The sequence below is a fragment of the Streptomyces sp. NPDC058751 genome (assembly GCF_042746485.1).
Lineage (GTDB): Bacteria > Actinomycetota > Actinomycetes > Streptomycetales > Streptomycetaceae > Streptomyces.
Genome location: NZ_JBHYPZ010000031.1, coordinates 1 through 57,671, shown reverse-complemented (window position 1 = coordinate 57,671; position 57,671 = coordinate 1). Strand labels below are relative to the sequence as shown.

The window sequence follows — 57,671 nt, the reverse complement described above, 5'->3', positions numbered from 1 at the left end:
GCAGGGGCAGTACGACGTCCAGGGCGTCGCCCGCCCCCGGAGCGGCCCCGTCGAGCCGTGCCGCGAGGGCGGCCGGTGTCGGCGCCTCGAACAGGGAGCCGATCGTCAGTTCGGCGCCGAACTCCTCCCGGATCCGGGCCACCAGGCGTACCGCGAGCAGGGAGGTGCCGCCGAGGTCGAAGAACGTGTCGTCCGGGCCCACCTGTTCCCGTCCGAGCACGTCGGCGAACAGCCGGGCCACGGCCTCCTCCCGGGCGTCGGCGGGCTCGCGCTGCGGGCCGGTGCCGGTGAAGACGGGCGGGGGCAGCTCGCGCCGGTCCAGCTTGCCGTTGGGGCTGAGCGGGAACGCGTCGAGACCGACGACGGCGGACGGCACCATGTGTTCGGGCAGGTCGCGGGCCACCCCCGCCCGGACGGCCGCCGGGTCGGCGCCGCCCGTCACGTAACCGACGAGGAGCTGCTCGCCCGGGCGGTCCTCGCGCACCAGCGCGCAGGCTCCGCCCACACCCTCCTGGGCGGCGAGCGCCGCCTCGATCTCGCCCAGCTCGATGCGCTGCCCGCGGAGCTTGACCTGGTGGTCGGTCCGGCCCAGGTACTCGACCTCGCCGCCCTCGGTCCAGCGGGCGAGGTCACCGGTGCGGTACATCCGGCTGCCGGGCGGCCCGAAGGGGTCGGCGACGAACCGGGTGGCGGTGAGGTCGGGCCGGTTGAGATATCCCTCGGCCAACTGGCTTCCCGCCAGATGGAGTTCGCCCGGAACCCCGGGCGGGCACGGGTGGAGGGCGCTGTCGAGGACGTAGAGGCGGGTGTTCCAGACGGGGCGGCCGATCGGCACCGGGCCCGTGTCCGAGGGGTCGCAGGCGTGGTACGTGACGTCGACGGCGGCCTCGGTGGGGCCGTACAGGTTGTGCAGCTCCACGCCGGGCAGGGCCCGTGCGAAGCCGCTCGCGGTCTCCCGGGGCAGGGCCTCGCCGCTGCAGAACACGTGCCGCAGACTCCGCGCGCAAAGCGCCGACTCCGGCTCGGCGAGGAACACCTGGAGCATCGACGGCACGAAGTGGCAGACCGTGACCGCCTGTTCCCGGATCAGCCGGGCCAGGACCAACGGGTCCTTGTGCGCCTCCGGTTCGGCGACGACCAGGGTGGCGCCCACCCGCAGGGGCCAGAAGAACTCCCAGACGGACACGTCGAAGGACGACGGCGTCTTCTGCAGGACCCGGTCGCCGGGGGCGATCGGGTAGGCGTGCTGCATCCAGCGCAGCCGGTTGTCGATCGCCCCGTGCGGGACGACGACGCCCTTCGGGCGGCCCGTCGACCCGGAGGTGTAGATGACGTAGGCCGGATGGTGCGGGGTCAGGGCCCGTGCCGGGTCCACCGGTGAGGCGTCGGACAGGTCGAGGCCGTGGAGCGCGACGACCGGCGTCCCGGTGTCCGGGGGGAGGCGGTCTGCGCGGTCGGTGACCGCGCAGACGGGCGCCGCGTCCTGGAGCATGAACGCCAGCCGCTGTGCCGGGTATCCGGGGTCCAGCGGCAGGTAGGCGGCACCCGACTTGAGCACCGCGAGCAGGGCCACGACCAGTTCGGCCGAGCGCGGCAGCGAGACGGCCACCACGGCTCCCGGCCGGGCGCCGAGCGTCTGGAGGCGGTGGGCCAACCGGTTGGCGCGGGCGTTGAGTTCGCCGTAGGTGAGGGTGGTGCCCGCGAACGTCAGGGCCGGTGCCCCGGGGGTGCGCGCCGCCTGCGACTCGATCGGTCCGATCAGCGTCGTGGGCGGGACGTCCCGCCCGGTGTCGTTGAACTCGTCGAGGACCAGGTCCAGTTCGGCGGGTGTGGCGATGCCGAAGGAGGCCGTCGGCTCCTGCGGACCGGCGTGGGCGATCCGGTCGAGCAGGTGGAGGAACCGTTCCTGGTGCGCGGCGAGGTCCGCGTCGTCGTAGAGGGCGGGGTTGCCGTCGTGGTCGATCGCGAGGCCCTGGCCGTCGGCGCGGTCGTAGACGTTGACCGTCAGGTCCTCGACCGGGCCTGCTGACAGGTTCCGGGCCCGCACGGCCGCGCCGGCGAAGTCCACCCCGTAGTCGAAGGGCATGACGTTGACGAGCGGGCCCACCAGTGCGCGGCTCTCGCCGAGCAGGCCGAGGTCGCGGCGGATGTCCTCGTAGCGGTAGCGCTGGCGGCGGCGCGCGTCACGGACGCCGAGGACCACCCGCCGCACCAGTTCGCCGAGGGTCGCCTCCGGGGTGACGGTCAGCCGGAGCGGCAGCACGTTCATGACCATGCCCGGCACGCGCAGCGCGGCCGAGCCCATCCGGCCCATCATCGGCAGACCGAGGACCACCTCGGACCGTGCGGTCGCCCGCGAGATGTACAGGGCCTGCGCCGCGATCAGGACCTCCGGCCAGGTGGCCCGCATGCCGGCCGCCAGTTCGCGCAGCCGGTCACCGGCCTCCGGCGACAGCCGGGCGCTGCGGCGGCGGAACGAGCGCTGGGGCAGCGCGCCGCGGCCCGCGAGACGGGGTGCTTCCGGACGGTCCGCGAACGCCGCGGCCCAGTGGGCGCGGTCGGCGGCGAAGGCGTCGGAGGACCGGTAGGCCCGGTCGTCCTCGACCAGGTCGGCGAGCCGGCCGAAGGTGCGCGGCGGGGGCTGTGCGCCGCGGGCGAGCGCGGTGTACACCTCGGCCGTCCGGCGGACCAGCAGCGAGTAGCCGAAGCCGTCCATGACCAGGTGGTGGATGCGCTGGTACCACAGCCAGCGGTGGTCGCCCACCCGGAACAGGGCGTGGTGGAACAACGGACCGGCCGCCAGGTCGCAGGGCCGGGCGAGGTCGGCGCGCATCCACGCGTCGGCCTCCCGCTCCGCGTGGTCCGACGCCCGCAGGTCCATGACGGTGAGCGGCAACTCGGGGATGTCATGCAGGTGTTGGCGCGGGCCGTCCGGTCCGTCCTCGATCCGGACGCGCAGCGCGTCCGTCTCGGACACGACCTGCCGCAGGGCGCGGGCGAAGAGGGCGGCGTCGATCGGGCCGTCGATCTCCAGGCATTCCGCGGTGTTCTGGGCGGGGCTGAGGGGGTCGAGGGCCTGCGCGTACCACATGCCCGACTGGGCTGCGGTCAAAGGCAGTTCGGTCCCGTGCGAGGTGTCGGTGACGCTGTCGGTGTCGGTGACGCTTCCGGTGTCGACGGGTGCCGTGGTCACGAGGCCCCCAGCAGCGGTGCCCACGCCTCGATGGCCGGGTGCTCGGCGAGGTCGGCGAAGGCGGCCGTCACTGCGTGGTCGCGGCGCCAGCGCGCGAGGAGCGCCATCAGGCGTACGGAGTCCAGGCCGTAGTCGATGAGGCTCTCGTCCACCGGGACGTCCGCCGGGTCCTCGCCGAGGCAGTCGGCGACGTCGGTGCGGATCTGTTCCAGGGTCAGGGTCATGCCGTTCGGGTCTCCTCGAAGAGCGCGTCGGTGGTGGTCACGACGGCGCAGCGGCCGGCCGCCCAGCGCAGGGCCATGTCGTGGTCCTCACGGGAGAAGTCGGCGACGGCGTCGGCGACGACGAAGGCCTGGACGTCCCGCATCCAGGCGTCGCAGGCGGTCGTCAGGACACCGATGTGCGCGTACACGCCGGTGATCACCAGCTGGTCGCGGCCCCGCGCACGGAGCTGTTCGGCGAGGTCGGTGCGCGCGAACGCGCTGTACTTCCACTTCGTGAGCAGGATGTCGGTCCCCTCGGGCGCCACGGCGTCGGGGACGGCCAGGGCTTCGGGGTCGTCCGCGACGCCGGGACCCCAGAAGTCGAGCTGGAGCCCGCGCTGTTCGGCGCTCTGCCCGCCCCGCTGGACGGAGTAGACGACGGGGACGCCGAGACGGCGGGCCTCCTTCAGCAGCCGGGAGGTGTTGTCGAGCATGCCGGTCAGCGGCTGTTCGCCGGCAGGGAACGCGGACAGGAAGTGCTGCTGGAGGTCGTGCACGAGCAGGACGGCGCGCGCCGGGTCCACGGTCCAGGACACACGGTTGGGGGGCAGCTCCGCCACGGAGGGGAGCGGGTAGGAGGTGATGGCGGGAAGTGCCATGGGCGGGGCCTTTCAGCGCTGCTCGGTGGTGGCCGCGGCGGACCGCAGGCCCTTCTTGCTGACCTTGCCGATGCCGGTGTGGGGGAAGGCGTCGACGAACTCGACGAGGTCGGGCACCTTGTAGGCGGCGACCCCGCGTCCGCGGACGAACCGCTTGACGTGGACCGGCTTCAGCGGCTCCGCGCCCGCGCGCAGGATCACGTAGGCGAGGGTGCGTTCGCCGAGGTACTCGTCGGGGACGGCGACGAGGGAGACGTCGTGGACGGAAGGGTGGGCGAGGATGATGTTCTCGATCTCCTCCGGGGCGACCTTCTCGCCGCCCCGGTTGATCTGGTCCTTGGCCCTGCCCTCCACGACCAGGTGGCCGCCCGGCGTGCGGCGCACGATGTCGCCGGTGCGGTAGAAGCCGTCCGCGGTGAACGCCGTGCGGTTGTGCTCCGGGGCCCGCCAGTAGCCGCGGATCGTGTACGGGCCGCGGGTGAGCAGGTGACCGAACTCGCCCTCCGGCACGTCCCGGTCCTCCTCGTCGACGACGCGGATCTCGTCGTCGGGCGAGATCGGCCGGCCCTGGGTGGTGACGACCGTCTCCGTGTCGTCGTCCAGACGCGTGTAGTTGACCAGGCCCTCGGCCATGCCGAAGACCTGCATGAGCCGGCACCCCAGGGCCGGTTCCAGGCGTCGCGCGGCCTGCTCGCTGTACTTCGCCCCGCCCACCAGGACCAACTCAAGGCTCGACAAGTCGTGTTCGCCCCGTGCCGCCTCATCCGTCCACAGAAGGGCGAGCGGCGGGACGAGACCGGTCATGGTGATCCGTTCCCGCTCGACGATCGGGAAGGCGGCCGCCGGGTCAGGGTCGGGACACAGCACCGCGGTCCCGCCCGCGTGCAGCACACCGAGCCAACCGGGCGAACTCATCGGGAAGTTGTGGGCGGCGGGCAGCACGACGAGGAAGCGGGTGTCCGCGTCGACCCCGCAGATCTCGTTGGAGCCGCGCAGGGAGCAGAGGTAGTCGTCGTGGGTGCGCGGGATCAGCTTCGGTGTCCCCGTCGTCCCGCCCGACAGCTGCAGGAAGGCGAGTTCGTGGGGCCGGGGGCCGGTGAGGGAGCCGGACGGCGCGCACGGTACGTCGGCGAGCGCGGTGTGGACGCCCGGATCACCCGCCACGAACACATGCTTCAGGGCCGGGGCGTCCTCCTGGACGCGCGTGGCCAGTTCGCGGTGGTCGAATCCCCCGTGGACGTCCGGGATCACGTAGGCGACGGCCTCGGTGAAGGAGCAGAAGTGCGTGATCTCCGACTCCCGGTGCGCCGGCAGCGCGTACACGGGCAGCGCCCCGATCCGGAACAGGGCGAAGACGACCTCCACGAACTCGCCCACGTTGGGCAGTTGGACGCCCACCCGGTCGCCGCGGCCTATCCCGCGCGCGGAGAACCCGGCGGCCAGCCGGTCGGCGGCCCGGTCGAGCTGTCCGTAGGTCCAGGTGCGCCTTTCGGGCGCCGGGTCGACCAGGGCGACCCGGTCGGGGTGGGCGGCGGCGCGCTCGCGCAGCATGCCGCCGAACGTCTCGCCGCGCCAGTGACCGGCCGCGCGGTAGCGGTCGGCGAACTCCTTCGGCCAGGTGGGCGCGTCGAGGCCGGGGGTGAGGGCGGCGGCGTTCACAGGGTGGCTCCCACGGCGTCCAGGAACGTACGGAACTTGGCGGCCGTCTCGGCCGTCTCCGACTGCGGCGAGGAGCCGGCCACGATCCCCGCGCCGGCGAACAGCCGCAAGGTGTGGCCCTCGGCCTCGGCGCAGCGGATGGTCACCACCCATTCGCCGTCGCCGTCGGCGTCCTGCCAGCCGACCATGCCGGTGTACGCGCCGCGGTCGAACGGCTCGGACTCGGCGATGACCGCGCGGGCCACCTCGGTGGGCGTGCCGCACACGGCCGGGGTCGGGTGCAGCGCGGACGCGAGGTCGAGGGAGGTGACGCCCGGGTCCGCGACCTCGCCGGTGACGGTCGTCGACAGGTGCCACATCGTCGCGGTCCGCACCAGCGTGGGCCGGTCGGGCACCTCCATGCTCCGGCACAGGGGCGCGAGCGCCTCGCGTACGGCGTCGACGACGACGGCGTGTTCGTGCAGGTCCTTCGGCGACTCCAGCAGGGCCGCGGCCCGCCGTACGTCCTCCGCCAGATCGGCGCTGCGCGGGACGGACCCCGCCAGGGGGTTGGCGGTCAGCCGGCCGTTCTCCCGGGCGACGAGGAGTTCGGGAGAGGCGCCGACGAGCGTGCGGCCGGGCCCGCTGGGCACGGCGAAGGTGTAGCCGCCGGGATCGCGGCGGGCGAGCCGGTTCAGCAGCGCCCCCAGGTCCGGTGCGTGCGGTCCGGTCAGCTCCAGGGTGCGGGCGAGGACCACCTTGTCGAACTCCTTGGCCCGCATCCGCCGTACCGCCGAGGCCACGGCCGCCGCGTACTCCTCGGGGGCCGGCCACTGACGGACCCGCCAGTCGGCACCGTCCGCGGGATCCGGCGCGGACAGCGCGATCAGGGGGTCCTCGCACAGGGCGGAGGCGTGGCGGACGGACCGGGGGACGGCGAGTCGGGCAGGGGCGTCCGGCGCGAAGGGCACGGTGCCCAGCACGAGCGGGGCGGGCGCCCCGGCCGGTCTTGGCAGCGCGTGCAGGACCTGGTCGACGCGACGGGCCAACGGACTTTCGTCGTGCGGGACTTCGGCGGCGCTGCCGTGGGCCAGCAGGGTTCGCCGGGGTGTGGCGAGGAAGCGGTCGGTGCCGGAGCGGTACGCGTCGAGCAGGGCGACGGCGGCGCCGGGAACCGTGGGGGAGGGAGTGGACTTCGCGGTGCCGGGGCCGGCTTCGCGCAGGGAGGCGGTCATGTGGGGTCTCCAGGCAGGGGGCGCGGACGGGAGGCGTGGCAGGGCGGCCGGGGGTGGTGGTCAGGCCCGCAGGGTGGCGCCGCCGTCGACGTACAGGTCGTGCAGGGTGATGTGGCGGGCACGGTCGGAGACGAGGAAGGCGACGGCGTCCGCGACGTCGGAGGGTTCCGCCAGGCGTCCGAGCGGGATGCCGGTGCGGTGCGCGGCGAGGTCCCCCTCGATGACGGACCGTTCACCGGCCCGCGCGCCGCCGGGGGACGCCTCCCACAGGGCGCGCTGCATGTCGGTGAGGGTGGAGCCGGGGGAGACGGTGTTGCACCGTACGCCCTGCGCGGCCACCTCCAGGCCCAGGCATTTGGTGAACATCACCGCGGCGGCCTTGGAGGCGGCGTACGCGGCCATGCCGCTGCGCGGGATCCCCGCGGCGTTGGAGGCGACGGTGACGATGCTGCCCCGGCCGCGGGCGGCCATCCGCCGCGCCACGGACCGTGACACGTGGAACACCCCGTCGGTGTTGACCGCGAAGACGGCCGCCCAGTCGGCGTCGGTGAGCCGCACCACCGGCGCGCCGCGCAGGACGCCCGCGACGTTGACCGCGATGTCCAGCGGGCCGAGCGTCTCCTCGGCCTCGGCGACCGCGCTCTCCACGGCCGCCGGGTCCGTCACGTCCAGGACCCGGGGGACGATCCTGTCCGGCTCCTTCGCCGCCACGGCCTCGATGCCCGCGGCGTCGACGTCGGTGGCCAGGACGCGGGCGCCGCGTTCGGCCAGTGCCGTGACCACGGCCGCTCCGATGCCCCGGCCCGCGCCCGTCACCAGCGCGAGGCGCCCGGACAGGTCCTGCTCGGCGCTCACCGGACCATGGCCTTGCGGACGTCCTCGAGGACGGACTCGGCGGCCTCGGCGCCGCCGAGGCTCGTCCACTTGGAGCCGTCGATCACGGTCGCGTGCCCGTCCCGTACCGCCTTGAGCTGCCGGTACGCGGGCTTCTTCGCGAGCTGGTCGAGGAGGCCGGCGTCGGAACCGGCCGACGACAGGGTGCCGATGAACAGCCAGTCGCCGTCGATCTCCTTCAGGTTCTCGTCGCTGACCGGCGTCGAGTGCCCCTCGCCCCGCCGGTTCTGGATGCCGGGACGCTCGAACCCCAGGTCCTTCAGGACGTCGCTGATGAACACCCCCTGCTGCATGACGGCGGTGCCCTTCGCCGAATAGCGGGCGACGGACACGCTCAGTCCCGCCCGGGCGCCGAGGTCCTTCTTGAGCCCAGCAACCCTGGTGTCGTACCCGGTGAGGAACTCCTCCGCCTCCTCGGACCTGCCCAGCGCCCGCCCGGTGAGCCGGAGGGACTTCTTCCAGCTCTTGGTGCCGTCGATCGTGACGACCGTGGGGGCGATCTTCCTCAGCTGTGCCAGCACCTGTTCGTCGGCGCTCTGCCCGGCCAGGATGACGTCCGGTCTGGCCGCGACGACCTTCTCCAGGTCGGGGCCGGTCACCGCGCCGACCACCGGGATGCCCTTCGCCTGCGCGGCGAGGTACTCGGGCGCGCCCTTCTGCCCGCGTCCGGCGGTCAGGCCGACGGGCTTCACGCCGAGGGCGAGCGCGGAGTCGAGGTCCATCTCGCTGAGCGCCACGACCCGCTTCGGCGACGCGGGCACCTCGACCTCGGCGCCTGTCGCGTCGGTGACCGTCCTACCGCCCTTCGTCCCTGACGGCCCGTCCGCTCCGGAGCCGCCGTCCGAGGATCCGCAGGCGGTCAGGGCGAGCGCGGACGCCACGATCAGGCAGTACGCGGTGGTGGTCCGGCGCGCGGAGCGGGAGGGGGTGCGGGGTGGCGGCTTCATGGCTTGAACTCTCCGTTGCTTCGAGTGCGGCCCGGGTGAGGGGCCGTGGAACGACTGGGGCAGCTCCCCCGGAGTGCGTGGAACAGCAGGCACCCAGGGCATGCAGACATACGAATGCACGGCGACCGCCCCGGAGGAGTGCGATCAACTTAGGTTAGGCTAACCTCATGTTGATGCTTCGAGGGAGGGTGTCCCTCAAGACGGGATCCGGCCACGGAGACGGCCGGACCGCCCTGACGGGCGGCGTCGCCCGGGCCGCGGTCCTGCTCCTCGTGCTCCTGCTCGGACTGTGCCTGCTGTCCCTGCTCGTCGGGACCGGCCCCAGCCCACCGGGCCGGGCCTGGGACTACCTGACCGGCGACCCCTCCGCCCGCGCCGACCCCCGGCTGCGCCTCGCGGTGGTCGACGTGCGGCTGCCCCGCACCCTGGCCGCCGTCCTGGTGGGCGTCTGCCTCGGCGCGGCCGGCTGCCTGCTGCAGGCCGCGACCCGCAACCCCCTCGCCGAGACCGGTCTGCTCGGAGTGAACTCGGGCGCGGCGTTCGCCGTCGTCGTCGGGCTTACCTTCTTCGACGTCTCCTCGACGACCGCCCTGCTCCTGTGGGCACTTGCCGGAGGAGTGCTGGCGAGCGCGGTCGTCCTGCTCCTCGCGGCGAGCGGGCGCGCCCAGGGATCGCCGCTGCGGCTGGTGCTCGCGGGCTCCGCGCTCGGCGCGACCTTCCACGGCATGACCTCGTACGTCCTGCTCGGAACACAGTCCACCTTCGACGTCTACCGCTACTGGACCATCGGGTCGCTGGCCGGGGTGCGCACCGAAGACCTGCTGCCGCTGCTGCCGTTGGTCGCCGCGGGCCTCCTCGTCGCCCTCGCGAGCGCCCGCCCGCTGTCCGCGCTGGGCCTCGGCGACGACAGCGCGCGATCCCTCGGGCACCGTCCGGGCAGGATCCGCCTGACCGTCGCGGGCGCGGTCTCCCTGCTGTCCGGCTGCGCGGTCGCCGTCGCCGGCCCGATCGCCTTCCTCGGCCTCCTCGCTCCCCACGCCGCCCGGGCCGTGGCGGGTCCGCGCATGCTCGCCGGGCTCACGCTCTCCGCCGTGGTCGCCGCCGACGTCATGCTCCTCGCCGACGTCCTCGCACGCGTCGTCGTCCGTCCCTGGGAGACGCCGGTGAGCGTGCTGCTCGCCTTCGTCGGGGGGCCGTTGCTCGTCTGGATCGCCCGCTCCCCCCGCCTGTCCACCGCCGAAGCCGCATCATGACCACACCCGTGCCCGAGCCGCCCGGTCCTGGCGGCGAGCACGTCGGACCACCGGTGACGAACGTCGGCCCGCCCGGCCCCGGCGGCAAGCGCGTCGGGCCGTCGGCGCTGGACGTGGACCCGTCGGGGCCCGGAGGGGAGCGCGTCGGACCACCGGTGACGAACGTCGATCCGCCCGACAGTCTCGTGCTGCGCGCGGGCACCCTGTCGTGGCTCTTCCCCCGACGCGGCGCCCTGGCCGCCGCTGTCCTCCTGCCCCTGCTGGTCCTGCTCGTCGCGCTGGCCACGCTGGCGAGTTCGACGGGCATGAGCCCGGCGGACACGCTCTCCGGCCTCCTCGGGACGGGGGACCCGGGCACGGTCATGATCGTGCGTGACTTCCGGCTGCCCCGCGTGATCGTCGGTCTCATGGTCGGTGCCGCCCTCGGCGTCGCCGGCTGCCTCACTCAGACACTGGCCGGAAACCGCCTGGCCACCCCCGATCTGCTCGGGGTCAACGAGGGCGCCACCGCCGCGGTGGTGGCCTCGGCCGCGGGCTCCTCGACCGGCACGATCGGCGACTGGTGGCTCGGTCCGCTCGGTGCCGTGGCCGCGGCGGTCCTCGTCGTCCTGTGCGCCGGCGGCGCGGGCGGAGCCGGCTACCGCGTGCTCGTCGTCGGCATCGGCGTCTCCACCTTCATCGGCGCGATCGGCGACCTCGTCATGTCCCGGGAGAACGACAGCACGGCGGGAGGCGTCTTCCTCTGGGCCGTCGGCAGCTTGAACGGCCGTGACTGGGCCGTGGGAACACCCCTGCTGGTCGCCCTGCTGTTCCTCCTGCCGCTCGCGGCCGCCGCCGGACACCGCCTGCAACTGCTGAGGTTCGACGACGACACGGCCGCCGGACTCGGCGTCGACCTGCGCCGGCTGCGCGCCACGGCACTCGCCCTCGCCGTCGCCCTGGCCGGACTCGCGGTCGGCGTGGGCGGACCCGTCGTGTTCGTCGCGCTCGCCGCCCCCGTGCTCGCCGGGCGCCTCGCCGGGGCCACCCGGGTCCCCGTCCTCGGCTCCGCGCTCACCGGAGCCGCCCTGATCACCGCGGCCGACGCCCTCGGCCGGGTGATCGCCCCCGTCGAACTTCCCGTCGGCGTCGTCACCAGCGTCCTCGGCGGACCCTTCCTCCTGTGGGTCCTCCTCCGGACGGACCGCACTACCGGAGAGGCTTGAACCGCCCATGACCGATACGAACCCGGGACTGGAAGTCCGGCGACTGCACGCCGGTTACCCCGGCCGCCCCGTCGTCCGGGACGTCGACCTGACCCTTCCGGCGGGACACGTGGCCGCCGTCGTCGGCCCCAACGGCTGCGGCAAGTCGACCCTCCTGCGCACCGTCGCCCGGCTGCACCGCCCCGACTCGGGCGAGGTGCGCGCCGCCGGCGACGACGTCTGGAACCTCTCCCAGCGCCAGGCGGCCCACCGCGTGGCGCTGTTGCCGCAGGCGCCCCGCGCTCCCGAGGCCGTCACCGTGGCCGGGCTGGTCCGCTACGGCCGCCACCCGCACCAGGGCCTGCTGCGCCAGTGGTCCCGCGAGGACGAGCGGGCCGTCCGGGACGCCCTGGAGGCCACCGGCACCGCCCACCTGGCGGCCGAACGCCTGGACCGGCTCTCCGGCGGCCAGCGGCAGCGGTGCTGGCTCGCCATGGTCCTCGCCCAGCACACACCCGTCGTACTCCTCGACGAACCGACCAGCGCCCTCGACCTCGGCCACGCCGTCGACGTCCTGGAACTGGTCCGCCACGTCGCCGCGAGCGGCCGGACGGTCGTCATGGTCCTGCACGACCTGGCCTCCGCCGCGCGCTACGCGGACACGCTGATCGCCATGAACGGCGGCCGGATCGTCGCGCAGGGCCCGCCGCGGACCGTCGTCGACGACGCCCTCGTCAAGGAGCTGTACCGGATCGACGCCGACATCCTGCACGCCCCCGGCGACGGCTCACCGGTCGTCGTCCCCCGGGCGCGCGGCCGCAAGGCGTAGGAGACACCGGACGTACAGCCGTTCGGGGCGAGCGGTGGCACTCGTCCCGGTCCGCTCCCCGAGGAGCACCGCACCACCGACTGCCGCGCCGACCTCCGGGGCGGCAGTCGGACAGGAGGACCGACCGGAAGGACCGACCGGGACGGCGGGCTCAGGTGAGGTCGAACCGGTCGAGGTTCATCACCTTGTCCCACGCCGCCACGAAGTCGCGTACGAACTTCTCCCCCGCGTCCCAGGACGCGTAGACCTCGGAGACGGCCCGCAGCTGGGAGTGCGAGCCGAAGACCAGGTCGACGGCGGTGGCGGTCCACCTGACCTCGCCGGTGGCGCGGTCCCGGCCTTCGAACACGTTCTCGTCCGTGGCCGACGCCTTCCACTCCGTGCCCATGTCGAGCAGGTTGAGGAAGAAGTCGTTGGTCAGGACTCCCGGCCGGTGGGTGAGGACGCCGTGGGAGGACCCCTTGAAGCCGGTGTCCAGGGCCCGCATGCCGCCGATCAGCACCGTCATCTCGGGAGCGGTCAGCGTCAGCAGGTCGGCACGCTCCAGCATGAGGGTCTCCGGCGGCAGCTTCTCGCCCGTCGGAAGGTGGTTGCGGAAGGCGTCCGCCCTGGGTTCCAGCACGGCGAACGACTCCGCGTCGGTCTGTTCCTGCGAGGCGTCCGTACGCCCCGGTGCGAACGGGACCGTGATGTCGTACCCGGCGTTCCTCGCGGCCCGCTCGACGGCCGCGCACCCGCCGAGGACGATCAGGTCGGCGAGGGAGACCCGCTTCCCGCCCGCCTGGGAGCCGTCGAAGTCCTGCTGGATCCCCTCGAGCGTGCGCAGCACCTCGGTCACCTCGGGGACGTCGTTGAGCTCCCAGTCCTTCTGCGGCGCGAGCCGGATGCGTGCTCCGTTCGCCCCGCCGCGCTTGTCGGTGCCGCGGAAGCTCGCCGCCGACGCCCAGGCGGTGGTGACCAGCTGGGAGAGGGAAAGGCCCGAGTCGAGGATCCTGGCTTTGAGCGCGGCCACGTCCTCGTCCCCGACCAGTTCGTGATCGACGTCGGGAACGGGGTCCTGCCACAGCTGCGGCTCGGGGACCCACGGGCCGAGGTAGCGCGAGACGGGGCCCATGTCGCGGTGCAGCAGTTTGTACCACGCCTTGGCGAACGCCTCCGCGGTGTCCTCCGGGTTCTCGTGGAACCTCCTCGTGATCGGGCCGTAGACCGGGTCCACCTTCAGCGCGAGGTCCGTCGTCAGCATCATGGGGGCGTGCCGCTTCGACGGATCATGGGCGTCCGGCACGGTGTCCCCGGCCGCGGGATCCGTGGGAGTCCACTGGTGGGCGCCGGCGGGACTGCTCGTCAGCTCCCACTCGTACCCGTAGAGATTGTCCAGGTACCCGTTGTCCCACTTGGTCGGCTCGGTGGTCCACGCGCCCTCCAGACCGCTGGTGAGCGTGTGGGGACCCGTGCCGCCGTCGTAGGTGTTCCGCCAGCCGAGGCCCTGCTGCTCGATGGGGGCGGCCTCGGGTTCCGGGCCGACATGACTGGCGTCGACCGCGCCGTGGCACTTGCCGAAGGTGTGGCCGCCCACGATGAGCGCGACCGTCTCCTCGTCGTTCATCGCCATGCGCCCGAACGTCTCCCGGATGTCCTGGGCGGCGGCCACCGGGTCCGGGTTCCCCTCGGGTCCCTCCGGATTGACGTAGATGAGCCCCATCTGCACGGCGCCGAAAGGACCGGTGAGTTCCCTGTCGCCGCTGTAACGCTCGTCCCCGAGCCAGGTGTCCTCGGGTCCCCAGAAGATCTCCTCGGGTTCCCAGACGTCCTCTCGTCCGAAACCGAAACCGAACGTCTTGAATCCCATGGATTCCATGGCGCAATTTCCGGCGAAGACCAGGAGATCGGCCCAGGAGACCGCCCGTCCGTACTTCTGCTTGACCGGCCAGAGCAGACGGCGCGCCTTGTCCAGGCTCGCGTTGTCCGGCCAGCTGTTGAGGGGGGCGAAGCGCTGGGCGCCGCTGCCGCCACCGCCGCGGCCGTCCGCGATGCGGTACGTTCCCGCGGCGTGCCAGCTCATCCGGATGAAGAGCGGCCCGTAGTGGCCGTAGTCGGCGGGCCACCAGTCCTGGGACGTCGTCATCACCTCGATGACGTCGCGCTTCAGCGCGTCGACGTCGAGGGCCGCGAACTCCTTCGCGTAGTCGAAGCCCTCGTCCATCGGGCCGGGCCGGGGCGAGTGCTGCCGGAGGACCTGGAGGTCCAGCTGATCGGGCCACCAGTCCCGGTTCGTCCTGGGCCGTCGGGTCGGTGTGGGGGTCGGTGAAGGGATTGCCGGATTCTCGCTTTCGCTGCCGGACATGCCCGTCCCTCTTTCTGTCTCGGTTTTCCTTCTGCCGGCTGCCGCGCCCGACGCCGTCGGCTTTTTCGGTGTCGGGAACGGCGGCCCGCACGATCGGCACGCCATGGCGTCCACCGGCCGGAGAATGTGCCGTGTCCGCGTCCGTATGGTCGCGCACCGCATGTCACATCTCTATGAAACACGCAGGGCACCCCGTACGACAGGTGTGAGGGAAAGGGGTGGCTTTTCCGCTCCCGCGCCGAATTCCGAGGAGAGTTCCGAGGCGGGCCGAACCGGGTACGGCGGTCCGGGTCCGGGCGTGCCGGACCGCCCCGTACTACGGCGAGGTGGGCGCCTGCGGGGAGCGCAGGACGAGCAGGGTGATCTCGCTGGGGGCGAAGACGCGGAACGGCGGGCCCCAGAAGCCGGTGCCGCGGCTGGTGTAGAGGAGGGTGCGGGCTCCGTGCCGGCTGAGGCCCGCGACGGCGGGCTGGTCGATGCGGACCAGGTGGTGGAAGGGCCAGATCTGGCCGCCGTGGGTGTGGCCGGAGAGCTGGAGGTCGATGCCGGCGGCCGCCGCCCGGTCGACGAACTTGGGCTGGTGCGCCAGGAGCAGGACGGGCAGGTCGGGGTCGGCGCCGTCCAGGGCCCCGGCGAGGTGGGCGCGGTGGCCCGCCAGACCGGAGGACTCGGCGGTGACGTCGTCCACGCCGGCGACCACGAGGGTGTCGCCCCCGCGTTCGAGCAGCAGATGGCGGTTGCGCAGCGGCTCCCAGCCCAGCTCGTCCATCAGGTCGACCCAGCCCTGGGCCTCGCTGTAGTACTCGTGGTTGCCGGTGACGTACACCCGGGCCCGGGTGGCCCGCACGGTGCCGAGGGGGAGGGCCTGGGCGCGGCGGCGTTCGGCCGTGCCGTCCGCGATGTCGCCGGTGTGGCAGACCAGGTCGGCCTCCAGCGTGTTCACCGTCTCGCACACCCGTGCCGACCAGCGGGCACGGTCGAGCGGTCCGTAGTGGGTGTCGGTGATGAGGGCGACGCGCGTGCCGTCCAGCCCGGCGCCCAGTCGCGGCAGTCGCACGTCGATCCGGCGCACGCGCGGGACACGGCGGGCCTCGGCGTACCCCCAGGCGAGCAGTGCGGCGGCCGTGCCGAGGACGGCCCAGGTGACGATCCGGGCCCGGTCCTGGCTCTCGCCGACGCCGGCCACGGCCAGGGCGAGCCGCAGGAGGACACCGAGCAGGACGGACCAGGTGAACAGGACCCAGCTGGTGCCCAGCAGGGTGTCACCGACGACCGCCGCCCGGTCCCGCTGGCGCCGGCCGTGGCCGCGCACCATCGCGAGCGGCATGCAGACGAGGCCGAGGACGAACAGGGCGGTGCCGGCCAGCGTGACGGGCAGCGGCCAGTGCTGGCCGCAGTACAGGAGCACCCAGCAGGGCACGGCCCACAGCAGGACGGGGGCGATCAGGGGTATGTAGCGCATCAGGCGGTGCAGCCGGCTCTGCCGCGGTGCCTGCTCCGCGCTGTCGGCGGGTCGGGTGTTGCCGGTGTCGGTCACGCTTCCCCTTGTCGGCCGGGCTGCAGTCCCGCGCACTGTATCCGGTCGCCCCCGGCCCGGTCGGACCGGTGTTCACGGGTGCGGTCCCACACTCCGTCCCGGCCGCGCTCGCGCTCGGCCTTCTGACCAGAAGCCGCTCCCCAGAGGCTACTTCCTGCCGCCGGGCGGCTCCCGCCCGGCGGCAGGCGCGCAGGACGAAGAGCAGCAGCATGTCCAGCAGCGCCCGGACGACCGCGTCCGCACCCGGGCGGGGGACGGCCGGCTCGCCGCCGAGCAGGTCGACGGCCGCGCGGAGCTCGGGATGACGGTCCGGGCGGGCGGGCAGGTGCAGGACGTCCGGCACGTCCCGCAGCAGCGGGTGCGCCCGGGCCGGGCGTGTTCAGCGGTGGTGCGGAGTACGGGGCGCCAGGGTGTCGGCGGTGGCGACCAGGGCGACGCCCAGGCCGGTCAGCGCGGCGCCGAGGCCCATGACCAGGGTCGTGAGGTGCCAGGCCTGGTAGGCGGACATCAGCGAGGCGCGCAGGGTCTGGCCCATGAACGCGGTCTGGCGCAGCTCGGCGAGCTTCTCGTCGTCGCCCCCGGAGGCGTGCAGTTCCGCCGTGATCTCGGCGTAGGTACGGCCGCCGGTGGCGCGGGCCAGGTTGCCCTCGATGAACCGGGCGTAGGCGTGCGCCTCGGGGCCGGTCTCCACGCGACGGCCGGCGTACCGGACGAGCTCGGCGGGCAGCCCGCGGCCGGGGAAGGTGATCTTCTGGGCGGTGAGCTCGCCGCGGATCTCCTTCCTGCCGCCGCGGCCGCGCAGCAGCATGACCGGTCCGGCGACCGACAGGGCGGCACCGACCGTCCCGAGCAGGGCGGAGGTACGCCGGTGTGGTCCGTTCATGACGTGGTCTTCTCTCTTTCCCCGGACACGTGCGGGTCCGGCTTCCTTGGACGCGTGCGGGTCCGGCAGCGCGTCCGCACCGGGGGAACGGGCCTCGTGCGCTGCCGGGACGGCGCCGTGATCAGTGGTGGCTGAGCCGCAGCCGCCAGGCCTCCGGGCCGCGTACGAGGTACTCCACCGAGAAGGCCCCGGGGTCGCGCTGTTCGATCTGCGCGAGCAGCGGCAGCGGGTCGTGCGGGGCGACCAGCACCATCGCGGTGCCCGCCGGGACGGCGTCGAGCGCGCCGAAGACGGTGGCGTGACGCAGGGCGTGCGGCACCTCCCGCACGTCCAGCTCGGGTTCGGCCGCCTCCTCCGCGCCGCCGCAGCCGCACACGCCGCCGCAGCCGCCGGCCTCCTCGACCTGTTCTTCGCGCATGTCGTGTCCTTCCTCGGTGTGGTGATCTTCTTCGGCGCCCCCGGCGGGCCTGTCGTCGGCGAGCCGGTGGTGCACATCCGTGAGCAGCCCGGCGAGGGAGACCTCGGGTGCCATGGCGAGCAGCGGCAGCACGATGCCGTTCTCCTTGGCCATGTGCTCCTCGAAGAGGACCTGCAGGGCCCGGGCGTCGGCCGCCGCGTCGGCCGGGCTCGGTGCGGCGCGCAGGGTGTCGACGAGCGCGGTGAGGCAGCGGTGTTCGCCGATCAGGCCCTCGACGAGCAGGCGCGCCTCGGGCATGGTGCGCGCGGCGGGGTAGAGCACGGCCTCCTCGGCCGCGGCGTGCGGCAGCAGCGAGCGGTCGCAGAAGGCCACCAGTCCGGCGTGGATCCTCTCGGCCGAGCCCGGGTCACGGTCCACGGCGAGGAGCAGCAACTTCACGCGTCCGGCCAGCTCCCCGGCCAGCCGGGCACGGTGCGCCTCCGCGCCTTCGAGGGCCGTGGCGTCCTGAGGGTCCGAGGCGAGGGCGAGCACGCTCATGGTCGTGTCTCCAGCAGGTCGGGCCGGCGCGGCCGGCCGATGCGGATGAGGGGGATGGCATTCCGGGTGCCGACTCCCGGAGCGGATGCCGCGTCCGGCCGCACCGCGCGGCCGGACGCACGACCGAACCGGGCGACACGCGCCGTGCACGCCACGCCCGCCGAGGCCGGGGACGGGGGACTGGCCGCCTGACAGGCACGGAGCGCGGTCGTACGACAGATGGGCATCTGCGGTTCGATCGGTGCCCAGCATGCGACTCGGGACCGGGCCGACCACCCGGTCGACCGGTCCCCATCACCGGGACCACTGGTCCTTCTTCCGGACGGCCGGATGGGGCCGGAGGGGCCCGCCGGCCCGGCGGGCAGACGTCGGGTATGCGACGACAGTGCCCAACGGTCCCGGCACCGGGGGCGGTTGGTCCCGCCTCAAGAGTGGCGAGACGGACCGTTCGGCCCACCCGCGTCAGGCGCTTCGGACGGAGCGCCGCATCGTGAGCGGGCCATAGCGTTCGCTCCCATGGACGACGGCAACAGCCGGGGCCGAGAGACCCACGGCGAGGGAGGCACCGACTCACCGCCTGCGGGGTCCGGTGCGGTACCCGGCCCGGCGGGCACGGCGTGTCGCCGGGCGCACCCCGTGACCGGCCCCACAGAAAGACGCACATGATCTTCGAAGACCTTCGGACGGCCTGCCGCAAGGACCCGGCCCTGCACGGCGCCCACGTGGTCGAGGTCCTGTTGTACCCCGGCCTCTGGGCCATCTGGGCCCACCGGATCGCCCACAGGCTCCACCGGGTCGGTGTGCCCCTGCTGCCCCGGCTGGTGTCCCAGCTCTCCCGCGCCGTCACCGGTATCGAGATCCACCCGGGTGCGGTCATCGGGCGCCGTTGCTTCATCGACCACGGCATGGGCGTGGTCATCGGGGAGACCGCCGTCCTCGGCGACGACGTCATGCTGTACCACCGCGTCACCCTGGGCGGTACCGGCTGGTGGTCCGACGCGAAGAGCGCCTGGCGGCACCCCACGATCGGCGATCGCGTCGTCCTGGGCGTCGGCTCCACCGTGCTCGGTCCGGTACACGTCGGCCACGACTCGCTCGTCGGCGCGCACGCCCTCGTCCTGAGCGATGTTCCCGCCCACAGCCGGGTCTTCGCCCCGCACGCGGCCACCACCCGCCCTCACGACACCACGGCGGCACCCCACGCCGGGATCCTCACCCCCGCAGACGAAAGAGAACCACGGCCATGACGGCGACACATCCCTCGATCGCGCCCTCGGTCACGGCCCTGATAGGCCGCACCCCCCTGGTGGAGCTGCGCCGCTACGGCGCGGGCCTGCCCGTACGTCTGGTCGTGAAGCTGGAGTCCGCCAACCCCGGCGGCAGTGTCAAGGACCGCATCGCCCTGTCGATGATCGAGGACGCCCGGACCACGGGCGCACTCCGGCCGGGGCAGGGCATCGTCGAACCGACCAGCGGCAACACCGGTATCGGGCTGGCCATGGTGGCCGCCGCCGAGGGTTACCCGGTCACCTTCACCATGCCCGAGAGCATGAGCGCCGAACGCCGCGCCCTGCTGCGTGCCTACGGCGCGGAGCTGGTCCTGACCCCGGCGGCCGAAGGCATGACCGGCGCCGTCGCCCGTGCGGCCGAACTGGCGGAGCGGCACGGCTGGTTCATGCCGCAGCAGTTCCGCAACCCGGCCAACCCCGATGCCCACCGCCGCACCACCGCCCAGGAGATCTGGCAGGACACCGCAGGGCAGATCGACGTCCTGGTGGCCGGCGTCGGAACCGGCGGCACCGTCACCGGGGTCGGGCAAGTCCTCAAGGAGAAGAACCCCGGCATCACCGTGGTGGCCGTCGAACCGGCGGACTCGGCCGTCCTGTCCGGCGGCCCGCCCGGTCCGCACCGCCTCCAGGGCCTCGGCGCGGGCTTCGTCCCCGACGTCCTCGACACCGGGGTCTACGACACCGTGCAGCGCGTCTCCGCGCCCCAGGCCCGGGCCGAGGCACGCCGCCTGGCCCGCACGGAGGGCATCCTCACCGGAATGTCGGGCGGTGCCGCCCTCCACGCGGCAACCGCGCTCGCCCGCCGTCCCGAGCACGAGGGTGCCTTGATCGTCGTCGTCCTGCCCGACACCGGAGAGCGCTACCTCAGCACGGACCTGTTCCACGACGAGTAGCACCGCTGCGGGCGGAGAGCGAGGCACGGAACACGGCATCGACGAACCGTCGGGCCCCGCAGGACATCCCCGTCCCCGGCGACGGACCGGCCGCGGACCGCATCCGGGGCACCGGCTGCCGGCCCGCCCGGGCACCCTCGCCGCCCCCGTCCCGACCACCGCCCCGCCCTCATCCCGACCACCGTCCGAGGAGACATCCGCATGTCCGCCACCGTCATCACCGATCTCGCCGCCGAACTGCCGCTGCCCGAGGACGGCACCCTCAGCCGCGTCATCCACCGCGACGACCGCCTGCGCGTGGTCGGCTTCGCCTTCGCCGAAGGCGAGGAACTGACCGAGCACACCTCGGCCCTGCCCGTGGTCATCCAGGTCGTCCGGGGCCGCCTCGACCTCGTCCTCGGCGACGAGAAGACCGAAGCCCTCCCGGGTTGCTGGATCCACCTGCCCGCCAGGCTGCCGCACACCGTGCGCGCCATCGAGCCCACCGTCATGCTGCTGACCATGCTGCCCGCCCCGGAACCCGCCGACTCCAGCAGTCCCGCCGGGGCCTGACCAGCCCCGCACCGGGCGGAGAGAGGCGTTCGCGGACCACGCCCCCCGCCCGGGCGGCCGACCAGCGGCAGACACGTGCCACGAGGTCGCGAAGCCGCCCCGGCACCCGGCACCCGGCGCATCCGCGCCGAGGTCGAACGGCCCCGCCACGACGGTCCGGCGGGCTCTGCCCGACCGGCCACAGGTCCGTCACCGCAGTGGAGGGAAAGCTCGTTTCCGGTCGAACACGGAGGGACACACCCATGCGAGAACGGGCCGGCAGGGTGCCGCTGTGGCGCTGGCGGCGCAACCCGCTCAGGCGGCGCTCCGACATCGCCGAGGCCTGGCTCGCCGTAGCGGCGGCGGCACTGCTTCTTCTCACGGTGCCGGCCGTGGCCGTGGCCACGGCCGTGATCGAGGAGAACTCCGTTCTCGGCCAGGCCCGGGGGCTGCACCGCACCACGGCGCACCTCATCGAGGACGCCCCCGCCGGGGCGGCACGATTTTCCGACCTGGCGGCCGACGCCCGCGTCGGCGCGAGAGTGCGGTGGACCATGCCCAGCGGCACTTCCCGGACCGGGAAAGCCCTGGTCGCAGCGGGCGGCAAGGCGGGCGCATCCGTCACGGTGTGGCTCGACGACGCGGGCCGCATCCATGCCGCGCCACCCACCTCGTCCCAGGTCAGGTCCCAGTCGGCCGCGTTCGGGGCGACAGCCGGCCTGGGCGCGTGCGTACTGGTGCTGGGCCTCTGGTGGGGTGCCCGGGTGGGGCTGGAGGCCCACCGCCGGACGCAGTGGGACAGCGCCTGGGCCGCGTTCGACGCCCACCGGGGGCACCGGCGGGCATAGGCCGGGGAGGACCTCACCGCCCAGCCGCGGAAGGCACCTGCCGAGCCGGGACCCCGTCCGGCCGAAGCCCTCACGTTGGCGCTCTTCTTATACGACTGATGCGGTCGGCGTCGGTATCGCCGTCGTACGGCTGCTCACCCGCCGTTGGAGCGACGGCTGCCCGATCCGACGTGCCGGACCTCGACGAGCTGGGGGCATCGCCGGCGCAGCAGACGCTCCAGCCACTGGTGGAGCGTGAGCCAGGCGGCGGGACAGCCGTGGCAGGCGCCGCCGAGGCGTACGGTGACGACGCCGTCGCGCACGCCGACCAGCTCGATCGCGCCGCCGTGGGAGCGGGCTCGTTCCCCCACGGGGCCGGCGATGAGCTCTTGGGCGGCGGTGCGGAGCGACGTGTCGTCGCGGGACTCCTCGGCGTCGGCCGCGGGGCTCCAGCCGGTGGGATCCTCCAGGGCGCTGTGCAGCGCGGTGCGGACCCGGGATCCGTCCGCCCGCCAGGAGCGGCCTTCGCCGAGGCGGGTGACGACGACCGCGGGTTCGACGACGACGTGGGTGAGCGTGCCGTCCGCGAGCAGCGCCGCCAGCGGCGCCGGCACCGAGGCGGGCGCTCCCGTCCAGGTGAGGACACCGGTGGGGACGATCCAGCGCAGCCGGTCGGGGTGGCCGGGGACGGGTTGGGGGTGCAGGGGGATCACGGGCGCGTCACCCGCCCGTCAGGGCGGCGGTGACGGTGTGGGCGAGGTAGGCCATGAGCCAGGCCGTCACGGTCAGGTAGGTGAAGGCGATCGCCGGCCATTTCCAGGTGCCGGTCTCCCGCCGGATGACCGCGACGGTCGCCATGCACTGCAACGCGTAGGCGAAATAGACCAGGAGTGCCGCGACCGTGGGTGCGGTGAAGACCTTCTGCCCCGCGCGGGATCCGTCCTCGTACGTCATGGTCCGCAGGGTGTCCGCCGGGTCGGCGGGGCTCTCGGCGGCGGCGACCTGCCCGAGGGTGGCCACGAAGGTCTCCCGGGCCGACTGGGCCGACAGGACGCCGACGTTGATGCGCCAGTCGAAGCCCAGCGGGTCGAAGACCGGGGAGACCAGCCGGCCGAGACCGGCCGCGTAGCTGTGATCGATGGTGTAGGCGGACACGGCCACGGAGTCGCCGGTGTCGACGCCGGCCGCCTGCAACTGGGCGGGGGAGTGGAGCGGCAGGTTCAACGCCAGCCACAGCGCGACGGAGGTGGCGACGATGACGGTCGAGCACTTGCGCAGGAAGGCCCGGGCGGAGGACCACATCGCCAGCAGTACCGCGCGTGGCGCGGGCAGCCGGTAGGGCGGCATCTCCATGAAGAACGGCATGGGCGTGCCGTTCCGGTCGGTGACTTTCTTGATCACCCAGGCGGCGGTCATCGCCGAGACGGCGCCGAGCAGGTACAGGCCGAACATGATCAGCCCTTGTGCGCCGAACGGGCCGATTCCCGCGGACGGTTCGACGAGCAGGCCGATCAGCAGCACGTAGACCGGCAGCCGCGCGGAACAGGTCATCAGCGGGGCGGCCATCATGGTGGCGAGGCGGTCCTTGGCCGAGGGCAGGGTGCGGGTGGCCATGATGCCGGGGATCGCGCAGGCGAACGACGACAGCAGCGCCACGAACGCCCGCCCCTCCAGCCCGGCACGCGCCATCACCCGGTCCATCAGGAACGCCGCCCGCGACAGGTAGCCGACGCCTTCGAGCAGGGCCAGGAGCAGGAACAGCAGCATGATCTGCGGGACGAAGACGAGGACGCCGCCGACGCCGCCGATGACGGCGTCACCGAGCAGTCCGGACAGCCACCGGTTGGTGACGTGGTCGGCGACGAGGCCGGACAGCCATCCGAACAACGACTCCACGTACCCCTGGAGCGGCGCCGCGAGGGTGAACACGGTCTGGAAGAACGCCATCATGACCGCGAAGAAGACGACCGTGCCCCACACGGGGTGCAGCAGCACGGCGTCGAGACGCCGGGTGGCCCGGTGGCGCTCGGCGGGGCGGTAGTCGGCGAAGGCGAGAACCGACTCCGCCCAGGCGTCCAGCTCGGCCGGGTCGGTGGGCGGCGCGAGGACGGGGACCGGCCAGGACCGCCGATCGGCGATCCGGTCGCGTAGCTGTGCGATGCCCAGACCGCGGTGGCCGACCACGGGAAGGACCGGGACGCCCAGCGCCCGGGAGAGCGCGTCCAGGTCCAGGTGACCCTGACGTACCGCGAGTTCGTCGGTGAAGGTGACCACGACACAGGTCGGCAGTGCGCGGGAGAGGACCTGCGCGACCAGCGTCAGCGATCTGCGCAGGGTGGTGGCGTCCACGACGAGGAGCAGCGCGTCCGGCCGCGGTGTGCCGTCCAGCCGGCCGTCCAGGATGTCGACGGTGATCCGTTCGTCCGGGCTGACCGGTTCCAGGCTGTACGTGCCGGGCAGATCCTCGATCACATGACCGCGCCCGCCGGCCCGGCAGGTACCCACGTAACGGGACACGGTCACGCCGGGGTAGTTGCCGGTCTTGGCGCGCAGGCCGGTCAGCGCGTTGAAGACGCTGGTCTTGCCCGCGTTGGGGCTGCCGACCAGCGCGATACGCGTCTCCTCGGTCACCACCGCGCCCGTGCCGCCGGGCTCGTGGCAGCTGGCGGTCACCGCTCCACCTCGGTCGTGCGCACGCATGCGGCCTGTGCCCGGCGCAGGCACACCTCGTAGTCCTTGACCCGGTAGACGACCGGGTCGCGCAGCGGGGCACGGCGTACGACCTCCACCACCGTCCCGGGGGTGAACCCGAGGGCGCGCAGACGGCGGGCCGTGCCCGGCGCCCCGTCCGTGACGACCTCGACCACCGTGGCCCGTGCACCGGGCACGAGATCGGCCAGGGCGCGCGACGCGCCCTCCGGCACGGCCGTCGCCCGGCGTCCCGCCCGTACGGCCCCCTCGCCACCCACACTCATCCGCGTCTCCGCCACGCCGGGCCGGACGAAAGCCGCCGGCCACCCAGTTGTCAGTAAAGTGAGGCTAGCCTTATTCGATCTCGTCGGTGGTGAGAGTGCGGCCTGTACGAACGGGCCGTCCGGCCCCGGTCCCAGGACCGCCCGGCCCAAGTCCCAGGACCGCCCGGCCCGTGCGGCGGTCCGGTTCGTCAGAGGGAGTCGGCCGGCTCCAGGACTCCTCCTCCCGTACGCGGCGGCGTCGGAGCCCGGTCGTCGTCGAGGTGGAGGACCAGAGCGTTGACGACGCCGACCACTCCGTCGATCCGGTACGTCAGCCGAATCGCCGACGGGATGTCGCTGCACCGCTCCAGGCATCCCTCCAGCGTGACCATGCCGTCCTGGACCGAGACGTTCACGGCGCCGGGCGGCAGGCACATGGCGCGGGTGAGGACGTCGTCCACGATCTCCCGGACGATCTCCTCGTCCGTGCGCAGGAAGACGCGCAGCAGGTCCCGGCGGGTGGCGATGCCGATCAGCCGGTCCTCCTCGTCCACGACCGGGAGGTGTTCGACGCCGTGGCGTTCCATCACGCGGGCGGCGTCCGCGACCCGCTGTTCGGGATGGACGGTGACGGCGGGCCACGTCATCAGTTCCCCGGCCGTGACGGCCCGGACGGCGGCGGCCGTGCGGCGGGCGCCCCGGCGCGGCGCGGGTACCCGGAACCGCCGTGCAGGACGGCCGGTGGAGCGGGCCGACCGGCGGCGGACCAGGTCGGTCCCGGAGATCACTCCCAGGACCTTGTCGTCGTGGTCGACCACGGGCAGCCCGCTGATCCGGTGCCGGTCCAGCAGTCGTGCCACGTCCTTGAGCGGTGTGTTCCGGCGGGTTCGGACGACCTCGCGGGTCATCACTTCACCGACGATGCGAGTCATCGTGCCCACTTTCTTCCTCGCCCGCCGTTCGAGGGCGGAGCGCGACGGAGTGCTGCGCCGGATCGCCTGTCGGAGAGCGTGGGACACGGCGGCGTGCTACGGGCACCGGGGGCCGGAACGCACGGGCCCGTTCGGCTGTGGTGGCCTTGTCGTCCCTTCGGACCGTCCCGGGGAGCCGGCCCCCTGGCGCTCCTTCAGCTTCCTTTCCGGCCGGCGGCGCGGGTAGGGGCCGAGCGTCCCTGAGCCGAGGACCGAACTGCCCGGCATCCCCCGGGGACATGGCGCAGGGCCGGTCGGCCCTCCTGTCCGCCCTCGCGGGAGCGGCAGGACCGAAGGAATCGCACGAGCGGTTCGAGGCGTGGGGCCCGAAGGGGGGAAGGGCGGCCGGATCCAACCGGGACCATCTGCCGGGCGGCAGGGACCCATGGCCCATGCCGCCCGGATGTCCGGAAGTGGACAGTGGCGGGGGCGCCGGACTTCGGGCGAGAGACCCGAGTGCACCCCATGTCACAGGACAGACGTAAGCAGGGAAGGGACGGACACCATGCTCCAGCCGTCGACGAAGGAGAGCGACAGAACGGGCTCGGGCGCGCCGGTGCCCGGCCGGGCCTGGCTGATGCTGGCCCTGGCCACCGTCGGGTTCGCCGTCAACTTCTGGGCGTGGGCACTGCTCAGCCCGCTCGGCCCCCGCTTCAAGGACACCCTGGAGCTGTCCTCCTTCCAGCAGTCGCTGCTGGTGGCGGTTCCGGTCGTGGTCGGATCGCTCGGCCGGATCCCGGTCGGCGCGCTGACCGACCGGTTCGGCGGACGGGTCATGTTCCCGATCGTGTCGGTGGCCACCATCGTGCCGGTGCTCTACCTCGGGCTGGCCGGCCACTCCTCGCTCACCGCGCTGCTGGCCGGAGGCTTCTTCCTCGGCATCGGCGGCACCGCCTTCGCGGTCGGAGTGCCGCTGGTCAACGCATGGTTCCCGCCCGCGCGGCGCGGGCTGGCGATCGGAGTCTTCGGCGCCGGTATGGGCGGCACCGCCATCAGCGCCCTGACCACCGTGAAGCTGGTCGACGCGCACAGCATGTCCACCCCCTTCCTGATCACCGCGGCCGTCCTCGCCGTCTACGCCGTGACCGCCGCACTGCTGCTGCGCGACGCCCCCGGCCGCACCGTTCCCACCGAGCCCCTGGCCCGCCGCCTGGCGGCCACCGCCCGGCTGGGCATCACCTGGCAGGCCTCGGCCCTGTACGCGGTGGCGTTCGGCGGCTACGTGGCCTTCTCCGTCTACCTGCCCACCTACCTCAAGACCGGCTACGGCCTCACCCAGGCCGACGCGGCCAACCGGATGGCCGGATTCGTGCTGCTGGCCGTGGCGATGCGCCCGATCGGCGGCTGGCTGTCGGACCGGATCGGCCCGGTGCGGGTGCTGGCCGGCGCGCTGGCCGTGGTCGTCGCGGGGGCTCTCGTGCAGTCGTTCACCCCGGGCCTGGCGCCCGGTGGCACCGTCGCCTTCCTGGCCATGGCCGCCGCGCTGGGTGCGGGCAGCGGGGCGACGTTCGCCCTGGTGGCCCTGCGGACGCCGGCCGACCAGGTCGGCTCGGTCACCGGCGTGGTCGGCGCCGCGGGCGGACTGGGCGGCTTCCTGCCGCCGCTGATCATGGGCTCGTTGTACGGCGAGTACGGGACGTACGCGGCCGGTCTCGCCCTGCTGGCGATCGTGGCCGCCGCGGCGCTGGTCTTCACCCTCACCGGTGTCCGCGCCGCGACCGAAGGCGGCGAGCGGGGGCCGCGCACCGGCCGCCGGCGCGGGCACCGCGCCACCGCCGGCACCACCGCGTGAGGGCGGACGGGACGAACGGGACCGAAGGACGACGAAGGAGAAGAACCGGTGTGTGAGTACTGCGGCTGCCAGTCGCTGGAGTCGATCGACGAGCTGACCCGGGAGCACGACGAGGTCGTCCGCCTGATCAGCCACCTCCACTCCGCCCACCGGGCCGAAGACGTGGCTCGGATGGCGGAGGTCTCCCGGGAGATCGCGAGGGTGCTCGGCCCGCACACCGAGGTGGAGGAGCACGGCCTGTTCCCCGCGATGGCCGCGGACTTCCCCGACCAGATCGCCGCCCTGGAGGCCGAGCACCGCCGCATCGAGGCGGTGCTGGCCGAGGCCGCCGACGGCGCGACACCCCCGGATCCGAGCTGGCCGGAGCGGCTCGTGGAGGCGATGGCCATGCTGCGCGACCACATCCTCAAGGAGCAGGACGGCGTCTTTCCCGCCGCACTCGCGAACCTGGGCACCGAGGAGTGGGAAGCGGTCGAGGCCGTGCGCGCCAGGGCGGGCAGCACCCTGACCCGGCCGGCCGTCTGACCGGCCGTACTCCGCCCCGTCAGGGGGGCGGTCCATGTGGGCCCTTGTGCCCCCGCTCGGCCGAGCGGGGGCACAAGGGCCCACCGGCCGGGTCACTTCCGGCGGGCCACCAGGCGGTAGGCGTTGGACACGCCGAGCCGGTGTGCGAGCGGGCGGACCGCGAACCGGTCCAGCAGCGTGCCCAGGACCAGGGCCGGGATGCCCGCCACGAGCAGGGCCGTACGCCCGGCCCGGCGCAGCGGGCCGGGCGGCCGTGGCAACCAGGGCGCGTCCTCGCGCGGAGCGGTGTGGTCCAGCGCCAGCCATACGGCGGCGAGCAGGTCCACCGGATCGTGAGGCTCGGCATGCTGCTCCGCCACCACCGTGAACCCCAGCTCCGCCAGCCGGTGGCGCAGATTGGCGACCGGCACGAAGTGCAGGTGCTGCGGCTGGAGCCAGGGCAGCCACCAGCGACCCAGCAGCCGGGCGTAGCGGCTCTCGGGGTCCGGGACCTCGACGATCAGATGGCCGCCGGGCCGTACCGCCTGCCGCGCGGCCCTCAGTTCGCGGTCGGGGTCGGTGCTGTGCTCCAGGTAGTGGAACATGCTCACCACGTCGTAGCGGGCGGTGAGTTCCGGTGCCAGGTCGGGGAAGGCGCCGCGGTAGCCGTGCGCCACGCGGCCCTCGCGGGCGGCGAGTTCGACTCCGTCCGTGAAGTCGAGACCGTCGAACGCCGTGCCGGGCAGCACCTCGCGGGCGGTCGCGCAGAAGTGACCGTGCCCGGTGCCGACGTCGAGCCAGGTCTTCGGGGCGGGGTCGTACGGCAGCATCGACTCGGCGCGGTCGCGGTACATCCTGGTGCGGCCGCCGAAGGTGTCGCCGAGTCTCTTCTCGCCGAGCCCGTCGTAGAAGTCGCGGTAGTAGAACTCCAGCCCCGCCTCGCTCAGCCGGGGGTTCTGGAAGACGTGCCCGCAGGCTTCGCACCGGTCGAGGGTGAACCGGCCCGGCTTGTGCTGGATCAGGTCCGTGGTGCGCAGACGGGCGGCCAGCCGGTCGGAGCCGCACCAGGGGCAGGTGGTGCGCGGCGGCTCGAAGAAGCGGTCCGTGCCCTCGGCCAGATCGGTCAGGTAGCCGGGGCGCAGCGCGGCCACCCGCTCGGCACGGCCCGGTTCCCCGGTCGGCCGTCCGCCCGCCGCCCGCCCGGCCGGCTCCTCGGCGCTCTGCCCGGCCGGCTGCTCGGTCCGTTCACTCATCGGCACTCCCTGGCGAGTTCTTCGAGGCTGTCCGCCGCCGCCGGTGCGCCGCCGGCGGCGCGGAACGCCGTACCGATCCGCTGGGCGGCGCCGCGGTGTCCGGGTTCGTGCAGTACGGCGTCGAGTGCGGCGCCCAGCCGGGCGGCGGTCACCCGGCCGAACCTGACCCGGACGCCCGCCCCCGCGTCCACCACCTGCCCGGCCACCACCGGCTGGTCGTCGCGGATGGGCGCCACCACGAGCGGAACCCCGTGCCACAGCGCCTCGCACACGGTGTTGTGACCGGCGTGGCAGACCACGGCGTCGACCCGTTCGATGAGGGCGAGTTGAGGTACGGACGGCAGGACCAGCAGGTCCTTGTCGCGGCCGTACGGAGGCCGGGCGCCGTCCGGGGACGGGGTGCGGTCCGCGCCCAGGGTGTTTCCCGGGTCGACGACGACCGCCTGTACATGGTCGGCCCGTGCGCGCAGGGACTCCCGGGCGACGGCGAGGAAGTGCCCGCCGGCGTCCGCGTTCGCGGTGCCCAGGGTCACCAGTACCGCGGCCCGGCCGGGGTCGAGCCAGTCCCAGGGGAAGTCGGCCGCGGCCGGTCTCGCGGTGACCGACGGCCCGACCCAGCGGACCGGGCCGCCTCGCGCGGCGCACCCCGGACCGGCCAGCTCCACCGTGCTGAACGCCAGCACCAGATGCGGCGAGAACCGTGGATCGGTGTCGCCCGCCGGGTCCCCGACGGACGCGCGAAGTTCCGCGAGGCGCTCCGCCAGCCACTGCCTGACCCTCGGCAGCCCGGCCAGCGGGTCGGCCAACTCGGCCGAGGTGGTCGCCGAGGTGGCCCACGGCAGCCCCGCCCGCTCGGCGACCAGCGCACCCGCGAACGCCTGCTGGTCGGCGACGACCACGTCCGGACGGAACGTCTCGACCGCTGCCCGCACCCCCGGCGCCATCGCCTCGGCCAGCGGCAGCAGGTACCACTCCCACAGGAACTTCAGCGCCTCGGGCCCCCGCAGGTCGGGCGGCCGTCGTGCCTCGCCCGCCCCCGGCACCGGCCCGGCGCACGGGAACACCGGGGTCCGGTCACCCGCGAGGCGTCCCACGAGACCGGGGTCGGCGCACGCCCACGCCACCCGGTGCCCGCGCGCGAGCAACTGGTCGGCGACCCCGACGGCCGGGTTGATGTGCCCGACCAACGGCGGTACCACGAAGAGGAATCCGCTCACCGCGCCTCAGCCCCCGCCCATCGGGCCTCCGAAGTCCCCTGGATCAGCGCCAGGACGTGACCACCCACGGTCCCGGCCGCCTCCACCAGCACCGAGTGCTCGTGCCCCGGGATCACCACCGTCCGGCAGTCCGGCAGCAACGATCGCAGCCAGGGCGCGAGTTCGGCGAGGTCGGAGTCACCGCCGTACATCCCGAGCACGGGACGGCGAACCGCGGCGATCTGATCCTCCGTCAGGACGCGGCTGTCCGGGATGTCCCGGCCGAGGCTGGTGTCCCGGGCGAGCCGGGCCGCTCCCCGGGCCAGCCGCGCCGTGTTGTGGCCCCGGTTCGCCGTGATCCAGGCGATCGCGTCGGGCTCGTTGTGCGCGAGCTGGGTCACCACCCGGTCGAGGATGCCGCCGAGTTTCGACGCCCAGGCCGCGGTGGCCGGTTCGGACTCGATCAGGGACACGCTGGCCACCCGTTCGGGACGGCGGGCCGCGTAGCCGAAGGCGATCGTGCCGCCGTAGGAGTTGCCGACCAGGTGCACCGGTCCGGTCACCGCCAGTCGGTCCAGCAGCGCCCCGAGGTCGTCGATGTTGTGGTCCAGGGTGTAGCCGTCGGGCGGGCGTTCGCTGCGGCCGTGACCGCGCAGGTCGTACATGACGACGTCGAGGCCGGCCGCCGCGAAGGCGGGCGCCACGGTGAAGTAGTAGCTGGCCAGGCTGTCGGTGAGCAGACCGTGGACCAGTACCGCGGTGGCGGTGGCCGCCCGGCCGTCCCGGGGGCCGATCCGCTGTACGTGCAACCGGATTCCACCGGCGTCGACCATCGCCATGCGTCAGCTCGCCCCCGCCGCCTTCAGGCTGGTCACGACGTACTCGACGAGCCGTCCGACGGTGAGCTCGATGATCTCGTCGAACTCCATCCCGGCGAGGAACTCGGCGAAGTTGACCCGCCCGCCGTACCGCTCCTCCAGCAGTCCCGCCAGGGTCACCAGGTCGATGCTCTCCAGCTCCAGATCGCGGTTGAACGTGGTCTCCATGCCGATCTCGGCGTCGTCGAGACCGTATTCGTCCTCCAGGAGCCGGGCGAGCAGTCCGGCGACGTCGGCGAGGACCAGGTCCGTGTCGGCGGGGTGGGGGGTGGGGTTCATGGGGCGTACTCCTCCTCGTGGGGGTGTCCCGTCGGTCCGACCGGTCCCGTGGTCCAGGCCACGACATAGGCCCGGTCGGTCGGTCCGGGCGGGTTCGCGGCCGGCGCGCACCGCACCGCGTAGGCGCGTTCCAGGCGACCCGAGACGGTCAGGGCGTCTCCGGCCGGGGACGCTTCGAACACGGCGAAGTCGCGCGGCCGGCCGCCGAATCCGGTGCCCTCCGCCTTGGCGACCGCCTCCTTCGCGGCCCAGAACCGGGTGAACCACAGTGCCTCGGAGTCGCCGGTGGCCGCGCACAGCCCGTGCAGCAGCCGCAGTTCGTCCGCGCCGAGCACGGTCGCCACCGCCTGCGGGTCGCGGGGCGTGACCTCCTCGATGTCGATGCCCGGCCCGGGGCCGGGCGTGTGCGGCCGTACGATCGCCACGCCCGCCTCCGCGCGGTGGGCGAGCGAGACGTCCAGCGGGGGCAGTTCGCGGCCGTGCACCCCGGTGACGTACGGGCGGCCCATGGCGTCGTTGCGCACGCGCAGCTCCGCCGGGAAGACCGGGCCCTCGCCGTGGTCCCACAGCCATTGCCGTACGGCGTCCTTGACCGCGATCCGGCCCAGCAGCCACTGCCGCCGGCCGCGCGGCGCGTGCGCCGCGTACTCCGAACGCTCCGGTCCGCCCAGCGAGTTGCGCATGATCAGGTCGCGCGACGCCAGGTCCGGCCACCGTTCGTGCACCAGCGACCAGCCGCCCGGACGGGCCTCGGACAGGGTGTTGCGCTCCGGGAAGCGTTCCACCGGCCGGGTGTGCGGGTCGTTGTCGAACCGGCGGTCCTGCCAGCCGCGCAGCTCCGCCCACACCACGCCCGCCACCGACAGCTGTACGTCGGCCTCCAGCACGGTGTCGGTGAGCGAGGTGATCCGCACCAGACACGCCACCCGCGTCCCCGGGGCCGGATGCGGGCCGTGGAAGCGCATCTCCCGTATCCCGACCGGGAAAACGACCGTCCGCTCGGAGCGGGTCGCCATGATCCAGTAGCCGAGGAGCTGACCGACGTTGTCCAGCAGGGCACCGGGCGCGGCCGGGGCGGTGATGACACCGCGGATGTGCCGCTCGCCGAGCGCGGTCAGTTCGGTGACCCCCTGGAACGCCGGGCCGTGGAACATCCAGCGCTCGCCGTACAGCTGGGCCGCGGTGTGGAGGGGGGCGCGTTCGCCCGCGGGGTCGGTCCGCCAACGGGCGGGCGGCGGGGCCGGGTAGCCGGTGGCGAGTTCGACGGTGGCGCGGGCCCGGGGACCGAAGGACACGGCCAGGCGGTCCGGTGCCACGGGCTCCGCCGTGACCCGTACGTCGACGGCGGGGGTGGCCGTCAGCCACTCCTCGAACCGGGCGCCGTGCACCGCGACCGGAACCTTGCCCGGCGCCGCCCACCGTGCCGCGTCCATCAGGTGCCGCACGATCGTGGTCGCCGGGACGACCGGCCAGCGGTCGGCCACGTCCGGCCAGCCGGCCCGCTGCGGGAAGAAGCAGTGGTCGAGCAGATAGGGCATGGTCTCCGGCGAGACGCGGACGACCGACGTCCGTAGGCCGCTGCCCGTCGTCGGCAGCCCGCCGCCCGGTGTCCGCGCCCCGGTGACGGGCACCGGCCCCGGAACCGGGGCGACGGCGGGGCCGGGCCCGGCGGCCGAGGCCGGGGCGGCGGCGGGGGCCGGGGGAGCGGGCGGGCCGGCCGGCCGGGGGCGGGCAGAGGTCCGCGCGGTGATCAGCGCGGCCGCCGTGTCCGCGGTGTCCCGCAACAGGGCGTCCAGTTCGGCGGCGACGGGGAACCGGTCGGTGAGAGTGCCCAGCACGGACCGGGTGGCGGCGCCGGGCGCCGCCGGAGACGTCCGTAACTCGGCGCGCAGGGACGCCAGTTCCGGTCCATCGAGCGAGATCAGCGCCCCGCCGAGGTCGAGCCGCACGGGCGGCCGCGACGGCAGCGGGCCGAGAGCGGACCCCGGCCCGCTCCTGGCGGCGATGCCCGGCCCGGTCCCGGCGGCGGATCCCGGACCGGTTCCGCCGGTCGATTCCGGTCCGGCTCCGGCCGCGGATACCGTACGGGGCCCGGTGGGCAGGGCGGGGGCCACGGCCGCCCCCGCCGTCCACAGCGCGGCCGCCGCCCGGCGCAACTGGGCGAGGCCGGTGCGGTGCGGGGAGTTGGCGGCCACGGCCAGATGGTCGCGGTCGCCGAGGGTGTCGCCCACGAGCGACCCGAGCTGTCCGGGACCCACCTGGACGAACGTCCGGTGCCCCGTCGCGTAGAGGGCCTCGGTCAACTGCCGGAAGCGCACGGGTTCCAGCAGGTGCCGGACGAACAGCTCACGTACCTCCGCCTCCCGTTCGGGGAACGGCGCCGCGGTCGTCCCCGACCACACCGGGACGGCCGCCGGGTGCAGCCGGAAACGCTGCGCCGCCTGTCTGATCGGCCCGAGATAGGGCGCCAGCATCGGCGTGTGGAAGCCGGACCGGAACGGCAGCACCTGGCCGAGCACACCGCGGGCCCGGAACGACCGGACGAAGTCCTCGACCGCGCCGTCCGGTCCGCACACCATCGACTGACCCGGGGCGTTGTCGTGGGAGAGCACCAGGCCCGCGCCCGTCCACTCCTGTTCCAGGGCGGCCAGTACCCGGTCCGCGGGCGCGCCGACGGCGCCGAACGCGAGACCCGGCACCGTCACCGTGTCCGGGTCGAAGCCCGCCACGAAGGCGTCGACCTCGTCCCCGGAGTACAGTCCGGCCACCGTCATCGCGGTCCACTCGCCGACGCTGTGCCCGGCGACCGCGTCCGGTACGACACCCGTGCGACGCAGCGCGGCGTCGAGAAGGCGTCCGACGGCGACCACGCCGAGGCCGTGCCGGCCCACGTCGCCGACGCGATCGCCCTCGGGCGCCGCGCCGGGCAGCCCGAAGTGCGCGGCCACGTCATCGACGCGCGGGGCGAACTCGCCCTCCAGGCCCGGGAAGACGAAGACGAGCTTGCCGTGCCCGGGACCGAGCAGGGGACCGGGCCGGAACCAGACGTCGCCCCGGCCGTGCCAGGCCCGGCCCCGGCCGACCGCCCGGCGGGCCAGGGCCAGCCGTTTCGCGGTCGGGCCGACGACGGCGAGCCGGGCCCGGCCCGCGGCCCGGTGGGGGAGCGCGGGGTCGAGTCCGGCGGCGCGTACCGCGTCGTCGTCGGTGTCCAGCAGGGCGGCGAGCGGTTCCGGACCGTCCGCGGCGAGCAGCAGGACCCGTTCGGGCTCGGCGACCCGCCCGGCCGGGCGCCCGGGCGTCGGGGCGGGCGCCGTCGCGACGGACGCGGGTGCCTCCTCCAGCACCACGTGCGCGTTGATCCCGCCGAAACCGAAGGCGTTCACGGCGGCCCGCCGCACCGGGCGACCGGACGAACTCTCCCAGGGGACGGCCTTCTCCAGCGTACGGAAGCGGGTCGCGGCCAGCGCCGGATGCGGGTCGTCGCAGTGCAGGGTCGGCAGCAGCGTCGCGTGGTGCACCGCGAGGGCGGCCTTGACCAGGCCGGCCACCCCGGCGGCGGGCATGGTGTGCCCGATCATCGACTTCACCGAGCCGATCACCGCGCGGTCCGCGCCGGATCTCCCGGCCGGGCCGAACACCGCGGCGAGCGTGGCCAGTTCGGCCGCGTCGCCGGCCGGGGTCGCGGTGCCGTGCGCCTCCAGCAGGCCGACCGAGCCGGGCGCGGCGGGGTCGAGTCCGGCGGCGAGCCACGCCTGTCGTACGGCGCTCGCCTGACCGCCCGGGTCGGGGTTGACCAGGCCGGCGGCCCGGCCGTCGCTCGCCACCCCGGTGCCCCGGATCACCGCGTAGATCCGGTCGCCGTCGCGCCGGGCGTCGGCCAGCCGCTTCAGCACGACGACCCCGGTCCCCTCGCCGACGAGGAGGCCGTCGGCGTCCCGGTGGAAGGGGCGGATGCGCTCGCTGGGCGAGAGGGCGCGCAGTTGGGAGAAGACGCTCCACAGCGTGATGTCGTGGCAGTGGTGGACGCCCCCGGCGAGCATCAGGTCGCAGCGCTCCGAGGAGAGTTCGCCCACCGCCTGGTCGACCGCGACCAGCGACGAGGCGCAGGCGGCGTCCACGGTGTAGGCGGGGCCGCACAGGTCGAGCCGGTTGGCCACCCGGGAGGCGGCCAGATTGGGCACCAGGCCGATCGCCGAATCGGGGCTGTCGGGTCCGAGCCGGTCGGTGAACGCCGTGCGTACACGGTTTAGTTGACTGTCCGTCAGTTCGGGTAACAGTTCGCCCAGGGTCCGCACCAGTTGCCCGGCCGTGCGCACGCGCTGGTCGAGCCGGACCAGGCCGGGGGTGAGATAGCCGCCCCGGCCGAGGACGACGCCGACGCGCCGCCGGTCGGGCAGCCGGTCCGTGCCGCCCGCGTCCGCGAGGGCCGCGGCGGCCACGTGCAGCGCGATGAGCTGGTCCGGCTCGGTGCCGGCCACCGAGTTCGGCATGATCCCGAACCGGGTCACCTCCACCTCGGCCAGCGTGTCCACGAACCCGCCCCTGCGGCAGTACACCTGGTCGGCGACGGCCGGTGCGGACGCGGTGCCGGGGCGGTAGTACCCGGCGTCCCAACGGCCCTGGGGCACCTCCCCGATCGCGTCCACCCCGTCCCGCAGGTTGCGCCAGTACGCCTCCAGATCCCGGGCCCCGGGCATCAGCACCGCCATACCGACTATGGCGACCGGTACTTGACGTCGCGTCAATGAAGACCGGCTGTCCTGTACCACGATGGGGCTTCTCGCCGGATCCTCCGCGGGACCCGTCACCGGAGCCCTCACCAGCCCGAGGAGGTGTAGACGACGGCGGTGGCCGACGCGTCGCCCCAGGCGAGTTCACGCAGCAGGGCCGCGGTGCCCTCCTCGGGGTCGATCAGGCCGATGCCCCGCCGGCCGTAGGCGCGGGCCAGCTCCGGTCCGACCATGCCGCCGTGCCGGGCGGCGGGCGCCCACGGCCCCCAGTGAACGGTCAGTGCCCGGTTCCCGGTGCGGGCGGCCCAGGCCTCGCCGAGCGTCTGGAGCGCGTCGTTGGCCGCCGCGTAGTCCGCCTGGCCCGGGTTGCCGAGGACGCCGGAGACACTGCCGAACAGAACACTGAACGCGGGCCCGCCGGGCAGCTCCTCCAGTGCGCTGAGCAGGGCGTCCGCGCCGGTCGCCTTCGTGCCGTAGACCCGCTGGAAGGACTCTGCGGTCTTCTCGGCGATGATCCGGTCCTCGATCACCCCGGCCGCGTAGACGACACCGTCGAGGCGGCCGTGCTCGGCGTGGATCTCCTTCACCGCCTGGAGCACCGCCTCGGGCTCCCGGAAGTCGACGCAGCGGTAGCGGACCTGGCTGCCGAGCGCCCTGAGCTCCGTCAGCGTCGCGGCGATCTCCCGCTGGGCGAGGAGGAGTTCGGCCTCACGGTTGATCGCGGCCGGTTTCGTCCCGCCGCGCGCGGCGAGCACCGCGCGCAGCGCGGACGGGGTACGGGCGGCGGCCGTGTCCGGGTCCTCCGGGCCGTCCGGGGCAGGTGTCCTGCCGAGCAGTTCGAGCCGGCACCGGCCGGCGGCGGCGAGGGCCGCGGCGCACTGCGCGGTGATGCCGCGTGCCCCGCCGGCCAGCAGGACCACGGCGTCCCGGTCCAGGCCCAGCGCGGCGGCCTCGGCGGCCCCCGTACCGGCCGGTCCCGCGCCGGTGCCGCCGAGGATTCCCAGCGGTGACTCGACGAGCTCCGGAGCGAACCGGCCCTCCGGCCGACGCAGGACGACCGGGGCGCGGTCGGGCGCGCACACCTCGTCGACCAGCGCGTCCGCGAGCAGCAGCGCGTCCGCGACGGTCAGCGTGTCCGTGACGGCCGACGCGGTCGCCACCTCCACCGTCCGCGCGACCGTCTCCGGGTACTCGCGTGCCACGGTGCGGAAGAAGCCGCGCAGTCCCGCCGCCACCGTGTCCGGCACGTCCCCGGGGGCGGCCCGCATCGCCAGCAGTCGGCGCGGCCCCCGGGCCAGGACGGCCTTCAGGACGGGGAAGGCGTCCGGAAGCACCGGCGAGCCACCCGTCACGAGATACAGGACCCCGTCCACCCGGCCGTCGTCCGGCGTGAGCAGATGCCCCCGGTCGCGTACGACGACGTCGGCGCCGTGAGAGGCGAGCCGGGCGCCGATCTCGGGGGCGTCGCCGAGGACGACCCACCGCGTCCCGGACAGTACGGCCGCCGGGTCCGCCGTATCGCCCTCCTGCCCGAGGGGCACCGACCGCAGCAGGTACCGCTTGGGAGCCTCGCCGCTCACCGTCGCGTCGTTCGCCACATCGCCGCTCGTCGTTGCGTCGTTCACCGCCGCGTCGTTCGTCGTCGTGCCGGTGACCGTCTCCACGACCTCGACCGTCCCGGACGCCTCCGGCGCCTCGACCGCCTCGGTCGCCCCGACGGCCTCGACCGCATGGGCCGCCTCGGCCGCCGGGGGCTTCTCCACGTCCTCGGCGGGGATCACGGCCGGCTCCGCGGGGCCGGAGAGCCGCGCGGTCAGCCAGTCGGTCACCGCAGCGGCCGTCCGGGCCTTCGCCAGGTCCTCCAGCTCGGCGTCGTCGAGCCCGGTGAGGTCCGCGCCGTCCCCTGCGCCGAGGCGCCGGGCCAGTTCACCGGCGATCTCCGCCCGCTTGATGGAGTCGATGCTGAGGTCGGCCTCCAGATCGAGATCGGGTTCGATCATGTCGAGGGGGTAGCCGGTCCGCTCGCTGATGATCTCCAGGACCGCCTGCCGGACATCGGCGTCCCGGACCGGTGCGGGCCCGGTGACGGGCACCCGGTCGGTCGACGCCCCTGTGACCCGGTGTGGTCGGGGCATCGGCGTGGCCGCCCGAGGAGGTTCCTCCAGAGGCACGGCGGTCGTCGTGTCCCACGGTGCAGGCGGGGCGACGGGCGCGGGCGGCCCGGCCGTCCGTTCCCCGGCCACCGCTCCGAGGTAGGTCATCAGCACGTCACGCTGGGCCGCGATCATCTCGCGGCTGGTGCGCAGGAATTCGGAGATCAGCGCGTCCTGGGCGTCCTGCCGGTCCTGACCGTGCGGGGCGTGCGGGGCGTGCGGGCCGTGGTGGCCGTCCCGGTCGGACGGGACCGCGTGCGGGGGGTTCGTCGGCACAGTCGTCTCCACGACTCGTCGGGCCGGTGCGAGCGCACCGGGAAGGAGGTCTCCGGCGGTGGTGCGTACCAGTTGTCCGTCGACCGTCCAGCCGGGCCGCTTCGGCACCGGCGTGCGCACCGCGTCGACGGCGTCGCGGCCCCGCAACAGCCGGCCGGTGCGCACCGGCAGCCCGGCGACGGCCAGTCGGGCCAGGGCGTCCAGCCAGCCGCGCAGGCCGCTGTCCGGGCGCGGCTCGCAGGCCACCGCCCGGTGCGGCCGGTCGCCGAGGATCCGTCCGACCAGCCCTGTCAGCACGGATCCGGGCCCGGCCTCGACGAAGATCCGGGCGCCCGCCTCGTACATCGCCTCGATCTGCTCGACGAACCCGACCGGGGCGCCGATCTGCGCGGCGAGTTCGGCCCGCACCGCGTCCGGATCCGCGGTGTACGGCGTAGCGGTGCGGTTGGCCCACACCGGGAACTCCGGCGCGCGCACCGGACGGGCCGCGAGCGACTCGGCGAACCGGGCGCCCGCACCGGCGACCAGAGGGCTGTGGAAGGCGCAGGCCACGGGGATGCGCCGGGCTTCGTACCCCGCCTCGCGCAGCAGGCGCACGGCGTCCGTGACGTCGTCCGTCGGGCCGGATATCACCGTCTGGCGGGGCGCGTTGCGGTTGGCGACGACCACGGCGGCCGGGGCCTTCGCCGCCCGCAGGGCCCGTACGACCTCCGCGGCGCCGGCCGTGACCGCGGCCATCGTCCCCGGGTCCGCCCCGCGGTCCGCCCCGGTGGCCGCGAGAACGGCCGCCGCCCGTTCGGAGCTGAGCGCGAGAAGCGTCCCGGGGCTCAGGACGCCGGCCGCGCTCAGGGCGACCAGTTCGCCGTAGCTGTGCCCGGCGGCCATGTCGGGCCGTACCCCGGCCGTGGTGAGCAGGGCGTGGGCGGCGAGCCCGGTGATGCCGAGTGCGGGCTGTGCGGCCCGGGTGTCGGTGAGCGCCGCCCGCTGCCGGTCGCGTGCGCCGTCGTCGAAGGCGGCGGGCGGGTACAGCCGGCCGGCCTGGTCGGCGCCGAGTTCGAGGTAGTGGCGCAGCTCGGGGAACGCGACGAACAGGTCGGCGAGCATTCCGGGGCGCTGGCTGCCCTGGCCGGGGAAGAGGAAGGCGACCTTGCCCCCGGCCGGGTCCTGGGCGGGACGGTCGGCGAGATGGACGCCGTGCGCCGGATCGTGCTCCCCGGCCAGCGCCTGCCGCAGCCGCCCGATCAGTTCGTCCACGTCCGAGGCCACGACCGCCACCCGCGCCGGATCCGGACAGGCATCGGCCCGGCGGGCCGCGCTCAGCGCCAGGTCGCGCAGCCGCCACGGCCGGCCCTCGGCCTCGGCGGCCCCGAGCAGCTCCTCGACGGCCCGGTGCGCCGCCGCCGTGTCCCGGCCCCGGAACACGAACAGTTCGGCCGGCCAGACATCCAGTGCCTGCGCCGGTGCCGCGCCGTCCGCGTACGCGCCGAGCACCACGTGGAAGTTGGTGCCGCCGAAGCCGAACGCGCTGACACCGGCGAGCCGTTGCGAGGCCGGAGCCACCCAGGGCCGGGCCCGGGTGTGGAAGACGAACGGACTGCTCTCCTCGTCCCAGGCCGCGTTGGGGCGCTCCAGATGCAGGGTGGGCGGCCGGACACCGGTGTACAGCGACAGGACCGTCTTGATCAGCCCGGCCAGCCCGGCGGCACACTTGGTGTGTCCGATCTGCGACTTGACCGAACCGAGCGCACAACTCCCCGGCTCGGCCCCGGCCTTGCCGAACACCTCGCTCAGGACGGTCAGTTCGGTGCGGTCGCCGACCACGGTCCCGGTGCCGTGCGCCTCGACGAGGCCGACGTCCGCCGGTGACACCCCCGCGTTGCGGTAGGCCCGCTCCAGCGCCGAACGCTGCCCCTCGGGGCGGGGCGCGGTCAGGCCCAGTGAACGGCCGTCGCTGGAACTGCCGAGGCCCTTGATCACGCCGTAGATCCGGTCGCCGTCCCGCTCGGCGTCCGCGAGCCGTTTCAGGACGACGCAGGCGACGCCCTCGCCGAGTGCGATGCCGTCCGCCGAGCTGTCGAAGGAGCGGGAGCGGCCGGTGGGGGAGAGTGCGTGCACCGAGGAGAACAGGACGTAGTCGTTGATGCCGTTGTGCAGGTCGGCGCCGCCGCACAGCACCACGTCGCTGGTGCCGCCGGTGAGTTCCTTGCACGCGACGTCCACCGAGGCCAGCGAGGAGGCGCAGGCGGCGTCGACGGTGAAGTTGGCGCCGCCGAGGTCCAGCCGGTTGGCGATCCGGCCGGAGATGACGTTGGCGAGCATGCCCGGGAAGGAGTCCTCGGTCAGCCGGGGCAACTGGACGTCGAGGCCTTCGGGGACGCGCCCGTGGTACGACGGGAGCACGGCGCGCAGCGTGGCCGCGTTGGACAGGTCGCTGCCCGCCTCCGCGCCGAACACCACCGACGTACGGGAACGATCGAACTCCCGTCCCCCGTCTCCGTATCCGGCGTCCTCCAGGGCGAGCCGGGCGGCCTCCAGGGACAGGAGCTGGACCGGCTCGATGCTGCCGAGGGACGCCGGTGGGATGCCGTAGCGCAGCGGGTCGAAGGGGATGCGGGGCAGGAAGCCGCCCCACTTGGAGGGGACGGCACCGCTGGAGGGGGCGGCCCCGTCGTCGCCCTGCCCGTAGTGCACGGCCGGGTTCCAGCGCTCGGGCGGGACCTCACCGACCGCGTCCCGGCCGCCGACGACGTTCGCCCAGAAAGTGGGGAGATCGGGAGCCTCGGGGAACATGCAGGCCATCCCGACGACCGCGATGTCCAGTGGCGCCGGTGCCGCCGGCTCCCGGGTCCCGGTCCCGCCCGGCCGCTCGCCCAGCCGGTCACGCAGGCCCGCCGCCCGCTCGGCGAGGAAGCCGGCGGCCCCGGAGGTCACCGCCCGGTGCAGCGCCGCGACGGTGGTGGTGGCCGAGCGCAGCACGGCCACCTCCCCTGCCATGAACATGCCGTCGCCGAGCTGGCGGTCCTCGCCGACGGACCTGAGTGCCCCGCCGCCGTCCCGTTCCACGCCCTTGCTCGCGAGGCGCAGCCGCCCGATGTTGAGCCGCTCCAGCTCCTCCCAGATCCGCCGGTCGGCCACGCCCGCGGACCGCAGCCGCCCCTCGTGCTCGCGGTACCCCTCGGTGAAGGGGCTCGGTACGCAGCGGGTGGCGTGGCCGGGCGCCGTCTCCAGGAGCGTGGTCCTCTCGGCGGCCCGCACCTGGCGCTGGAAGAGCGGCTGGATCGCGCCGCGCGCGACCGCCTCCTCGGTGAACAGGTACGCGGTGCCCATGAGGACCCCGACAGCCACCCCGCGCGAGGTCAGCGGGGCCGCGAGCGCGGCGACCATCGCCGCCGAGCGCTCGTCGTGGACACCGCCCGCGAAGAACACCTCCAGCGCCTCCGCCGTGTCCCCGCGCTTCCCGTCGCCCGCATCCTCGCGGCCGTCCTCGCCGCCCCTGCCGCCCCCGCTGTTCTTGTCGTCCGCGTCCAGGAAGTCCTCCAGCACCGCGAGCTGCGCCTCCCAGAGCGGGAAGCTGCCGCGCGGACCGACGTGCCCGCCGCACTCGGAACCCTCGAACACGAACCGGCGGGCCCCGGCCTCCAGGAACTGCCGCAGCAGCCCCGGCGAGGGTACGTGCAGGAAGGTGCGGATCCCGTCCCGCTCCAGCGCCCGTGCCTGGGAAGGGCGCCCGCCCGCGATGACGGCGTGCGTCGGCCGCAGCTCCCGCACCGCCTCCAGCTGGGCGGCGCGTGTCTCCTCCGGCGCGAAGCCGAGCACGCCGACGCCCCAGGGCCGCCCGGCCACGGCGGCCCGGGTCTCGCTCAGCAACGCCCGGGTGCGCGCGCCGTCCGCCAGCGCCAGCGCGAGGAACGGCAGCGCGCCGTCCTCGGCGACCGCCGCGGCGAACTCGGCGCGGTCGCTGACCCGGGTCATCGGCCCCTGCGCGACGGGCAGCCGGGTGCCGAGCGCCCGGCTCATCGGGGAGCCCGCGCCCAGCGCCCCGGCGGCCACGTCGTCGCGTACGACGTCGCGCACCGCGTCCGTCAGAGCGCGTACCGTCCGGCGCACATCGCCCCAGCGCCGCGCGAACCGGGCGGCGAGGAAGCCGTCCTGACCCACCGGCAGCAACTGGGTGCGCGGATCCTGCGCGCCCAGTGCCGCCGCGACCGCCGTCGGGTCGGTCCCGTCGACGCACGGCGCGTCCGGACCACGGCGCAGCAGCACCCGGTGACCCGCCAGCACGACCGTCTCCGAACCGTCCAGGGACCGCAGCCGCTCGGCAGCCGCCTCCGGCAGCGACGACTCGGCCAGCAGCGCGAGCTGGCCGTCCAGCACCACCCCGGCCGCCCCGCCGGCCATCGCGGCGACCGCCGTCCGGGGGCCGATCCCGCCGCAGGCCCAGACCGGGAGCGGCACGTCGGGCGCGGCGAGCAGCCGCTGGAGCAGGACGAAGACGCTCAACTCCCCGACGCGGCCACCGCATTCGCTGCCACGGGCGATCAGTCCGTGCGCCCCGGCGCGCACCGCGGCCCGTGCCTCGTCGAGGTCCGTGACCTCCACCAGCACACGGTGGCCGGCGGCCAGGTCGCCCACCTGCCACGGCGCGTCGACCGCGAGCACCACCGTGTCCGGCCGGCCTGCTTCACCGGTTCCCGGCGCGAGGTCGGCGGGGACCAGCCGGCAGCGGGCGCCGATCCGGACCCCGAACGGGCCCGGTGCCAGGCGGCACAGGCGTTCCAGCGCGTCACGGGATCTTCGGTCCCCGTCGCCCAGGTCGAGCACACCGAGCCCGCCGGCCCGGCACACCGCCGCGGCGAGCCGGGCGTCGGGTTCGCCGAACGGGGTGATGCCGATGATCATGTTCTCGGAACGCACAGCAGACGTCATGATTCTCCGAATCAAGCTGAGACTGCCCGGTGGGGGATGCGGTACGACAACGAGGGCGGCACGTCGGATTCCAGCGGGATCTGGGACAACCCGGGAACACTGATTGGGGAAAGCCTGATCGAAACGCGTCGAAAGGTAGTCCTGTTGTTACTGGCTGGTCAATGTTGAACCAGTGAGGCAGGATGCGAGCGCATTGATTCGGTCAACTGTGGACACCGGAAGGGGTGCCGGGAATCGGAGCAATTCCTTGATGGCGGCGTTCCGTTCACTTCCCTCACGCATCATCGAAACGTCAATAGGTGAATGAGGAACTTTCTCTGGTGCGGCATGTCCGAATCGGGTCGCCCTTTCCCCTTGGGTGGCGGGTGCGGGGAAATTCCATGTGTCGATCTTGGAGTGACCGGGAAGGGTGCGTGCGGGGTCCGCGGGCGCTGCGCGGACGCCGTACGCGCGGAGATCGGGCGTCGGCTGAGGTCTCGGTTGGGCGGCGTGCACCGGCTGCCGGGCGTTTCCGCAGGTCTCGTCGCTCCCGCGCCGTATTGGTCTGGCTGATCAATTCCGGGGAACTCGACAAGCGTGCCCTCGTCCTCGCCTGGGGTTCCGCAATTGGTCCGGCTGTCGCATGGGGAGGGCTGGAGCCGTGTCTGGAAGTGCGGGGGAGGCGGACCGGAAGCGAAGCGGCCGGCTCGTCAACAAGGGCAACCATCGCGACGCCGTGGGTCCACCTGTGGGAGAGGTGCAGACGGATTCCTGTCGTCCTGCAAGGACTGAGCGAGGCGTCGCTGGGCATATGGGTCGACCGCCGGTCGCGCAGGTCGGCTCGGCGAGAGCCGACAGCGCGCCAGCCGGATCGCTCATCGCCAGTTCCTGGTGCACGCCGGAGGGCTGGGGAGGACCGTTGCGGTGCATCGTCCTTGGCTTCACTCGCACGGGGCGCGACCAAGGCAGTTGGCAGGCCCTGTCAGGGGTAGCGCATCGAGAGAGCCTGTACACAGAGCGCAATTGTTTCTGTTGTTAACGCCGTCAACGATGTCTTGCATTGATGGAGAGATTGACTCTGTGTACGGTGGCCTGTATGACCGACAACCCTGCCCCACCGGCCGGCCCGCTGGTCACCGGATCCGAGATCGCAAGACTGGCGGGTGTCACCCGTGCCGCCGTCTCGAACTGGCGGCGACGATATGCCGATTTCCCGGCGCCGTCCGGTGGCGGTGTCAACAGTCCGCTGTTCGATCTGGCCGAGGTGCAGAACTGGCTGGACCGTCAGCGTAAGGGGCAAGAGGTGTCGGTGGAGGTGCAGTTGTGGCAGGCGCTGCGCCGATTCTACGGTGACGACATGGTCGGCGGGCTCGTGGCTGTCGCCCGTCTCCTTGCCGAGGGGGAGGTGCCCGAGGGGCTTCCCGCGGACGTCGTCCGGTTCGCACGGGATCTGGCCGGGAGTGGTGGCGCGGCCGAGGCGGTGAGCGCCCTCGCCGAGCGTTTCACCGATTCGGTACGCCGGGCCGGATCCGACAGGGTCACCTCGACGCGCGTCGTCCGGGCCGTACGTCACCTCGCCGGTCCGATAGCGTCCGACACGACCCTCTTCGATCCGGCCTGCGGCATCGGAACCTTGCTGCTCGCGATCGGTGCCGAGCAGGAACCCAGGTGTTGCGGGCAGGAGGCCGAAGCCCGCAGCGCCCTGTTCTCGCAGCTTCGGGCCGACCTCACCGGGCGCACCGATGTCGGCATCCGCACGGGGGATTCCCTGCGCGACGACCGCTGGCCGGATCTCAAGGCAGACCTGGTCGTCTGCGATCCCCCGGTCGGTGAACCCGACTGGGGGCGCGAGGATCTGCTGCTCGACTCACGGTGGGAGTTCGGCATCCCGTCTCGTGCCGAAGGCGAACTCGCCTGGCTGCAGCACGCATACGCGCACACGGCGCCCGGCGGTCGCGTCCTCATGGTCCTCCCCGCCTCCGTCGCCTACCGCAAGGCCGGTCGTCGCATCAGGGCCGAGCTCGTACGACGGGGCGTTCTCACTCAGGTCACCGCCCTTCCGCCCGGCACGGCGGCCTCGCACGCGCTACCGGTCCACATCTGGCACCTGCGCCGCCCGGAGGCTCTGGGCGACGCCGCCACCAGCGTCCGCATGCTCGATCTGACGACGAGTGATCCGGACGGATTGCCGGAACCCCGTCCCGAGCAAGTGACAGAGGTGCCTCTGATCGAACTGCTTGACGATGCAGTGGACCTCACGCCCGGTCGTCACGTCGAGGATTCACATCGTGACTACGCGGTTGAGTATCAGAGCTTGAGAGCGGAACTGGCCGAACAGGTACGGCTGTTGGCGGAGCTGCTGCCGGTGCTGGTCGAAGGCGATGGCCCAAGTTCCCTGGACGGCCCCACTGTCAGTGTCGCCGACCTCGCGCGTGCGGGGCTCGTCGCGTTCGGCGACCCGGAGCCGGTCTCGGTCAGCGACCAGCTCGACACCGACTATCTGCAGGGTTTCCTGCGCAGTGCGGCCAACACCCGGCGTTCCACGAGCTCGAGCGGCAATTTCCGTCTGGACGGCAAAGGCGCCCGCATTCCGCAGATGGACATCGTCGAGCAACGGCGGTACGGGTCGGCCTTCCGAGCGCTCCAGGAGTTCGAGGAGCGGGCGCGCCGGGTGGTGGAGCTGAGCCGGAACGTTGCGGCACTGGCAAGGGACGGTCTCGACAACGGGGCTCTTGCTCCTGAAAAGTGACGGAACGTCACGCCAGAGCATGTTGGGGATGAGGCTGCGGAACGAACGAGCTGGCCGCTCCGCTCCAGGTGACCGCCAGCGCCTCGCGCGCTCGTGTGCACGCCACGAACAGCAGACACCGCTCCCGCAGCAGATCCGAATCGTGCTGCAACGCGTCAACGGATGCCGGTGTCACCTCGCGGGAGAACGGCACCGCGCTCGCCGTCACCCCAAGGACGGCGACACAGCGGAACTCCAGCCCCTTCATCGCGTGCATGGTGGCGAGGCGCACCCCGTCCACGCCCGGACCCGGGTTGTCCCGGACCCGGACCACCGGGATCTTCGCCGCGCCGAGCTTGTCGTACACCTTGTCCAGCAGCACGTTGAAGCGCGCGCACACGCCGATCTCGGAAGGCCGGATGCCCTGGGCGATCCAGCCTTCGACGCGCTCGACGAGCGCCGCGACCTCCGCCTGTTCGGTGCCGTGGCCGGAGGCCTGTGGCCGACGGCCGTGCAGGAGCGAGCGGTAGCCGGTCAGGGTGTCGTTCCCCTCGCCGCCGAGGTCGTCGACGGACACCGGGCTCAGGATGCCGGTGGACCAGGTGAGGATCTCCTCCGTGCTGCGGTAGTTGATGCGAAGGCGATGGGTGCGGCCGGCCACCGGGATGCCGAGTGAGCCGAGCGAGACCTTCGCGTCGTAGATCCTCTGGTGCGGGTCTCCCGTGATGAACAGGTCGTCGCTGCCGGGTGCCACCGCACCACGCAGGACACGCCACTGCGCCGGGTGCAGGTCCTGTGCCTCGTCGACCACGACATGGTCGTGCGTGGGTGTCGAAGCCGCCAGGAGCTCCGCGGCGCGGGCGCACACCTTCAGGTGAGTGGTGCTCCTCTGGTCACGCAGCATCGAGTCGAACAGCTCGACGGCCGGCCACAACTGCTCACGCCGCGCCGACGACAGGGCGCTGCCGCGGCCACGGCGTACGGCCGCGCGGTAGTCGTCCAGGGTCCGCAGATCCTGAGCGAGGACGACATGCCGGTACTCCTGCGCCAGGAACTGCTCCGTCCACGGCAGCCCGAGCTTCTTGACCACGCGCTGCCACAGCAGACGCTCGTCCCGGTCCCCGATCGGAGAGGGGGCCTTGCCGTCGAGGCGGCTCACGACGCCATGGGCGTAGGCGTTGACCGTGGTGACGTCGACGCGGTCCAACAGGGCCGGATCGTGGTCGAGGAGGAACGCGAGGTTCTCCCGCAACGAGGCGGCGAGCGCGTTCGTGTAGGTGGTGAGCAGAACGCGAGCGTCGGGCGAGCGCGTGAGGAGATGCTTCACGCGATGCAGTGCCGCGACCGTCTTGCCGGTGCCCGGCCCGCCGGTGACCTGGACGGGACCGCCGTACGACACCCGGTAGGCGACCCGGCGCTGCGAAGGGTGCAGGAACACCCGCCAGGCCGCGAACGGCTTCTCCAGGATGTCGGCGAGTTCCTCAGGGCCGGTGACCAGAGTGATACGGCTCTTGGTATTGGCGATGACGACGGCCAGGCTCTCGTCCGGATCGGGTCCGGCGTCCACCGGGCGGCGCACCGCGACCACGTCCCGGTACACGTCGTCCGGGCTGAAGTTCTCGGCGAGGTACTGCAGCACCTCGCACTGGTCCTCGGGAAGCAGGGTCTCGAACGCCTGCAGCTGCGCCTTGTCGACGATCGTCCGTACGGCCTTGAGGACCTGGTCGTCGATCCCGAGGTGGCGCAGCACGGTGTCCGAGTACTTCGCGAAGAGCAGCGAGTCGGCTGCTGCGGCGGCTTTCTCCAGAGCCGGGGTCAGCTGCTCGATGGCGACGACGTTGCGCACTTCGAGCCCCCGCGTCGCGGAGTTCGTCGTGTACAGCCGCTTGGCCGCCCAGGTGTAGGCGTCGTCGTGCCGGACCACGTTGACGAGCAGGAACACATCACTGCCGTCGTCCGGTGCGAGGACGACGCCCCGCCAGAAGTCGTTGATACGGATGGTCCGCATGCGAGGGTCGCGCGCCTTCTCCACGGACTCCAGGTGCAGCCCCTTGTCCGCGTGCAGCTCGGGCACGGTGAGCTGCTGGAACTTCTGCATCGCCTTGCGCACGCCGGCCTTGACGGGCTTCTCCAGGACGTCGAAGCTCTCCCAGAAACTGCTGGCGAACGCAAGCTGCGGCACGAGGCGCACTCCCCACCCTGGACGGACACTCCGCGGTCGATCATACGCGCGAGGTGTTCACCAGCCGCTCGGCCACCTCCTCGATGTCCGCGAGCAGCCCGGTCGGCTCCTGATCGAGGTCGAGGGCATGCTGATGGATGACGATGTCCGCGTGACGTACCTGGTGAGCGGTGTGCGAGGCGTTGCCCTTCGCGTACACCAGATGTCCTTCCGGCAGGCCGAGGGCCGTGCAGTAAGCGAGCATCTGGTAGAGGTCGGCGTCCGGGAAACCGTGCCGCTTCTCCGCTTTGTACTTGGCGTCCACCACGGCGCACGGCAGCCCGTCCGCGCCGTACAGCACGAAGTCGGGCCTCATGCGGATCGTGGCCGCCTGGTCGAGGTGGTGCGGGTCCTGAAGCCTGGCCGTCCGGCCGGTGCCTCGGAACGCGTCCCGCAGGGCCACCGTCACGAAGTCCTCGAAGAGCTTGTTCATGTCGAAGAGGAATCCGTCGATGCGGAGTCCGCCCGGGGCGTGCTCGACTGAGGAACCGTCCAGGACCAGCCGGGCGAGGTCCAGCGCTTGGTGATAGCGGGAGTTGAGGCGGGTGGGACGCCAGTCCGGGACGGACCGGCCGCGCACGATCGCGGTGACATCGGCGAGGCGGGCGCGCTGGTGCAGGAGCCTGCGACGGACATCGCGGGGCACGCCGGGCAGGCGCAGGAGACGCTCGACCGCGGCGCGCAGGATGCGGTTCTCCGCGATGTCGGTGGTGAACTCGTCGTACGCCACTTCCACGGGGAGGGTCGCTCCGAAGCGCCGCCGGATCTGTTCGGCCTCGCGAACGCGGCCGCGGACGACGAGGGCCGACTCCTCCGTCTCCCGGTACCCCTGCAGCAGCCCCTGCCGCAGGGCCCGGTCGATCTGCCGTTCCACGGAGTGGGCGAGTGCCGGAAGCACCTCTTGGTGCTCCGCCACGTCGACCACGCCGTCCCGTCGGCCCCTTTTCGGGTCCAGGCTGTAGCCGATCAGGAAGAAGAGGCGGGCGACGGGAACCTTGGAGGTGATCCGCACGGTGAACGGTTCGTCGGTTCCGGGCACGGTGACGGACACGGCCCCCACCTTGCTGCCCGCCCGCAGCGACCAGCGGCCCGGAACGTAGGGATCCGGGGCCGCGTCCACGATGTCTCCGGCTGCCAGTGCCCTGCCGAGGGCCTCCGGCAGAGGGATGCTCACGGCCGGCGCGTGCTCGACCAGCTCGACGAGGGACGTCACCCGAGGGACTCTCTCAGCGCTGCCAGGCCGTACCGCTTCTCGATGTCGACGCCTTCCCCGTAGTGGTGTTCCTCCAGGAGCGGGAGGATCTTGGTCCGCCAGGTCCGCTCCAGACCGCCCTCACGGTAGACACCCTTCTTCATCAGGTACGAGGGCCCGATGCGGAAGTCGGCTTCGTCGATACGGGAGTTGAGCGCGTCGAGAAGATCGGCCGGCTCGGGATCCCTGCCCTCCCGGGCCAGCCAGCGACGCAGAAGGCCGCTCGTCGGCTCGATGCGCGGCGAGAGCTCCACGAAGGCGAAACGGCGTCGCATGGCCGCGTCGACCAGAGCGATCGACCGGTCCGCCGTGTTCATGGTGCCGATCACGTAGAGGTTCGGAGGAAGGGCGAAGTCGTCACCGGAGTAGGGCAGTTGAACGGACTTGTTGCGGTATTCGAGGAGGAAGTACAGCTCGCCGAAGACCTTGGCCAGGTTGGCACGGTTGATCTCGTCGATGATGAGGAAGTGAGGGATGTGCCGGTTGCCCTCACGGCCTGCGAGATCGGCCAGCTCGCGCAGGGGGCCCGCATTGATCCGGAAGGCGACCTCCTTGGTCTCCCGGTCCTCCTTGGGCCGGAAACCCTCGACGAAGTCCTCGTACGCGTACGAGGGATGGAACTGGACGAGCTTCACCTGCTCGGGCCCGCCGCCCAGGAACTCGGCGAGCTTCAGCGCCAGGTAGGTCTTCCCGGTGCCCGGCGGCCCGTACAGCACGAGCTGCCGTTCGTCCGCCAGCAGGTCGCGCACTTCGCGCAGCCAGTCCGTCTCGTGCACCAGCAGCTCGTCGGCGAGGGCGTCAGTGGGGTCGGGCAGCTCGGGCTCCCGACGGGCCACGAGCGCCGGGATCTCACCGCTGGGGTCGCGCTCTATGGCCTCGGCCTCCTCCGCCAGCTCCTCGTCGCTGCGGCCCAGCCCCTCGACAAGGGCTTGGACCGTGGAGAGGTCGACGACATCGTGCTGGATGGACAGCCGCTGCTGGAGCTCCTCCGGCAGGTCGTCGTACGCATAACCGGAGGGCTGCCACTCCACCGGGCGACGCAGATTGGACCGCCGGTCCTCGGACTCGGTCTGCTCCGCCTCGCCGGTGATCTCGCCGACGTAGAGATGCCCGCCCGAGATGGTGCACACGGTGTCACCGGGTTTCATGCGGGAGAGGAAGGCATGCAGCTCCTCGACCAGCTGCTGCTTCTGGCTGTAGGTGGCGGTCGACTCGTAGTCCTCCTGGACGAGCGTGCGCAGCTCGTCCTTGCTGACGCCCTGTTCGACACCCTGCCGGAGCCGGGACGCGGGGAGGGTGACACGGCCGTCCGGCAGCCACAGGCGCTGGACGAGATCGAGCCCGGTCACGTTCGAGCCGCGGACCAGCCAGGGACGGTTCGGGCCCGCCCACACACCGGGCATGTAGTCGGACAGTGGCCTGTCGTCCTCGGTCCGCCACTCCTCCCATCCGTTGCGCGGGGCACCCACCAGCAGCACCGCGGCGAAGGACGGCGAGCCGAACACCACGTCCTCGGTCAGCTCCAGCCAGCCCGGCCAGCGGGTCGACGGCACCAGCACGCCACTGGACGTCAGTTCCTCGCGGCGCTTGACCGGCGCCTTGAAGTGCTTGCCCAGCGACGGCATCACATGGTCCCGGGCGGGCGAGCCGGCCCGCACCAGGAACTTCCGGCTCCCGTTCGTGCCCGTCTCGCCCAGGAGCACTCCGCGGGCCCGGTCGATGCCGTCCCCGTTGGGCAACCGGAGCCGGAACTCCGGGTAGTCGTCAGCCATGGCTCTCCCCCTGCGTCCCGCTCCGATCTTGCCCGCAGCGTACTCGGGGCCACTGACAAGAACGGCGAACCGTTCGCCGCGGAGCCCCCTAGGATGGGAAAGCGTTTTCGATCACGGGGTGCGGGCGGCCACCGGATGCGGTGGGCCCACGGGGAGGGCATCGACGGCATGACGGAACAGAGCACAAGCCATGAACCGGCTTCGGCCTTCGGGGCGGCGAGGAAGACCTGGCTGTGGGCGCGCGTCACCGAGCTGAGTGAGGCACTGAGCGATTTCGGACCGCGGCTCCACGAGCTGATCCCCGAGGATCTGGGAGACCGGCGGCTGGTCGATGCCCTGGTGCTGTGCCGCGTCGCGGCCGACGAGGCGCGTGTCCAGCCCGTGGCGGAGACCGTCGCCTGGCTGGAGCTGTTGATCCCGTACGGCCATCGCCACGACCTGGCCGACGCCGTGCGCCGGCTCCGCTCGCTCCTCACCGCAGCCGAGGAACCGGCGCTCTGGTCCTGGCAGGCGCGGGCCTGGGAGGAGCTCGTCCTCGGGATCTGGAGGCACGAGAGGGCCAGGACTATCGGGCAGCACCGGACCGACGACGAACTGGTCTCCCGCTGGGGCGTACGCACGGCCGACCTGGCCCACATCGCCCGTCCCGCGCCCGCGCCGCACGAGGGCGGCGAGTCGCTCACGTCCCTGGCCGACCATCTGCACGACGAGGCCGAAGAACCGCACAACCTGCTCGCCCAGGCTGTCCTGTCGCAGCCGCGGGTCACCGACGCGATCGAGCGCTCGCTGGCCGTGTACGAGGAGAGCCTGCAGAACGCCGGACACCTGGCATTCCTCGCGGAGCAGCGCGTGCGCGGAGAGGAACTGGCTGCGTGGTGCGAGAAGCAGGCGATCGGCGGGTCCGCGGCGACCGAGGACTTCCTGGCGGAACTGGGCGATTCCGCCGACACCTACGCCCACGACGTCCTCGATCCGGTGATCCACTCGCTCTCCGCCTGTGAGCGGACGCTGTTCCACACCGCCACGCTTCCCGACCGGCGCGCCCGCAACGAGTACCTGTCCGCGTTCCTCGACTGCCTGGAAACCCCTTCGGCGAACGCCTGGCAGGACGGGGTGCTGGACCCCGGTGCGGCGGAGGAAGCCGCCGAACGTGAGGCACGCGGGGAACTCACCTGGCACGCCATGCGCGGATCCCTGCCGGTCTGGTACCACATCGTCACCTCCCCGCAGGAGCGCGCGGCCGCCCTGGCCTTCTCCGGCCGGGCCTCGTCGTCCGTGATCCAGGTGGACGCCGACGTGGTCGTGGCACGCCAGGGGGTGCTGTTCGAGGGGCTGGGAGGGGAAGGCGCGGTCGACGAGCCGGACGACTGGTACCCCGAGCCCGGTGTCCGACTGCGCTACGCCCGGGACAGCGCCACCGACCTGGCCGAACTCCTGGCCCTCGCCGAGCTCGGGCACGCCCGGCTGGAGTTCGTGATTCGGGCCGCGGACGGAGGATTCGTACTGCTGCGGTCGCTGCGGGCGGAGATCCGGCACGACGACGCCGTGGACTGGCGCCGGGGCGCGCTGCACGGCCTGCGGCAGCTGGTACCGGACGTCGACGATCTGGTGGACGCCGTCGCGGCCGAAGCGCAGCCCGTGGACCTGCTGGACCTGGACCGCGACGACGAAGACTGGCTGGGACCGGACGACACCTTCACGACGGTCGGCTCGGACACCCCGGAGACGCCGGCCCCGGCGCCGCCCCGTCCCGCACGGCTGCCCGCCGACCTGCTGGTCAAGGTGAAGGCCATTCTGCGCATGGCCGAGGACCCTGCCGCCACGCAGGCCGAGTCGGAGGCCTTCCTGCAGAAGGCGACGGCCCTGATGGCCAAGTACGGCATCGAACAGGCCATGCTGCGCGGTGACGATCCCACCCCCGAACAGCCCGCGGACCGCGTGATGGACATCGCACCTCCCTGGGTGGGCGAGTGCAAGCGGCTCCTGTCCTTCATCGCCTACGCGATGCGCTGTCACCCCATCTATCCGGGAGGCAAGGCCGACAAGCACCGGGTCCACCTGTTCGGCTACGCCTCGGATCTGCACTCCGTCGAAGTCCTGTACGCGAGTCTGCGCCTGCAGATGCTCCAGGGCGCCGAAAGAGCGGATGCCCGGCACCGCCTCCCCGGCGAACTCCCGCGTGCCTACAAGCGCTCCTGGATGCTCGGCTTCATCCGCGCCGTCGCCCTGCGCATCGGCGAGGCCGAACGCGCGGCACGCGCGGACACCGAGCGTGACCGCGCCGAGGCCGCCGCGACGGAAACCGCCGTGCCGGGGCGCAGCGTGGCACTCGTCCTCGCGGACCGGACCACCGCGGTGCAGGCCAAGGTCGCGGCCCACTACCCCAAGGTCGGAAAGGTGCGCCGTACGCGCTTCACGGGCAGCGGCTACCGGCAGGGGCACGCCGACGGGCAGCAGGCCGACATCGGTGGCCTCACCGTGGAGTACGAGAGGGAGCAGCCGGACGAGCTCATGGCTTGACGGCTGCGGCGGCATCGGGGTCCGGCCAGGGGCGGGTTCAAGCGATCGCGGGCACATCGCACGTACACACACCTGTCGGCGCACGATCCCTGACATGGAGGCTCAGCCCAGCACTGATCCGATCCACGTGGCCGCCTCTTGGGGCAGCGCATGGGTGTCGACGCCGAGGACGTGGATGACACCGAGTTCGCCTTGAGGGCCGCCGACGTGAAGGCTGCGGTGGGCGTGCCCGCCGGGCCGGGGATGGACGATCACCGCGCTCGGGGCGCCCCCGGGACCGTAGCCGCTGCCGTAGGTGAGGAGTTGGTGGACGTCGGCCGCGCTCACGCCGTGGCGGTCGTAACGCTTGTACTTGGCGTCGACGGGCAGCAGCGTGGGATGCGCCGCGTCCCGTCCGGGAAGGCTGAGGACGAGGTCGGGGCGGAAGGCCGAGACGTTGCCCAGGTCTCCACGGACGGTGATGCCGGTACCGCTTCCGCCGGGTACGGCGTGGCCGCCGTACGGGCCGACGGCCTCGGTGCCGAGACGGCGGACGACGGCTTCCCAGAGCGCGGGCATGGCGAGCAGGAGACCGTCCGCCGTGGTGCCGTGGTCGCTGAGCAGATCGGTCACGCCTCCACCGCGCAGCAGGAGGCGGGCCCAGGTGTGGGCGGGGCGGTAGCGGGCGTTCAGACGTGTGTAGTGGGTGCGGTCCAGCGCACGGAGCGCCGCGGCAGGGGTGGGGGCCTGGGGAAAGGCGCCGGCGATGCCGTGCAGGGCGCGCGCCAGGTCGGGGCTGGAGGTCAGACCGAGCGCGGCCTTGAGCGCGCTCCCCAGAACACGGTTGTCCCAGATGTCCGCCTCCCGGTCGAAGGTGCGGACGTGCAGTTGATCCAGTTGCCCGTAGCGGCGGGTGGCCTGGGCGACGACGTCCAGCCGTCCCCGGAGTACGGGTTCGACACTCCGGCGGCGTACGTAGTCACGGCGCAGTCCCTCCCGCAGCAGCCGCTCGCACTCGTCGAGCAGGGCGGCGGCGACCAGGTCGGCGTAACCGTCAGGCCCGGTGGCCCAACGCCTGGCCGTCGCCGGGACCGGCGTGCCGAGGGCGTAGGCGAGCCAGCTCATGAGCTGCTCTCCCGGGATGGCGAACTTGGGCGCGACGACCAGGCGGATACGGTCCAGGACCAGGACCCCGACGGTCGCATCGGCCTTGAGCCGCCAGCCGACACGGTCCGGGACCAGGGTCAGGCAGCCCCGCGCCTGGAGGGCGTGCAGACGGTCGACGTCCCGGGAAGTGAGCTGACCGGGCTCCAGCACGGCGGACTCGTACTCGCCGAGCCGGACCGTGGTGCGGTCAGGCATCCGCACCGGACACGCCGCTGGTGAACTCGCTCGCCAACGCGTCCGCCAGGTCCTGCGGGGACATGAGCAGCGGACGCCCGGTGTCGGCGTCGACCAGGCCGCCGAGGATGCGGTGCAGCAGTTCCGCCCGGCCGACGCAGTAGTCCTCCAGGAGCGGGATCACCTCGTGGTGGAAGGCCGCGGCCAGGTCCTCCTCGGTGGCGATCGGCGCACCGTCGCACAGCAGGTAGGCGTGCCCCATCTGGTGGTCGGCGTCGAGGTGACGGGTGATGCGCGTGTTGAGGGCCTCGAAGAACGCGGCCAGGTCCAGGGGGCCGACCGTCCCGGAGACCGCGTCCGGATCCGGGCCCACGGGCAGGAAGGCGAAGCGGCGGCGTACGGCGGCGTCCAGGTGGCTGATGCTCCGGTCGGCGGTGTTCATCGTGCCGATGATGCGTACGTTCGGCGGGACGGCGAAGCGCCGCTTGCTGACGGGGAGGGCGACCGGCAGGTTCCGCTTGTCCAGTTCGAGGAGGGTGATCAACTCGCCGAAGATCCGCGGCAGGTCACCGCGGTTGATCTCGTCGATGACCAGCAGGAAGTCCTGTTCGGGATGGTCGGCCGCCCGGCTGCACAGGTTGTGGAACAAGCCGTCGGTGAGTTCGAGCGTGAGTCCGGGACCCTTGGCGCTCAGGTCCGGCTTGAAGCCCTCGACGAAGTCTTCGTAGCCGTAGCTGGGATGGAAGGTGACCATGTGGACGCGGTCGCCGTGCAGCATGTCGGCCTGAGCCTTGGCGCGCTGGTCGGCGTTGGCGTCGAGGGCCTCCGCTCGACCGTCCAGGGCGAGGGCCGCTCCGAGCGCGAGCCGCGTCTTGCCCGTACCGGGCGGCCCGTGCAGGATCACCTGACCCTTGCGTTTCAGGGCGTCCAGGACGGTTTGCACGTCCTCGGGCAGTGCGACCGGCGCGGCCTGCGGTTCCTGGGCCGTCGTGCCCGCGTCGGAGTCGGCCCGGTACGCGGTGAGCTTGGCGAAGAACGCCGGGTCGACCCTGGCGAAGGTGGACCGCCATTGCCGGGGTTCCGCCAGCCGCTGCGCGTGCGACAGATCCCAGTCCACCGGGACGGTGTGCTGGAACTCCTGTCGGTCCGCTTCGAAGCGGTAGTTCCCACTGACCGTGCCCGTGGCCAGTACTTCGTCCACCCCTCGATTGGCCACGATCCGGTCGCCCTCCTCCAGGTCACGGAAGGCCAGCAGTCGACGGGCGAGTGTCAGGCTGCCCCCGCTCTTGCGGGGCCAGTGTGCGTCCAGGGCCTGCTTCAGATCGGTGTCGCTCTGGTACAGGCCGAGGTCTCCGACCTGCTCCCATCCCACGCGGATGACTCCGTCCGTCCGGCACTCGTCCCACAGACGCCCGCGCTCACCGGGAGCGATCTTCCAGATGGTGCGCTGTCGGGGCCGTGGGTCGGCGTGCCGGTACAGGAAGTGCATCACTTCGTACCTGGTCCAGCCCTCGAACACCGTGCTGTCCCGTACGAGTTCGAGCAGACGGCGATTGCTGCGCCAGGCCGGGGCGTCACCCTGTACCGAGCCACCCAGCAGCAGGGCGACGAACCGGCGCAGATGCTCCCCCGCGTAGATGGGCAGAAAGTGCTCGGGGAAGTAGGTCGCCAGCGTCTTCGTCACCAACGTCGGCCCGTACCGCAGCACTTCGAGATCGTCGAGGGCGTCGAAGTCTCCCGCCGCGACGGCGTCGAAGGCCTGGACGAACTGGCCGCGCAGGTGGGCCCAGGCCTCCTGCGGTTCCATGTCGCGCAAGGGGGCGGCCAGGCGCCATTCGCCGGAGACGTGGTGGTACATGATGTGCTTCGCCGCACTGCCGCCCCTGATGCTGCCCAGGTTCGGCGTGAGGAACTCCAGCAGTCGGCAGTACGTCGGCCCCGATCCGGGGGACGCCGTCTGCCCGAGGGCGTAGCGCTCCAGCGGCAGTTCTGCCCATGCCTCCAGCGGAAACTGGGACAGCACCTGCTTGCGCTCGTCCTCGGCAGCGGACTCGACGCCCGCCACGCCCCTCCGGTCGAACTCGACCGCCGCCGTGAGCACATCCACCCCGTTCGTCATGGAGGCCATGATGTCGCAGCGTGCGGTGGCGGTTCCCCAGGTGTGGTGAGGTTGGTCGATTTCCTGCGTGTGAGGCATGAGGGTGGCAGCACGGCTCAGCGAGGCGAGGTCGGTTCCTAGACGACGAGCTATGACGGCGGGAGAGATCGTGCAGGACTGGATCTACATCCTCAATCCGAGCAAGGACACCCTCGACGCGGAGCCAGTCGGCAAGGAGACCATGCGTCGTCTTGCTCACGACGCCCCCAAGAGCGAGTTCTGGCTCAGCCGCCCCAATCACATGAACCCGGGAGACCGTCTGTGGTTCTACTTCGGTCTGCCGGAGTCGGTGGTCGCAGCGGTGGCCGAGGTCGACCGTGAGCCGCAGGGCGCCGCTGACGACCCGGACTTTGGCTACCGGGTCGAGGCGACCCTGCTGCCCGGACCAACCGACGCTCTGTACCGCAACCCAGTAAGACATCGTTTCTTTTGGCGGTTCGCGGGTCGAGCCGTGCAGGGATACTGCTGTGGTGCTGTTGACGTGGATTGCTGAGGTGGCGGACGAGCCTTTGGTG

Annotated in this window: 38 protein-coding genes and 1 pseudogene (1 of these 39 running past the window's edge); 12 read left to right on the top strand and 27 right to left on the bottom strand. The window is 73.0% G+C overall.

Annotated features, from left to right (window positions below; translation table 11 throughout):
* The 7 genes from ACFW6B_RS26645 to ACFW6B_RS26615 form a co-directional block, all read right to left on the bottom strand.
* A protein-coding gene (locus tag ACFW6B_RS26645; protein ID WP_386599637.1) for an amino acid adenylation domain-containing protein crosses the window boundary here: on the bottom strand, positions 1 to 3,091 show its 5' portion. The gene continues 755 nt to the left of window position 1, outside the view; 3,091 of the gene's 3,846 nt are visible here — the first part of the coding sequence; its start codon is at positions 3,089 to 3,091; its stop codon lies beyond the left edge, outside the window.
* Positions 3,092 to 3,189: 98 nt separating this feature from the next.
* Entirely contained in the window at positions 3,190 to 3,417 is a 228-nt protein-coding gene (locus tag ACFW6B_RS26640) for a phosphopantetheine-binding protein (protein WP_386599548.1), read from the bottom strand.
* Positions 3,414 to 4,055 carry an isochorismatase family protein gene (locus tag ACFW6B_RS26635; RefSeq protein WP_386599547.1) on the bottom strand — a complete coding sequence of 214 codons (642 nt, stop codon included), beginning with the start codon at positions 4,053 to 4,055 and terminating at the stop codon, positions 3,414 to 3,416. The genes ACFW6B_RS26640 and ACFW6B_RS26635 overlap by 4 nt, the downstream gene beginning before the upstream one ends.
* Before the next feature lie 12 nt (positions 4,056 to 4,067).
* The gene (locus ACFW6B_RS26630) at positions 4,068 to 5,714 is read right to left on the bottom strand and encodes a (2,3-dihydroxybenzoyl)adenylate synthase (RefSeq protein WP_386599545.1); all 1,647 of its coding nucleotides are present in this window, start codon (positions 5,712 to 5,714) and stop codon (positions 4,068 to 4,070) included.
* Entirely contained in the window at positions 5,711 to 6,928 is a 1,218-nt protein-coding gene (locus tag ACFW6B_RS26625; protein ID WP_386599544.1) for an isochorismate synthase, read from the bottom strand. The genes ACFW6B_RS26630 and ACFW6B_RS26625 overlap by 4 nt, the downstream gene beginning before the upstream one ends.
* 60 nt (positions 6,929 to 6,988) lie before the next feature.
* Positions 6,989 to 7,783, bottom strand: coding sequence for a 2,3-dihydro-2,3-dihydroxybenzoate dehydrogenase (locus tag ACFW6B_RS26620; RefSeq protein WP_386599542.1), 795 nt, complete (start codon positions 7,781 to 7,783; stop codon positions 6,989 to 6,991).
* Positions 7,780 to 8,769 (bottom strand): ABC transporter substrate-binding protein, encoded by a 990-nt coding sequence (locus ACFW6B_RS26615; RefSeq protein ID WP_386599540.1) that lies wholly within the window; start codon positions 8,767 to 8,769, stop codon positions 7,780 to 7,782. The genes ACFW6B_RS26620 and ACFW6B_RS26615 overlap by 4 nt, the downstream gene beginning before the upstream one ends.
* A 167-nt stretch (positions 8,770 to 8,936) precedes the next feature.
* Here ACFW6B_RS26615 and ACFW6B_RS26610 point away from each other — a divergent pair, with 167 nt between their 5' ends.
* Genes ACFW6B_RS26610 through ACFW6B_RS26600 form a run of 3 tightly spaced genes read left to right on the top strand, consistent with a single transcriptional unit; the run spans position 8,937 to position 12,035 of the window.
* A complete protein-coding gene (locus tag ACFW6B_RS26610; protein ID WP_386599537.1) occupies positions 8,937 to 10,022 on the top strand; it encodes a FecCD family ABC transporter permease in 1,086 nt (361 codons plus the stop codon).
* The gene (locus tag ACFW6B_RS26605) at positions 10,019 to 11,227 is read left to right on the top strand and encodes a FecCD family ABC transporter permease (protein WP_386599535.1); all 1,209 of its coding nucleotides are present in this window, start codon (positions 10,019 to 10,021) and stop codon (positions 11,225 to 11,227) included. Before ACFW6B_RS26610 ends, ACFW6B_RS26605 begins: the two co-directional genes overlap by 4 nt.
* 7 nt (positions 11,228 to 11,234) lie before the next feature.
* On the top strand, positions 11,235 to 12,035 hold the full coding sequence (locus ACFW6B_RS26600) for an ABC transporter ATP-binding protein (protein ID WP_386599533.1): 801 nt from the start codon (positions 11,235 to 11,237) through the stop codon (positions 12,033 to 12,035).
* A gap of 151 nt (positions 12,036 to 12,186) precedes the next feature.
* Here ACFW6B_RS26600 and katG read toward each other — a convergent pair whose 3' ends face one another.
* The 5 genes and pseudogenes from katG to ACFW6B_RS26575 all read right to left on the bottom strand — a co-directional run bounded on the left by katG (position 12,187) and on the right by ACFW6B_RS26575 (position 17,754).
* On the bottom strand, positions 12,187 to 14,379 hold the full coding sequence (gene katG / locus ACFW6B_RS26595) for a catalase/peroxidase HPI (RefSeq protein WP_386599531.1): 2,193 nt from the start codon (positions 14,377 to 14,379) through the stop codon (positions 12,187 to 12,189).
* Positions 14,380 to 14,695: 316 nt separating this feature from the next.
* Complete coding sequence (locus tag ACFW6B_RS26590; protein ID WP_386599528.1) at positions 14,696 to 15,916, bottom strand: metallophosphoesterase; 1,221 nt, start codon at positions 15,914 to 15,916, stop codon at positions 14,696 to 14,698.
* 241 nt (positions 15,917 to 16,157) lie between these two features.
* Positions 16,158 to 16,259 (bottom strand): annotated as a pseudogene (locus tag ACFW6B_RS26585) (AraC family transcriptional regulator); the annotation flags it as partial.
* A gap of 36 nt (positions 16,260 to 16,295) precedes the next feature.
* A complete protein-coding gene (locus ACFW6B_RS26580; RefSeq protein WP_386599526.1) occupies positions 16,296 to 16,799 on the bottom strand; it encodes a hypothetical protein in 504 nt (167 codons plus the stop codon).
* 121 nt (positions 16,800 to 16,920) lie between these two features.
* Entirely contained in the window at positions 16,921 to 17,754 is an 834-nt protein-coding gene (locus tag ACFW6B_RS26575; protein WP_386599524.1) for a DUF2249 domain-containing protein, read from the bottom strand.
* Between the two features lie 662 nt (positions 17,755 to 18,416).
* Between ACFW6B_RS26575 and epsC the strand changes: the two genes are divergently transcribed.
* The 4 genes from epsC to ACFW6B_RS26555 all read left to right on the top strand — a co-directional run bounded on the left by epsC (position 18,417) and on the right by ACFW6B_RS26555 (position 21,315).
* A complete protein-coding gene (gene epsC, locus ACFW6B_RS26570) occupies positions 18,417 to 19,001 on the top strand; it encodes a serine O-acetyltransferase EpsC (RefSeq protein ID WP_386599523.1) in 585 nt (194 codons plus the stop codon).
* A complete protein-coding gene (gene cysK / locus ACFW6B_RS26565; RefSeq protein ID WP_386599521.1) occupies positions 18,998 to 19,936 on the top strand; it encodes a cysteine synthase A in 939 nt (312 codons plus the stop codon). Before epsC ends, cysK begins: the two co-directional genes overlap by 4 nt.
* Before the next feature lie 201 nt (positions 19,937 to 20,137).
* The gene (locus ACFW6B_RS26560; protein ID WP_386599519.1) at positions 20,138 to 20,488 is read left to right on the top strand and encodes a cupin domain-containing protein; all 351 of its coding nucleotides are present in this window, start codon (positions 20,138 to 20,140) and stop codon (positions 20,486 to 20,488) included.
* Between the two features lie 242 nt (positions 20,489 to 20,730).
* Positions 20,731 to 21,315: a hypothetical protein gene (locus ACFW6B_RS26555; RefSeq protein ID WP_386599517.1), complete on the top strand. Its 585-nt coding sequence runs from the start codon at positions 20,731 to 20,733 to the stop codon at positions 21,313 to 21,315.
* Between the two features lie 134 nt (positions 21,316 to 21,449).
* On the opposite strand, the gene ACFW6B_RS26550 is transcribed toward ACFW6B_RS26555, so the two are convergent.
* The 4 genes from ACFW6B_RS26550 to ACFW6B_RS26535 form a co-directional block, all read right to left on the bottom strand.
* A complete protein-coding gene (locus tag ACFW6B_RS26550) occupies positions 21,450 to 22,007 on the bottom strand; it encodes a NifU family protein (RefSeq protein WP_386599515.1) in 558 nt (185 codons plus the stop codon).
* Between the two features lie 7 nt (positions 22,008 to 22,014).
* The gene (locus ACFW6B_RS26545; RefSeq protein WP_386599513.1) at positions 22,015 to 23,967 is read right to left on the bottom strand and encodes a ferrous iron transporter B; all 1,953 of its coding nucleotides are present in this window, start codon (positions 23,965 to 23,967) and stop codon (positions 22,015 to 22,017) included.
* A complete protein-coding gene (locus ACFW6B_RS26540) occupies positions 23,964 to 24,269 on the bottom strand; it encodes a ferrous iron transport protein A (RefSeq protein WP_386599511.1) in 306 nt (101 codons plus the stop codon). The genes ACFW6B_RS26545 and ACFW6B_RS26540 overlap by 4 nt, the downstream gene beginning before the upstream one ends.
* A gap of 188 nt (positions 24,270 to 24,457) precedes the next feature.
* Positions 24,458 to 25,180 carry a CBS domain-containing protein gene (locus tag ACFW6B_RS26535; protein ID WP_386599510.1) on the bottom strand — a complete coding sequence of 241 codons (723 nt, stop codon included), beginning with the start codon at positions 25,178 to 25,180 and terminating at the stop codon, positions 24,458 to 24,460.
* 544 nt (positions 25,181 to 25,724) lie between these two features.
* Here ACFW6B_RS26535 and ACFW6B_RS26530 point away from each other — a divergent pair.
* Positions 25,725 to 27,011, top strand: coding sequence for a nitrate/nitrite transporter (locus ACFW6B_RS26530; protein WP_386599508.1), 1,287 nt, complete (start codon positions 25,725 to 25,727; stop codon positions 27,009 to 27,011).
* Positions 27,012 to 27,059: 48 nt separating this feature from the next.
* Positions 27,060 to 27,536, top strand: a complete 477-nt coding sequence (locus ACFW6B_RS26525; RefSeq protein WP_386599506.1) for a hemerythrin domain-containing protein — start codon at positions 27,060 to 27,062, stop codon at positions 27,534 to 27,536.
* 92 nt (positions 27,537 to 27,628) lie between these two features.
* Here the strand turns inward: ACFW6B_RS26525 and ACFW6B_RS26520 are convergent, their stop codons facing one another.
* From ACFW6B_RS26520 to ACFW6B_RS26495, 6 genes are all read right to left on the bottom strand, one after another.
* The gene (locus ACFW6B_RS26520; RefSeq protein WP_386599504.1) at positions 27,629 to 28,768 is read right to left on the bottom strand and encodes a class I SAM-dependent methyltransferase; all 1,140 of its coding nucleotides are present in this window, start codon (positions 28,766 to 28,768) and stop codon (positions 27,629 to 27,631) included.
* Entirely contained in the window at positions 28,765 to 29,985 is a 1,221-nt protein-coding gene (locus ACFW6B_RS26515; RefSeq protein WP_386599501.1) for a glycosyltransferase, read from the bottom strand. Before ACFW6B_RS26515 ends, ACFW6B_RS26520 begins: the two co-directional genes overlap by 4 nt.
* Positions 29,982 to 30,803 carry an alpha/beta fold hydrolase gene (locus tag ACFW6B_RS26510; RefSeq protein ID WP_386599499.1) on the bottom strand — a complete coding sequence of 274 codons (822 nt, stop codon included), beginning with the start codon at positions 30,801 to 30,803 and terminating at the stop codon, positions 29,982 to 29,984. Before ACFW6B_RS26510 ends, ACFW6B_RS26515 begins: the two co-directional genes overlap by 4 nt.
* 3 nt (positions 30,804 to 30,806) lie before the next feature.
* Positions 30,807 to 31,121: an acyl carrier protein gene (locus tag ACFW6B_RS26505; RefSeq protein WP_386599497.1), complete on the bottom strand. Its 315-nt coding sequence runs from the start codon at positions 31,119 to 31,121 to the stop codon at positions 30,807 to 30,809.
* On the bottom strand, positions 31,118 to 35,866 hold the full coding sequence (locus ACFW6B_RS26500) for a beta-ketoacyl synthase N-terminal-like domain-containing protein (protein WP_386599495.1): 4,749 nt from the start codon (positions 35,864 to 35,866) through the stop codon (positions 31,118 to 31,120). The genes ACFW6B_RS26505 and ACFW6B_RS26500 overlap by 4 nt, the downstream gene beginning before the upstream one ends.
* A 71-nt stretch (positions 35,867 to 35,937) precedes the next feature.
* Positions 35,938 to 43,206 (bottom strand): SDR family NAD(P)-dependent oxidoreductase, encoded by a 7,269-nt coding sequence (locus ACFW6B_RS26495; protein ID WP_386599492.1) that lies wholly within the window; start codon positions 43,204 to 43,206, stop codon positions 35,938 to 35,940.
* 1,075 nt (positions 43,207 to 44,281) lie between these two features.
* On the opposite strand from ACFW6B_RS26495, the gene ACFW6B_RS26490 reads away from it, so the two are divergent.
* Positions 44,282 to 45,934, top strand: coding sequence for an N-6 DNA methylase (locus tag ACFW6B_RS26490; RefSeq protein WP_386599490.1), 1,653 nt, complete (start codon positions 44,282 to 44,284; stop codon positions 45,932 to 45,934).
* A gap of 7 nt (positions 45,935 to 45,941) precedes the next feature.
* Here the strand turns inward: ACFW6B_RS26490 and ACFW6B_RS26485 are convergent, their stop codons facing one another.
* Genes ACFW6B_RS26485 through ACFW6B_RS26475 form a run of 3 tightly spaced genes read right to left on the bottom strand, consistent with a single transcriptional unit; the run spans position 45,942 to position 51,158 of the window.
* A complete protein-coding gene (locus ACFW6B_RS26485; RefSeq protein WP_386599488.1) occupies positions 45,942 to 48,095 on the bottom strand; it encodes a UvrD-helicase domain-containing protein in 2,154 nt (717 codons plus the stop codon).
* A 40-nt stretch (positions 48,096 to 48,135) separates the two neighbouring features.
* A complete protein-coding gene (locus ACFW6B_RS26480; protein ID WP_386599486.1) occupies positions 48,136 to 49,347 on the bottom strand; it encodes an McrC family protein in 1,212 nt (403 codons plus the stop codon).
* Entirely contained in the window at positions 49,344 to 51,158 is a 1,815-nt protein-coding gene (locus ACFW6B_RS26475) for a DUF4357 domain-containing protein (RefSeq protein ID WP_386599484.1), read from the bottom strand. The genes ACFW6B_RS26480 and ACFW6B_RS26475 overlap by 4 nt, the downstream gene beginning before the upstream one ends.
* 168 nt (positions 51,159 to 51,326) lie before the next feature.
* Here ACFW6B_RS26475 and ACFW6B_RS26470 point away from each other — a divergent pair, with 168 nt between their 5' ends.
* Positions 51,327 to 53,678 carry a DUF2786 domain-containing protein gene (locus ACFW6B_RS26470; protein WP_386599482.1) on the top strand — a complete coding sequence of 784 codons (2,352 nt, stop codon included), beginning with the start codon at positions 51,327 to 51,329 and terminating at the stop codon, positions 53,676 to 53,678.
* 102 nt (positions 53,679 to 53,780) lie between these two features.
* Here ACFW6B_RS26470 and ACFW6B_RS26465 read toward each other — a convergent pair whose 3' ends face one another.
* Together ACFW6B_RS26465 and ACFW6B_RS26460 are read right to left on the bottom strand one after the other, a co-directional pair.
* Entirely contained in the window at positions 53,781 to 55,019 is a 1,239-nt protein-coding gene (locus tag ACFW6B_RS26465) for an McrC family protein (RefSeq protein WP_386599480.1), read from the bottom strand.
* A complete protein-coding gene (locus ACFW6B_RS26460) occupies positions 55,012 to 57,117 on the bottom strand; it encodes an McrB family protein (protein WP_386599478.1) in 2,106 nt (701 codons plus the stop codon). Before ACFW6B_RS26460 ends, ACFW6B_RS26465 begins: the two co-directional genes overlap by 8 nt.
* Before the next feature lie 148 nt (positions 57,118 to 57,265).
* On the opposite strand from ACFW6B_RS26460, the gene ACFW6B_RS26455 reads away from it, so the two are divergent.
* Complete coding sequence (locus tag ACFW6B_RS26455; protein WP_386599476.1) at positions 57,266 to 57,649, top strand: hypothetical protein; 384 nt, start codon at positions 57,266 to 57,268, stop codon at positions 57,647 to 57,649.
* Positions 57,650 to 57,671 lie beyond the last annotated feature (22 nt).

What these genes read in the sequence shown, in the direction of transcription:
- ACFW6B_RS26495 (WP_386599492.1), bottom strand. Translation starts at nt 43,206, where the DNA reads ATGACGTCTGCTGTGCGTTCCGAGAACATGATCATCGGCATCACCCCG.
- ACFW6B_RS26460 (WP_386599478.1), bottom strand. Translation starts at nt 57,117, where the DNA reads ATGACGAACGGGGTGGATGTGCTCACGGCGGCGGTCGAGTTCGACCGG.
- ACFW6B_RS26535 (WP_386599510.1), bottom strand. Translation starts at nt 25,180, where the DNA reads ATGACTCGCATCGTCGGTGAAGTGATGACCCGCGAGGTCGTCCGAACC.
- ACFW6B_RS26470 (WP_386599482.1), top strand. Translation starts at nt 51,327, where the DNA reads ATGACGGAACAGAGCACAAGCCATGAACCGGCTTCGGCCTTCGGGGCG.
- ACFW6B_RS26505 (WP_386599497.1), bottom strand. Translation starts at nt 31,121, where the DNA reads ATGAACCCCACCCCCCACCCCGCCGACACGGACCTGGTCCTCGCCGAC.
- cysK (WP_386599521.1), top strand. Translation starts at nt 18,998, where the DNA reads ATGACGGCGACACATCCCTCGATCGCGCCCTCGGTCACGGCCCTGATA.
- ACFW6B_RS26490 (WP_386599490.1), top strand. Translation starts at nt 44,282, where the DNA reads ATGACCGACAACCCTGCCCCACCGGCCGGCCCGCTGGTCACCGGATCC.
- ACFW6B_RS26465 (WP_386599480.1), bottom strand. Translation starts at nt 55,019, where the DNA reads ATGCCTGACCGCACCACGGTCCGGCTCGGCGAGTACGAGTCCGCCGTG.
- ACFW6B_RS26540 (WP_386599511.1), bottom strand. Translation starts at nt 24,269, where the DNA reads ATGAGTGTGGGTGGCGAGGGGGCCGTACGGGCGGGACGCCGGGCGACG.
- ACFW6B_RS26475 (WP_386599484.1), bottom strand. Translation starts at nt 51,158, where the DNA reads ATGGCTGACGACTACCCGGAGTTCCGGCTCCGGTTGCCCAACGGGGAC.
- katG (WP_386599531.1), bottom strand. Translation starts at nt 14,379, where the DNA reads ATGTCCGGCAGCGAAAGCGAGAATCCGGCAATCCCTTCACCGACCCCC.
- ACFW6B_RS26635 (WP_386599547.1), bottom strand. Translation starts at nt 4,055, where the DNA reads ATGGCACTTCCCGCCATCACCTCCTACCCGCTCCCCTCCGTGGCGGAG.
- ACFW6B_RS26555 (WP_386599517.1), top strand. Translation starts at nt 20,731, where the DNA reads ATGCGAGAACGGGCCGGCAGGGTGCCGCTGTGGCGCTGGCGGCGCAAC.
- epsC (WP_386599523.1), top strand. Translation starts at nt 18,417, where the DNA reads ATGATCTTCGAAGACCTTCGGACGGCCTGCCGCAAGGACCCGGCCCTG.
- ACFW6B_RS26580 (WP_386599526.1), bottom strand. Translation starts at nt 16,799, where the DNA reads ATGAACGGACCACACCGGCGTACCTCCGCCCTGCTCGGGACGGTCGGT.
- ACFW6B_RS26605 (WP_386599535.1), top strand. Translation starts at nt 10,019, where the DNA reads ATGACCACACCCGTGCCCGAGCCGCCCGGTCCTGGCGGCGAGCACGTC.
- ACFW6B_RS26560 (WP_386599519.1), top strand. Translation starts at nt 20,138, where the DNA reads ATGTCCGCCACCGTCATCACCGATCTCGCCGCCGAACTGCCGCTGCCC.
- ACFW6B_RS26600 (WP_386599533.1), top strand. Translation starts at nt 11,235, where the DNA reads ATGACCGATACGAACCCGGGACTGGAAGTCCGGCGACTGCACGCCGGT.
- ACFW6B_RS26575 (WP_386599524.1), bottom strand. Translation starts at nt 17,754, where the DNA reads ATGAGCGTGCTCGCCCTCGCCTCGGACCCTCAGGACGCCACGGCCCTC.
- ACFW6B_RS26530 (WP_386599508.1), top strand. Translation starts at nt 25,725, where the DNA reads ATGCTCCAGCCGTCGACGAAGGAGAGCGACAGAACGGGCTCGGGCGCG.
- ACFW6B_RS26520 (WP_386599504.1), bottom strand. Translation starts at nt 28,768, where the DNA reads ATGAGTGAACGGACCGAGCAGCCGGCCGGGCAGAGCGCCGAGGAGCCG.
- ACFW6B_RS26615 (WP_386599540.1), bottom strand. Translation starts at nt 8,769, where the DNA reads ATGAAGCCGCCACCCCGCACCCCCTCCCGCTCCGCGCGCCGGACCACC.
- ACFW6B_RS26640 (WP_386599548.1), bottom strand. Translation starts at nt 3,417, where the DNA reads ATGACCCTGACCCTGGAACAGATCCGCACCGACGTCGCCGACTGCCTC.
- ACFW6B_RS26510 (WP_386599499.1), bottom strand. Translation starts at nt 30,803, where the DNA reads ATGGCGATGGTCGACGCCGGTGGAATCCGGTTGCACGTACAGCGGATC.
- ACFW6B_RS26625 (WP_386599544.1), bottom strand. Translation starts at nt 6,928, where the DNA reads ATGACCGCCTCCCTGCGCGAAGCCGGCCCCGGCACCGCGAAGTCCACT.
- ACFW6B_RS26610 (WP_386599537.1), top strand. Translation starts at nt 8,937, where the DNA reads ATGTTGATGCTTCGAGGGAGGGTGTCCCTCAAGACGGGATCCGGCCAC.